This window comes from Pontiella sulfatireligans (assembly GCF_900890705.1).
Classification (GTDB): Bacteria; Verrucomicrobiota; Kiritimatiellia; order Kiritimatiellales; family Pontiellaceae; genus Pontiella; species Pontiella sulfatireligans.
The window spans coordinates 1,036,648-1,093,567 of sequence record NZ_CAAHFH010000002.1 but is presented as its reverse complement, the minus strand read 5'-3'; the positions used below and the strand labels follow the sequence as shown (position 1 = coordinate 1,093,567).

Annotated in this window: 53 protein-coding genes and 1 pseudogene (2 of these 54 running past the window's edge); 44 read left to right on the top strand and 10 right to left on the bottom strand. The window is 56.1% G+C overall.

Annotated features, from left to right (window positions below):
* The 10 genes from SCARR_RS17600 to SCARR_RS17555 all read left to right on the top strand — a co-directional run.
* Positions 1 to 806 carry the 3' portion of a glycoside hydrolase family protein gene (locus SCARR_RS17600; RefSeq protein ID WP_136062968.1) on the top strand. It extends 214 nt beyond the left edge of the window, so only the last 806 of its 1,020 coding nucleotides appear in the window; its start codon lies off the left edge, out of view; it ends in the stop codon at positions 804 to 806.
* A gap of 197 nt (positions 807 to 1,003) precedes the next feature.
* Complete coding sequence (locus SCARR_RS17595) at positions 1,004 to 2,026, top strand: LacI family DNA-binding transcriptional regulator (RefSeq protein WP_136062967.1); 1,023 nt, start codon at positions 1,004 to 1,006, stop codon at positions 2,024 to 2,026.
* Between the two features lie 91 nt (positions 2,027 to 2,117).
* Positions 2,118 to 3,965 carry a DUF5060 domain-containing protein gene (locus SCARR_RS17590; RefSeq protein ID WP_136062966.1) on the top strand — a complete coding sequence of 616 codons (1,848 nt, stop codon included), beginning with the start codon at positions 2,118 to 2,120 and terminating at the stop codon, positions 3,963 to 3,965.
* A gap of 15 nt (positions 3,966 to 3,980) precedes the next feature.
* Complete coding sequence (locus tag SCARR_RS17585; RefSeq protein WP_136062965.1) at positions 3,981 to 4,601, top strand: hypothetical protein; 621 nt, start codon at positions 3,981 to 3,983, stop codon at positions 4,599 to 4,601.
* 4 nt (positions 4,602 to 4,605) lie between these two features.
* Positions 4,606 to 6,183: a sulfatase-like hydrolase/transferase gene (locus SCARR_RS17580; RefSeq protein ID WP_136062964.1), complete on the top strand. Its 1,578-nt coding sequence runs from the start codon at positions 4,606 to 4,608 to the stop codon at positions 6,181 to 6,183.
* 169 nt (positions 6,184 to 6,352) lie between these two features.
* Positions 6,353 to 8,329 (top strand): sulfatase-like hydrolase/transferase, encoded by a 1,977-nt coding sequence (locus SCARR_RS17575; protein ID WP_136062963.1) that lies wholly within the window; start codon positions 6,353 to 6,355, stop codon positions 8,327 to 8,329.
* A gap of 67 nt (positions 8,330 to 8,396) precedes the next feature.
* On the top strand, positions 8,397 to 9,353 hold the full coding sequence (locus SCARR_RS17570) for a ThuA domain-containing protein (RefSeq protein ID WP_136062962.1): 957 nt from the start codon (positions 8,397 to 8,399) through the stop codon (positions 9,351 to 9,353).
* 134 nt (positions 9,354 to 9,487) lie between these two features.
* Positions 9,488 to 10,159 carry an FMN-dependent NADH-azoreductase gene (locus SCARR_RS17565; protein ID WP_136062961.1) on the top strand — a complete coding sequence of 224 codons (672 nt, stop codon included), beginning with the start codon at positions 9,488 to 9,490 and terminating at the stop codon, positions 10,157 to 10,159.
* Positions 10,160 to 10,164: 5 nt separating this feature from the next.
* Positions 10,165 to 10,782, top strand: a complete 618-nt coding sequence (locus tag SCARR_RS17560; protein ID WP_136062960.1) for a phosphoribosylanthranilate isomerase — start codon at positions 10,165 to 10,167, stop codon at positions 10,780 to 10,782.
* Positions 10,779 to 11,654 (top strand): glutamate--tRNA ligase family protein, encoded by an 876-nt coding sequence (locus SCARR_RS17555; RefSeq protein ID WP_136062959.1) that lies wholly within the window; start codon positions 10,779 to 10,781, stop codon positions 11,652 to 11,654. The genes SCARR_RS17560 and SCARR_RS17555 overlap by 4 nt, the downstream gene beginning before the upstream one ends.
* Before the next feature lie 18 nt (positions 11,655 to 11,672).
* On the opposite strand, the gene SCARR_RS17550 is transcribed toward SCARR_RS17555, so the two are convergent.
* On the bottom strand, positions 11,673 to 12,497 hold the full coding sequence (locus SCARR_RS17550; protein ID WP_136062958.1) for a PaaX family transcriptional regulator C-terminal domain-containing protein: 825 nt from the start codon (positions 12,495 to 12,497) through the stop codon (positions 11,673 to 11,675).
* 157 nt (positions 12,498 to 12,654) lie between these two features.
* On the opposite strand from SCARR_RS17550, the gene trpB reads away from it, so the two are divergent.
* The 15 genes from trpB to purB all read left to right on the top strand — a co-directional run bounded on the left by trpB (position 12,655) and on the right by purB (position 29,785).
* Positions 12,655 to 13,857 (top strand): tryptophan synthase subunit beta, encoded by a 1,203-nt coding sequence (gene trpB, locus SCARR_RS17545; protein ID WP_136062957.1) that lies wholly within the window; start codon positions 12,655 to 12,657, stop codon positions 13,855 to 13,857.
* A 282-nt stretch (positions 13,858 to 14,139) separates the two neighbouring features.
* Entirely contained in the window at positions 14,140 to 16,482 is a 2,343-nt protein-coding gene (locus SCARR_RS17540) for a formylglycine-generating enzyme family protein (protein WP_136062956.1), read from the top strand.
* Positions 16,483 to 16,981: 499 nt separating this feature from the next.
* Complete coding sequence (locus SCARR_RS28280; RefSeq protein WP_168433402.1) at positions 16,982 to 17,137, top strand: hypothetical protein; 156 nt, start codon at positions 16,982 to 16,984, stop codon at positions 17,135 to 17,137.
* A 57-nt stretch (positions 17,138 to 17,194) separates the two neighbouring features.
* Positions 17,195 to 17,431, top strand: a complete 237-nt coding sequence (locus SCARR_RS17535) for a hypothetical protein (RefSeq protein ID WP_136062955.1) — start codon at positions 17,195 to 17,197, stop codon at positions 17,429 to 17,431.
* 44 nt (positions 17,432 to 17,475) lie between these two features.
* Positions 17,476 to 18,144 carry a TadE/TadG family type IV pilus assembly protein gene (locus SCARR_RS17530; RefSeq protein WP_136062954.1) on the top strand — a complete coding sequence of 223 codons (669 nt, stop codon included), beginning with the start codon at positions 17,476 to 17,478 and terminating at the stop codon, positions 18,142 to 18,144.
* Positions 18,144 to 19,673 (top strand): hypothetical protein, encoded by a 1,530-nt coding sequence (locus SCARR_RS17525; RefSeq protein ID WP_136062953.1) that lies wholly within the window; start codon positions 18,144 to 18,146, stop codon positions 19,671 to 19,673. Before SCARR_RS17530 ends, SCARR_RS17525 begins: the two co-directional genes overlap by 1 nt.
* Positions 19,663 to 20,235, top strand: coding sequence for a hypothetical protein (locus SCARR_RS17520; RefSeq protein WP_168433401.1), 573 nt, complete (start codon positions 19,663 to 19,665; stop codon positions 20,233 to 20,235). Before SCARR_RS17525 ends, SCARR_RS17520 begins: the two co-directional genes overlap by 11 nt.
* Positions 20,232 to 20,927: a hypothetical protein gene (locus SCARR_RS17515; protein ID WP_136062951.1), complete on the top strand. Its 696-nt coding sequence runs from the start codon at positions 20,232 to 20,234 to the stop codon at positions 20,925 to 20,927. Before SCARR_RS17520 ends, SCARR_RS17515 begins: the two co-directional genes overlap by 4 nt.
* A gap of 31 nt (positions 20,928 to 20,958) precedes the next feature.
* The gene (gene cpaB / locus SCARR_RS17510) at positions 20,959 to 21,753 is read left to right on the top strand and encodes a Flp pilus assembly protein CpaB (protein ID WP_136062950.1); all 795 of its coding nucleotides are present in this window, start codon (positions 20,959 to 20,961) and stop codon (positions 21,751 to 21,753) included.
* 153 nt (positions 21,754 to 21,906) lie between these two features.
* A complete protein-coding gene (locus SCARR_RS17505) occupies positions 21,907 to 23,604 on the top strand; it encodes an ATPase, T2SS/T4P/T4SS family (protein WP_222846357.1) in 1,698 nt (565 codons plus the stop codon).
* A 3-nt stretch (positions 23,605 to 23,607) separates the two neighbouring features.
* The gene (locus SCARR_RS17500) at positions 23,608 to 24,483 is read left to right on the top strand and encodes a type II secretion system F family protein (protein WP_136062949.1); all 876 of its coding nucleotides are present in this window, start codon (positions 23,608 to 23,610) and stop codon (positions 24,481 to 24,483) included.
* 6 nt (positions 24,484 to 24,489) lie between these two features.
* Positions 24,490 to 25,419, top strand: a complete 930-nt coding sequence (locus SCARR_RS17495) for a type II secretion system F family protein (RefSeq protein WP_136062948.1) — start codon at positions 24,490 to 24,492, stop codon at positions 25,417 to 25,419.
* 107 nt (positions 25,420 to 25,526) lie between these two features.
* The gene (locus SCARR_RS17490; RefSeq protein WP_136062947.1) at positions 25,527 to 26,894 is read left to right on the top strand and encodes an FHA domain-containing protein; all 1,368 of its coding nucleotides are present in this window, start codon (positions 25,527 to 25,529) and stop codon (positions 26,892 to 26,894) included.
* A 5-nt stretch (positions 26,895 to 26,899) separates the two neighbouring features.
* Positions 26,900 to 28,315, top strand: coding sequence for a PEGA domain-containing protein (locus tag SCARR_RS17485; RefSeq protein WP_136062946.1), 1,416 nt, complete (start codon positions 26,900 to 26,902; stop codon positions 28,313 to 28,315).
* A 114-nt stretch (positions 28,316 to 28,429) separates the two neighbouring features.
* A complete protein-coding gene (purB, locus tag SCARR_RS17480) occupies positions 28,430 to 29,785 on the top strand; it encodes an adenylosuccinate lyase (RefSeq protein WP_136062945.1) in 1,356 nt (451 codons plus the stop codon).
* A gap of 136 nt (positions 29,786 to 29,921) precedes the next feature.
* Here purB and SCARR_RS17475 read toward each other — a convergent pair whose 3' ends face one another.
* The 6 genes and pseudogenes from SCARR_RS17475 to SCARR_RS17450 form a co-directional block, all read right to left on the bottom strand.
* Positions 29,922 to 30,182, bottom strand: coding sequence for a DUF2442 domain-containing protein (locus tag SCARR_RS17475; protein WP_136062944.1), 261 nt, complete (start codon positions 30,180 to 30,182; stop codon positions 29,922 to 29,924).
* An 89-nt stretch (positions 30,183 to 30,271) separates the two neighbouring features.
* Complete coding sequence (gene tnpC, locus SCARR_RS17470; RefSeq protein WP_281281224.1) at positions 30,272 to 31,783, bottom strand: IS66 family transposase; 1,512 nt, start codon at positions 31,781 to 31,783, stop codon at positions 30,272 to 30,274.
* Positions 31,784 to 31,846: 63 nt separating this feature from the next.
* On the bottom strand, positions 31,847 to 32,194 hold the full coding sequence (gene tnpB / locus SCARR_RS17465) for an IS66 family insertion sequence element accessory protein TnpB (protein ID WP_136059867.1): 348 nt from the start codon (positions 32,192 to 32,194) through the stop codon (positions 31,847 to 31,849).
* Complete coding sequence (tnpA, locus tag SCARR_RS17460) at positions 32,182 to 32,511, bottom strand: IS66 family insertion sequence element accessory protein TnpA (RefSeq protein ID WP_136059866.1); 330 nt, start codon at positions 32,509 to 32,511, stop codon at positions 32,182 to 32,184. The genes tnpB and tnpA overlap by 13 nt, the downstream gene beginning before the upstream one ends.
* Before the next feature lie 127 nt (positions 32,512 to 32,638).
* Positions 32,639 to 32,749: pseudogene (locus SCARR_RS29320) on the bottom strand (DUF4160 domain-containing protein); the annotation flags it as partial.
* An 86-nt stretch (positions 32,750 to 32,835) separates the two neighbouring features.
* Positions 32,836 to 34,038, bottom strand: coding sequence for an adenosine deaminase family protein (locus SCARR_RS17450; RefSeq protein WP_136062942.1), 1,203 nt, complete (start codon positions 34,036 to 34,038; stop codon positions 32,836 to 32,838).
* 52 nt (positions 34,039 to 34,090) lie between these two features.
* Between SCARR_RS17450 and SCARR_RS17445 the strand changes: the two genes are divergently transcribed.
* The 5 genes from SCARR_RS17445 to SCARR_RS17425 all read left to right on the top strand — a co-directional run bounded on the left by SCARR_RS17445 (position 34,091) and on the right by SCARR_RS17425 (position 37,611).
* Positions 34,091 to 34,921: a lipoate--protein ligase family protein gene (locus SCARR_RS17445; protein WP_168433399.1), complete on the top strand. Its 831-nt coding sequence runs from the start codon at positions 34,091 to 34,093 to the stop codon at positions 34,919 to 34,921.
* 58 nt (positions 34,922 to 34,979) lie between these two features.
* Positions 34,980 to 35,405, top strand: a complete 426-nt coding sequence (locus tag SCARR_RS17440) for a hypothetical protein (RefSeq protein ID WP_136062940.1) — start codon at positions 34,980 to 34,982, stop codon at positions 35,403 to 35,405.
* 3 nt (positions 35,406 to 35,408) lie between these two features.
* Entirely contained in the window at positions 35,409 to 35,681 is a 273-nt protein-coding gene (locus tag SCARR_RS17435) for an HPr family phosphocarrier protein (protein WP_136062939.1), read from the top strand.
* Between the two features lie 220 nt (positions 35,682 to 35,901).
* Complete coding sequence (gene fbaA / locus SCARR_RS17430) at positions 35,902 to 36,975, top strand: class II fructose-bisphosphate aldolase (RefSeq protein ID WP_136062938.1); 1,074 nt, start codon at positions 35,902 to 35,904, stop codon at positions 36,973 to 36,975.
* A 132-nt stretch (positions 36,976 to 37,107) separates the two neighbouring features.
* Positions 37,108 to 37,611, top strand: a complete 504-nt coding sequence (locus SCARR_RS17425; protein WP_136062937.1) for a thioredoxin family protein — start codon at positions 37,108 to 37,110, stop codon at positions 37,609 to 37,611.
* A gap of 282 nt (positions 37,612 to 37,893) precedes the next feature.
* Here the strand turns inward: SCARR_RS17425 and fusA are convergent, their stop codons facing one another.
* Positions 37,894 to 39,978 carry an elongation factor G gene (gene fusA / locus SCARR_RS17420; RefSeq protein ID WP_136062936.1) on the bottom strand — a complete coding sequence of 695 codons (2,085 nt, stop codon included), beginning with the start codon at positions 39,976 to 39,978 and terminating at the stop codon, positions 37,894 to 37,896.
* A 127-nt stretch (positions 39,979 to 40,105) separates the two neighbouring features.
* Here fusA and SCARR_RS17415 point away from each other — a divergent pair, with 127 nt between their 5' ends.
* The 5 genes from SCARR_RS17415 to SCARR_RS17395 all read left to right on the top strand — a co-directional run bounded on the left by SCARR_RS17415 (position 40,106) and on the right by SCARR_RS17395 (position 44,708).
* Complete coding sequence (locus tag SCARR_RS17415) at positions 40,106 to 40,927, top strand: TatD family hydrolase (protein WP_136062935.1); 822 nt, start codon at positions 40,106 to 40,108, stop codon at positions 40,925 to 40,927.
* 14 nt (positions 40,928 to 40,941) lie between these two features.
* A complete protein-coding gene (locus SCARR_RS17410) occupies positions 40,942 to 41,754 on the top strand; it encodes an SH3 domain-containing protein (protein ID WP_136062934.1) in 813 nt (270 codons plus the stop codon).
* A 45-nt stretch (positions 41,755 to 41,799) separates the two neighbouring features.
* Positions 41,800 to 42,504 carry a ComF family protein gene (locus SCARR_RS17405; protein ID WP_136062933.1) on the top strand — a complete coding sequence of 235 codons (705 nt, stop codon included), beginning with the start codon at positions 41,800 to 41,802 and terminating at the stop codon, positions 42,502 to 42,504.
* A 15-nt stretch (positions 42,505 to 42,519) separates the two neighbouring features.
* Positions 42,520 to 43,368 carry an acetyl-CoA carboxylase, carboxyltransferase subunit beta gene (gene accD, locus SCARR_RS17400; protein ID WP_136062932.1) on the top strand — a complete coding sequence of 283 codons (849 nt, stop codon included), beginning with the start codon at positions 42,520 to 42,522 and terminating at the stop codon, positions 43,366 to 43,368.
* An 83-nt stretch (positions 43,369 to 43,451) separates the two neighbouring features.
* On the top strand, positions 43,452 to 44,708 hold the full coding sequence (locus SCARR_RS17395; protein WP_136062931.1) for a bifunctional folylpolyglutamate synthase/dihydrofolate synthase: 1,257 nt from the start codon (positions 43,452 to 43,454) through the stop codon (positions 44,706 to 44,708).
* 118 nt (positions 44,709 to 44,826) lie between these two features.
* On the opposite strand, the gene SCARR_RS28275 is transcribed toward SCARR_RS17395, so the two are convergent.
* Positions 44,827 to 44,991: a hypothetical protein gene (locus tag SCARR_RS28275; protein ID WP_168433398.1), complete on the bottom strand. Its 165-nt coding sequence runs from the start codon at positions 44,989 to 44,991 to the stop codon at positions 44,827 to 44,829.
* 219 nt (positions 44,992 to 45,210) lie between these two features.
* Between SCARR_RS28275 and aroB the strand changes: the two genes are divergently transcribed.
* The 9 genes from aroB (at position 45,211) to SCARR_RS17350 (ending at position 55,937) form a co-directional block, all read left to right on the top strand.
* Positions 45,211 to 46,296: a 3-dehydroquinate synthase gene (gene aroB / locus SCARR_RS17390; RefSeq protein ID WP_136062930.1), complete on the top strand. Its 1,086-nt coding sequence runs from the start codon at positions 45,211 to 45,213 to the stop codon at positions 46,294 to 46,296.
* 93 nt (positions 46,297 to 46,389) lie between these two features.
* The gene (gene dprA / locus SCARR_RS17385; protein ID WP_136062929.1) at positions 46,390 to 47,514 is read left to right on the top strand and encodes a DNA-processing protein DprA; all 1,125 of its coding nucleotides are present in this window, start codon (positions 46,390 to 46,392) and stop codon (positions 47,512 to 47,514) included.
* Between the two features lie 29 nt (positions 47,515 to 47,543).
* The gene (locus SCARR_RS17380; RefSeq protein WP_136062928.1) at positions 47,544 to 47,939 is read left to right on the top strand and encodes a GxxExxY protein; all 396 of its coding nucleotides are present in this window, start codon (positions 47,544 to 47,546) and stop codon (positions 47,937 to 47,939) included.
* Positions 47,940 to 47,987: 48 nt separating this feature from the next.
* Complete coding sequence (gene topA, locus SCARR_RS17375) at positions 47,988 to 50,549, top strand: type I DNA topoisomerase (RefSeq protein WP_136062927.1); 2,562 nt, start codon at positions 47,988 to 47,990, stop codon at positions 50,547 to 50,549.
* Between the two features lie 209 nt (positions 50,550 to 50,758).
* Positions 50,759 to 51,451 (top strand): DUF6577 family protein, encoded by a 693-nt coding sequence (locus SCARR_RS17370; RefSeq protein WP_136062926.1) that lies wholly within the window; start codon positions 50,759 to 50,761, stop codon positions 51,449 to 51,451.
* 45 nt (positions 51,452 to 51,496) lie between these two features.
* Positions 51,497 to 52,573 (top strand): nucleotidyl transferase AbiEii/AbiGii toxin family protein, encoded by a 1,077-nt coding sequence (locus SCARR_RS17365; RefSeq protein WP_136062925.1) that lies wholly within the window; start codon positions 51,497 to 51,499, stop codon positions 52,571 to 52,573.
* Between the two features lie 41 nt (positions 52,574 to 52,614).
* A complete protein-coding gene (locus SCARR_RS17360) occupies positions 52,615 to 53,568 on the top strand; it encodes a tyrosine recombinase XerC (RefSeq protein WP_136062924.1) in 954 nt (317 codons plus the stop codon).
* Positions 53,569 to 53,714: 146 nt separating this feature from the next.
* Positions 53,715 to 54,731, top strand: a complete 1,017-nt coding sequence (dcm, locus tag SCARR_RS17355) for a DNA (cytosine-5-)-methyltransferase (RefSeq protein ID WP_136062923.1) — start codon at positions 53,715 to 53,717, stop codon at positions 54,729 to 54,731.
* A 105-nt stretch (positions 54,732 to 54,836) separates the two neighbouring features.
* Positions 54,837 to 55,937 carry a phospholipase D-like domain-containing protein gene (locus tag SCARR_RS17350; protein WP_136062922.1) on the top strand — a complete coding sequence of 367 codons (1,101 nt, stop codon included), beginning with the start codon at positions 54,837 to 54,839 and terminating at the stop codon, positions 55,935 to 55,937.
* Here SCARR_RS17350 and SCARR_RS17345 read toward each other — a convergent pair.
* Positions 55,934 to 56,920 carry the 3' portion of a phospholipase D family protein gene (locus SCARR_RS17345; RefSeq protein WP_136062921.1) on the bottom strand. 579 nt of this gene lie beyond the right edge of the window, so only the last 987 of its 1,566 coding nucleotides appear in the window; its start codon lies beyond the right edge, outside the window; it ends in the stop codon at positions 55,934 to 55,936. The genes SCARR_RS17350 and SCARR_RS17345 overlap by 4 nt on opposite strands.

Genomic DNA, 56,920 nt, shown 5'->3' with positions numbered 1-56,920 from the left:
CTGTGGCCGACGAGCCGGGCGGTCCCTACGAAACGGTTGATGTGGCTTTGGCTCCGCGCGGCGGCGACTGGTGGGACGGCGGCAGTTGCCACAATCCGACCATCCACAAAGTCGGCGACAAGTATGTGTTGTTCTATCTGGGGGTTTCCGACGGCACGGTCTACACCAAGCGCATCGGCATGGCCACTTCCGACTCGCTCTACGGCCCGTGGGAACGCACCTATGCGCCGATCATTGAGCCCGATCCGGATCCCAAGGCGTGGAACTCGATGTGCACCACCAATCCGGCATTCCTGCAGCACCCCAACGGCGAGCTTTGGCTTTACTACAAAACCTGGTCGATTGCCGACTGGGAGATGGATGATCAAGAAGGCGGTTGGCAGCGGACAAACCGGCAGTATGGTCTGACGATTGCCAAGAGCTTGGAAGGCCCGTGGGTCAAGCAAGGCGACGGACCGATGATCAATCTGCGGGACGGCAACGGCGGAAACGCGCAGAGCGAAGACGCCTACATTTGGATCGAAGACGGCAAGTTTAGGATGATCATGCGCGACATGGGCTTCTGGAACCACGAATACGGCCTCTATTTTGAATCGAAGGACGGCGTCCACTGGTCCGAACCGCAGATTTCCTTCTGGAACTCGCATCGCTATTTTGACGAAGCCCCGAACGGGCTCGACCGCGAAGGCCGCTTCGAACGCCCGCAGCTGCTTATGTGCGACGGAAAACCGGAATACCTCTTCTGCGCTTTCCGCGGCGGGAAATACAACACTTCCTCCGGGGCGGTGCTTAAGGTAGGATCGTGACAAGTGACGATTGAGGCGTGTTTGTTTTCGTGACAAGTGACGATTGAGGCGTGATTTCCGGTTGACGGAATGCAGGTGGGCCATGACATCACGCCTCACGCCTTTTGTTAAATTCTCACGATTTTTCGACCCTTGGGTAAATACAGCCTCTTTAATCATTGTGTTTGAAGAAATGTTCGTGCTAACAATTCTGCACTATGAGTAAGCAAATTACAATCCGCGACATTGCCCAACGGACGGGCTATTCTTTCCAGACCGTGAGCCGAGTGCTCAACGGCAAGGCGCATTTGCACAAAGCCTCGACGGTTCGCAAGATTGAAAAGGTGGCTGAAGAACTGGGCTATGTGCCCAACCTGTTTGCCAAGGGTATGCAGAGCGGCAAAACCTATTCCGTCGGTCTGATCATCGATCCATTCGTCGATAACTTCACGGAGGAAATCTTTCGTGGCGCCCACGACGAGCTGATGAAGCGCAACTATCTGCCGATTTTGCTGATGCACCGCCAGGATGATTTGGACGAACAGCTCGTTCAGCGCCTAGCCGAGCGGCGGGTGGAGGGGCTGATCATCCGGCCGTATCCCAACCGTATGGACCAGGTTTCGGCGGCGATCGAATCGCATCACATGCCGGTGGTCAGTGTGGACTATGCCCTGACCGGGGAAAAGAAATACGACTTTGTCGGCACCGCCGACGAGCACGGCGGTCAGCTGGCCGCCGAGCATTTGCTGGAGCTCGGGCATCGTCGGATTGCCGGAATTTTCACCGATATCGAGAGTTTGCAGCTCCGTAAGCGCGGTTTTGAATATGCAGTGTCCCGCCATGCCGAAGCGGCCGAACCGATTGAACGTGAAGGGTGGAATTTCGAAAGCGAAGATGCCAACAAACAGATGGTCAAGGATTTGATCCAGCAGGAAAACGCGCCCACGGCCATTTTTGCCGGCGGCGATTTCATGCTGCCGACCATCTATCGCGCTGTGCACGATATGGGCATCAATATTCCCGCCGACCTATCGGTGATTGGATTTGGTGACGAGGAGTTTACCGAATACCTTATTCCGCCGGCGACCACGTTGCACCAGGATGCCTACGAAATCGGAGTGCAGGCTGCGCAGCTCGTCATCGACCGGATCGAAAACAAGGAGCGCCAGGTGCCCGTGCGCCAACTCCGGTTTGAACCGCACCTGCTCATACGCGAGTCGACCGCCGTTCCGAAAAAATAGCGGGTGCTTTCCAATGGCCGGATGTTCCGGCCATTGGTTTTTTTTTACATAAGAATGAGATGGTTAACATTGTAATAAGGAATGGGAAAACATGAAAAAATCACTGTTCACGGCCTTGTTGGTTTCCAGTATCTGGTTGGTTCACGCTCAAGCCGGCGATGGTTCCGTTAATATTTCGGGGGAGCTGAAACAGTGGCATAAAGTTACATTGACGCTCGACGGCCCGTTCGCCAAGGAAACCGACACGGCCCCCAATCCTTTCATTGATCAGCAAATGAATGTGCGCTTTACGCACGAGTCCGGCTCGCCCGACTATCTCGTCCCCGGCTACTTTGCCGCCGACGGCAACGCCGGCGAAACCTCCGCCACTGAGGGCTCCAAATGGCGCGCGCATCTTTCGCCCGATAAAAAGGGCGACTGGAGCTACGCGATTGAATTCAAGGGAACAAAGTTCGACGGAATCAAGGGCAGCTTTAAGGTTGGAAAGACCGACAAGAAAGGCGTGGACCTGCGCTCCAAGGGCCGGCTTCAATATGTCGGCAGCCGCTACCTCCGCCATGCGGGCAGCGGCGAATGGTTCCTCAAGGCCGGCGCGGATTCCCCCGAAACCTTTCTCGCGTATGTTGATTTCGATGGCACCCGCGCGAACAACGCCAAAAAATGCCCGCTGAAAACCTGGGAGGCGCATTCCAAGGATTGGAACCCCGGCGACCCGAGCTGGAAGGGAGGCAAGGGGAAGGGCATGATCGGCGCGATCAACTATCTCGCCGGCAAGGGTGGCAACGCCTTCTCCTTCATTCCCTATAACGCCGGGGGCGACGGCGACAACGTTTGGCCGCACGTCAGCCGCGCCGACAAGCTGCACTTCGACTGCTCCAAGCTCGACCAGTGGGGCATCGTGTTTGATCACGGCAACGCCAAGGGCATGTACCTTCACTTCAAGCTGCAGGAAACCGAAAACGACGACCAGCGAGGCAAGAACGAGGGCGGCAAAAAGATGGCGCTCGACAAAGGCAAGCTGGGCGTTGAGCGCAAAGCCTACCTCCGCGAAATGATTGCCCGCTACGGCCACAACCTGGCGCTCAACTGGAACATTGGCGAGGAAAACACGCAGTCGATCGAAGAGATCATAGATCAGGCAAAATTTATCCGCGCCACTGATCCGTATGGACACAATGTGGTGCTGCACACCTATCCGAATCAGCAGGAAAAGATCTATGGCGAACTGATGGGCAAGAAGGATGTCCTGACCGGCGTATCCATTCAGAATTCCGCCGTGAAGAACACTCATCGCGACGCACTCAAATGGGTCACCCGCTCCGAAGCGTCCGGGCACCCGTGGGTGGTTTCTTCCGACGAGTCCGGCAGTGCTGGCGCCGGTACGCCGCCCGACCCCGATTGGCCGGGCATGGCCGAAGCGCGCGAAGCGAATACAAAAAGCGAGAAACCGATTTATATGCCGAGCATCGATGAGGTCCGCGCCCAGACGCTGTGGGGCACGTTGATGGCCGGAGGAACTGGGGTGGAATATTATTTTGGTTACAAGTTTCCTCAAAACGACTTGAATGCCGAAGACTGGCGTAGCCGCGACAAAACATGGGATTACAGCCGCATCGCCCTCGATTTTTTCCGCAGCGAAAAATTTCCGTTCTGGGAAATGGAAAACAGCAACGCGCTCATCGGAAACGAGCAGAACACAAACGACGGATACTGTCTTTCCCAAGCCGGAAAAACCTACCTCGTCTATCTTCCGAAGGTGGCCGGTGCGCAGCTCGATCTGACCGGCGCCAAGGGCTCGTTCAAGGTGCAATGGTTCAATCCGCGCACCGGCGGAAAGCTGCAGAAGGGCTCCGTCGCAAAGGTCAAGGGGGGCGGCAAGGTGTCGCTCGGCAATCCGCCGGCGGACCCGGATCAGGATTGGGTTGTGCTGGTTAAGTAACAGAGGATTTCTAAGATGAAAAAAACGATAGCTCTATTTGCCGTGTTCAGTGTCTGTTGCTCATTTGCCGCACCGGTGTTCGAAGGCAAGGACGGCCTGCTGATTATTGAAGCCGAGTCCACCAAGTCGTCGAAGGGCGACTGGGAAAAGGAAAAGTCGGTGGAGGGTTATACCGGCGAATGCCATTTTGAATTTACCGGCAACCAGCCTGCCAGCGGGCCGGCGGCGGATCCGCTCGAATACCGGTTCACCGTCGACAAGGACGGCGAATATCGACTGCTCATCCGCGCGCACAAGCGGTTGGATGGCGAGCCGGGCGACCGCTGCAACGATTGCTACATCCGTTTGATGGGCGACTTTGACACGGCGGGCAAGGCGCCGCTGGACATGCTCAAGTCCGACACCAAGCTTTACGGCGGCGATGCCAAGGGCTGGGGCTGGACGGCGCAGCTCGACAAGCATCACAAAAAATTTCCGCCGCTCTACAAGCTTAAGGCCGGCGAAAAATACACGCTGATCATTTCCGGCCGCTCCCAGCGCTTCAACATGGACCGCATCATTTTCAAGCACAAGTCGGTGGGCGACGCCAAGGCCAAGGATCCCAAACAGCCCGAAAGCAAGCCATCAAGGAAGTAGCGTCATGAAAAGATGTCTAGGGATTATATTGGCCGGTCTTGTTGCCGGGAATGCCGCTGCCAAGAAAAACGTGATTATTATTCTGGCGGACGACATTAGCGCCCGCGAGTTTCCGGCGTACGGCTCCTCGGTTTGGAGCGACCTGAAGGGGTGGAATACATCGGATCCAGCCTGCCGTGCACAAACTCCGGTGCTGGATCAAATGGCCGAGCAGGGCTGCTGGATTAAAACCACCTGGGCGGCAACGATCTGCTCGCCAAGTCGCGCCATGCTGATGACCGGACGCTATGCACACCTGCACAAGTGGTGGCACAACGGCGATCTCGGCGGCGTGGTTCAAAACGGGAAGAAGAAAGAGTGGGTGGTTCCGTTCTACGTCAGCTCGCCGCTGCTGATCGGGCACGTCGCACAGAAGGCGGGATATGCCACGCAAATGGTCGGTAAAACGCAGCTGAAGCAGTGCGACCACCGATTGTTCGGATTTGACGAAGGCGTGTTTACGCCGGGTTCCTATCTCTTCCCGAAAAACCCGCACACCGATTTCGTTTTGGCTGAGGTGAAAGGTAAAAAGAATACCCAGATCAATGAGGACTCCGGAGAAGAGGTGCAGCGCTATGCCCAGACTTCCTGGTATTGGAAGCCTTCTGTGGCCTTGATGAATCATCCCTCCGTGCCGAAGGCGACGGCGGAACAGCAGATCACCTATTGGCCGGTCAGCGCAGCGGACAAAGCAAGCTATGGCCTCAACACCTATGGGCCGGACGTGGAGCTGGACTTTATCTTTGATTTCATGGAGCGCAAAAACGCCGAAGGCAAACCGTTTTTTGTGTATCACACGTCGCACCTCGGCCACGACCAGTACGACTGGCTGAATCCCGGTTCCAAATGCAAATGGCCCGGCACGCCGGTCATCAATTGGGATGGAAAGAAGTACATCCGCACCGAGCCGAAGATTACCGGAGACAAGGGAGAATATGATACGCACGGCACCGTCACAACGGCCGGCATCCACAACATGATCAACTACCTCGACTACCAGATATGGCAGTATCTCAATAAGCTCGAAGCCATGGGCATTGCCGACGACACCGTCTTGATTTTCTGCGCCGATAACGGCACCCATGGATATGGCAAAGGAAGCGTGGAACGTCAGAAAGGCTGTCATGTCCCAATGTTTATCTATGCGCCGGGCATGACCAAGCAGGGCGGACAAGACGTGCTCGTTAATCTGGCCGACCTCATGCCGACCGTGGCGGAGCTGGCTGGGTTCAAAATTCCGGACGACTATGAGGTCAACGGCGAAAGTCTGGTTCCTTTCTTGTTCGGCGATAAACAAACGCATCGGGACTGGATCTACTCGTATAAGGGCGCCCATCAGCTGGTTCGCGGATCGCTGGTGATGCGGGATGGCAACGGCAAGTGGTGGAATGTTGAAAAGCAGCCGGACGATTTGATCAGTTTCCCGCAGATCCTGGATTGGGAAAAGGTCTCCCCGGCGCACCGCGCCGAGCGCAAAAAGCTGGAAGTGGCCATCAAGCCGTTCGACCAGCACGCCACAGAGCATGATTTTGTAGTGCCCTAGCACACAAGAATCCAAAGGCATGTATATTGACCGCTAAGACGCAAAGACACGAAGAACAATAACCTTTGCTTCTTAGCGTCTTTGCGGTCGATATCTTCGAATGAGCAGGATATTTGTTGGTTGGCTAACTACTAGAATGGGGGCAATCAGTGGTCGTTTGGAAAAGAAAATGGGTGTGAATAAAATTCTGATTTTGAGCATGGTGCTGGGGGCGGCGTGGAGTGTCTGCGCAAGGCCGAGGAATGTCATCCTCGTGGTGGCGGACGACATCAGCGCGCGCGAATTTCCATTCTATGAATCGAGCATGTTCACGGGGGACCGCCGGGCAAAGACGCCGATGATGGACCGGATGGCGGAGAACGGCGGCTGCTTTATCGAGACCTTTTGGGCGGCGACCATCTGCAAGCCCAGCGGCGTGCTGCTGATGAACGGCACCTATGCCTGCAACAACAAGTATTGGGACAACAGTCACATCGGTGCCGACTGCAACAATACCTATGCGGCCTATGAAAGCGCTCCGATCACGCTTGGCAACATGAGCCGCGACGCGGGCTATGCCAATATCTGGGTTTCTAAAACGCACATCGGAGGGGGAGCGGATATCCTCAGTATGGGATTCAACGAGCTGGTGCTCGATCCGGCCGAGCCTTTCCGTCATAGCGGCTGGAATCCCTTTGGAACCCCCAATAAAAACCCGTATCCCGTTTTTCGCACGAACAATCCGGACGACTGGGACCACAAATCCTTTTTCTGGTGGCCGGAAATCCAGCTGATCAACCATCCAGACCATCCGAACGAGCCGTTTGCGTATGCCAAGACGGAGATCGATGATTATGCGCCCGACTTGGAGATGGAATATATTTTCGATTTCATGGATCGTTCAAAAGCCGCCGACAAACCGTTCTTTGTGCTGCATACGCCGCACCTTGGGCATTTGGCCAAAGACTGCGCGGTGCCGGGCACGCCGACCGTTTGGCCGGGGACGCCTGTGCTGGAATGGAAGAACGGAAGATATGTCCGCAAGGAGCCGAAGCACATTCCGCGAGAGGATGGCACGTATGAGCGCAAGAACATCACGCCCGAAGGGCTCAGCCGCCACGTTGAATATCTCGACTACCACATGTGGCAGTACATCGAAAAACTAAAGGCGATCGGTGAGCTGGAAAACACGATTATCCTTTTCAGCGCCGACAACGGAACGCAGGACAATGCCGGCAACTTTGGCAAGGGCCGGATTACCCAGCAGCAGGGGATGCATGTGCCGCTGCTGATCTATGCACCGGGCGTAAAAAACCTCGTGCACGGGCGGCGCAATATCGTGGCCGACTTTGCCGACGTGCTGCCGACGCTGGCCGAAATCATGGGCTTCCAATTTCCACAGGGCTACGACAAGCTCGACGGCCAAAGCCTCTGGCCCTATTTGACCGGCGAGAGCAAAAAACATCGCGACTGGATCTATTCCATGCGCATCGACGCCCAGATGATCCGCAACGACAAAGTGCTGCGCGATGGCCAAGGCACGTGGTATGACGTGAACAAGCGCCCCGGCGATTTCCATAGCTTTACCAGGCTCGACGATCTACCGAACGGGGAATACAAAAACAGGCTTCTGGCCGAAAAGGCCAAGCTGGAGCCAAAGTTGGCTAAGTTTGATTTGTACAATGTGGATTCCGAAGCGCCGCTCCCGCCGCCCGACGCCGATGGCGACGGCATCTCCGATGCGTTTGAAGAAAAATACGGCGCACTGAATCCTGGAGATGACCTCGACGGCGACGGCGTGGACAACTTTCACGAATATGTTCACGGCGGCGATCCAAGGAATCCGAAGTCGCCGTCCAAAGAGCAGCTGCCGCATCTGATTGAAGTGTCCGACGCCCAGGGCACCTATCTGGCCATGCAGTTCCAACGATTGGAAGAACTCGGCCCCGACTACTGGTTTGTGATCGAAGGTTCCAATGACGGGGAAAAATGGACGACCGACGGCGTGATGCAGCAACACACGTTGCGCTCCAACGGCGACGGCTCCGAGCGCGTCATCGCCCGCGTTGCCGCGGATAAGTCAAAGTCCAATCTCAAGCAGCTGCGCCTGACGGTGCACAAACCCGTGAAGCGCAACCTGCGCAAATACAAAAACCTGCTTAAATAGTACAAGACACTGGCTGGGCGGCGTCTTATTTTGTGAGGCTCTTAAAACCGAAAAAAGGATGACTGCTATGAAAAAAACTATTTTGAGTGTGTTGTGCGTGCTGGTGCTGGCTTCCGGCGCCGATGCCAAGCTGAAGGCCCTGATCATGGACGGGCAGAACAACCATGCCGTTTGGCCCAAGGCCACGATCATGATGAAGCAGATGCTCGAAGACACCGGGCTGTTCGAGGTAGATCTGGTCCGCACGAAGTATACGTGGAAGGCCGGCCGCGAAAAGGCGTTCCTCGACATGGCCGGACTGCCGAGCGAGGATCTGCCGAAATCCAAGACCGATCCGGACTTTGCACCCGACTTCAAGAAATACGACGTCGTGGTCAACAATCTGGGCTACAACGCCGCGCCGTTGCCGGAAGCCACCAAGAAAGCACTCGAGAGCTACATGAAAAACGGCGGTGGCTTGGTTGTGGTTCATGCGGCCGACAACTGCTGGGGCGACTGGGAAGAATACAACAAGATGATCGGCGTGGGCGGCTGGGGCGGACGCACCGAAAAGCACGGCCCGTATGTCTATATCAACGAAGAAGGCAAAGAGATTCGAGACATGTCGCCGGGCAAGGGCGGTACACATGGAAAAGCGCATGAATTTCCAATCACGGTTCGCGCACCGAACCACCCAATCATGAAAGGCCTGCCCGCCCAGTGGCTGACCAGCTTCGACGAGTGTTATGCAAAATTGCGCGGCCCGGCCGAAAACATGACCATTCTGGCGACCGGCGAAGACCTCAATGTGGCCGCCCGGAAAGGACAGCACCAGCCCGCGCTGATGACCATAACCTATGGAAAAGGGCGCTGCTTCCACTCCATTCTCGGCCACGACACCCCGGCCTACGAAGGCGTCGGATTTATCGCCACCTTCAACCGTGGCTGTGAGTGGGTGGCCACCGGTAAGGTAACCCAGCCGGTTCCTGCCGATTTCCCGACGGCGGATCAAACGAGCAAGCGGGCGTTTGAGCTGAAGAAATAGGTGCGCTCCCGGCGCGCCGTTTGCAGGCGCGCTTTTGCAGGTTATTGATTGTACCCCCCTTCGCTTTTAGGCTATAAACGCCCCTTCGATTTTTAAAAAATCCCTTTAGAACAGGAAGAGAAGGAGAATCTGTAATGAATGTTTTGCATGTATGCGCGAACCCGAAGCCTACCGAAGAGTCGGTTTCTAAACAGCTGGCTGCGACTTTTTTCACTAAACTGATCGAGCTGACGCCGGACGTCGAGCTGGTTAACGTCAACCTCTACGACGAAAAGCCGCCGTTCTACTCTTACGAGCTTTATAAGCGCGCATGGTATCCGGTTTTCGACGAATCCTACGAGCCGTCCAAGGTCGAAGAAATGGCCATGAACTATGCTTCCAAGCAGGCCGAAGACTTTAATGCCGCCGACGTGCTGGTGCTCACCATGCCGATGTGGAACTTTTCCGCTCCGGCCATCATGAAGGCTTGGATGGACCAGGTGCTCTGCCCCGGCCTCACTTTCTCGATTAGCAAGGAAGACGGCGTTAAGCCGCTCCATAAAATCAAAAGCGTGGTGCTGCTCGTTTCTTCCGGAGGCGTCTACATGGAAGACGACCCCCGCGACGCTCTGACGAGCCAAGTGCGCCACGCCTTCGACTTCATCGGCATCGACGACATAGAAATCGTTTGGGCCGACGGCCAGAACCCGCTGTTCTTCGGCGACAATGAAGACCGCAAGGCCATGGCACTTGAAGCCGCTTCGGAAATTGCGGAAGACATTGCCGAGCTTGATCTTTCAGAAGCTCAAGAGGCCGTGGCCGAATAAAGCCGATGGGCCTATTTGTCAAAATTTGCGGAATCTGCTCAGAGGGCGACCTCGGGCAGATTTCTGCGTTAGGGCCCGATGCGCTCGGCTTCATTCAGTGGCCGAAGTCCAAACGCTACATCGATCCCAAAGCCGTGGGCCGGTGGGAAACGCCCGAGGGCATGAAGCGCGTCGGCGTCTTTGTCTGCCCGACCGAATCCGAGCTGGCGCATGCCGCGCAATACGGCCGCTTCGACGTGTTGCAGGTTCACCGCGTTCCCGACCATTGGAAAATGGACCGCGATCTTTTCCAAGGCTTGGAAATTTGGCGGGCACTCAATCCGGATGAGCTCTACCACGCTGAATCGTGGTTCGAGTTCGACCGCTTTCTTCTCGATTCCTACGATTCGCGAACCGTGGGCGGCACCGGAAAAACCTGCGACTGGGGCAAAGCCAAGACGCTGGTGAAGTCGGTTGAAAAACCGATCCTGCTCGCAGGCGGGCTTTCTCCTGAAAATGTGGAAGCGGCGGTGGCGGAGGTAAAGCCGTGGGGCGTCGATGTCAGCTCCGGCGTTGAAACCGAGCCGGGCGTAAAAGACATGGCCAAGGTCGAGGCCTTCATCGCCGCTTGCCGTAAAAAATGACCACTCGTTTTGCACCCAGCCTGACCGGCTACCTCCATTTGGGTCATGTGCTGCACATGCTATACGTCTGGGGCATCGCCAAGGCCAAGGGCGCGAAAGTCATCGCCCGCATCGAAGACCACGACCGCGGACGGGCGCGTCCCGAATACGAACAAGCCATCTTCGAAAACATGGAGTGGCTCGGCTTTCCCCCCGACTTGGGCATAAACGCCTCGACCGCCGCCCATCCTTCCAACTTTCGCCAGAGCGACTGCGGAAACCACTATGCGGAAGTGCTCGAAACCCTGGAAAAACGCGGCCTCGTATACGGTTGCGAGTGCAGTCGACGGCAGATTCTTGAAAAGCAGTCCGACGGGCAGGGGGAGTTGTGCTATCCGGGCACCTGCGCAGAAAAGAACCTGCCACTCGAAGGAAACACAGTGCGTTTCCGCATTCCTTCCGAGTCGGTTGCCTTTTGCGATCTCGCGCTGGGCGACTGCCATCAAGCTCCAGTTGGGCAGTGCGGCGATTTTTCTCTGCGCGACCGCACCGGCCAATGGACCTATCAATTCTGCTGCGTCTGCGACGACATCCGCCACGGCATCGACCTCGTCATCCGCGGAGAAGACATTCTCTCCAGCACCGCCCGCCAAATCCAGCTGTTCCAGGCCTTGGGCGCTCCCGTTCCGGCCTACTTCCACCATCCGCTAATTTGTGATGAGTCGGGCGAAAAACTCAGCAAGCGTCAGCGCTCCGAAAGCATCACCCAGTTGCGCGAGACCGGCGCGATCCCCAAGGAAATCATTGGCCGCGCGATGTTTTCCGGAGGGTTGCAATCCTGCGAAGCCCCGCTTGAGTTGACCGATGCCTTGGCCTTGATGGGTAACATCTAAATACCACGATCGTGGGAGTTAGATGTTACCCCCGCAGAGGGCGTGGGCAATCGCATTCCTCATTTGCTGATGGAGTTTGAAAACCTTTTTCCCGAGGTATTGTTTGGGAAGGAGGGCACTGGGAAGCAGCGGGTCGGGGCGCATGCATTGGATGTAGGCTTCGGCCTCTTGGTAGAGGAGGTTCATGAGGGCCTCTTCGTCATGATCCACCTCCGCCAAAAACTGCAGGTTTTTCTCAAAGACGGAAAGATAGCGCTCATGAAGCTCCTGCAACCGGTCAAATTTCCAGGCGTTATCGACAATCTCCGCCGTTTCCCGATGCAGCACGGTTCGTGATTCAAGCAGATAGGCGATGGCATGAACGTTGGCCACCCGCTCCAAGTCGTCATATTCCGGGCGGATGTCGCGGGGTGTGATCCAGACGCTCTTTTGCAGGCAGCCCATGCGCAGGCGCTTCAGGAAGCCGCGCAGCGTATCGCGGTAGTGGCGCTCTTTTTCCGGTACATCGAAAATGAGCATATACCAGATGCCGTTCCATTTGGTGTCCCACAGCTGGTCGGGCTGAAAGTAGATCGGCAGGCTTTGCCTGCCCTGCGGGGTCAGTTTCAGGAGCGGGAGCTTTCCGTCGTTTTTATGGTATGCCATGAGTCCGGCCTTCCGCAGGCGCGACATGGCCATTTTATAGGCTGTTTGACTCGGGTAGGTGCTGTCCCACATTAGCGATCGGCCATTCGTGGCGAGCATCTTGCCGACATCGCTCATGTAGTCGATCCACTCTTCGCTTAGCCTTCGTTTCACGACGGGCAGCGACCAATCCGGGTGATGAAATGATTTCCAGTCCATAGCTCTGGGTAACACCTAATTGCCACGATCGTGGGTATTAGATGTTACCCCGTGGGGGTTGGCAAGAAGAAACTCTGAACGGGTTTTTGCAAATAGCCTTGAAATAGAGGGGCAGGGCGGGGATTATTTGAGCTCGCTTTTTGCAAAGGATTTTATCATGAAACCGACCCAACCTGATTCTCATGGCCACTTTGGCGATTATGGCGGCATGTTTGTGCCGGAAACACTGATGGAGCCGTTGAACGAACTGACGCGCGTATACAAGGAAGTCCGCAAGGATCCTGAGTTTAAGAAGGAGCTGCAGTATTATCTGCGTGAATATGTCGGCCGTCCGACCCCGCTCTATTTTGCCGAACGTCTGACGCGCAAGCTGGGCACCGCCAAGATTTATCTCAAACGCGAAGACCTCTGCCACACCGGCGCGCACAAGATCAACAATTCGATGGGGCAGATCCTGCTCGCCAAGCGCATGGGCAAAAAGCGCATCATTGCCGAAACCGGCGCCGGCCAGCACGGCGTGGCGACCGCGACCGTCTGTGCCATGTTTGGTCTGGAATGCGTGGTCTACATGGGCAAGGTCGATATGGAGCGCCAGTCGCTCAACGTTTTCCGTATGGAAAGCCTCGGCGCAACGGTTGTGCCGGTAACGGTCGGCCAGCAGACGCTGAAAGAAGCCGTCAACGAAGCCATGCGCGATTGGGTGACGAACATTCGCTCCACTCACTACATCCTGGGCTCAGCGCTCGGTGCGCATCCTTATCCGATGATGGTGCGCGATTTCCAGAGCGTGATCGGCCGCGAGGCGCGCAAGCAGATTTTGAAGGCGGAAGGGCGCCTGCCCACGGCGTTGATTGCCTGCGTCGGCGGGGGCAGCAACTCCATTGGCCTGTTCCATCCGTTCATCAAGGACGAAGGCGTTCGGATGATCGGCGTGGAAGCCGGCGGCCTCGGCATTGCCGGCGGGATGCATGCCGCGCGTTTTGCGCAGGACAAGATCGGTATTCTGCAGGGCACGAAAACCTATGTTTTGCAGGATAATGACGGCCAGATTGCCCTGACGCATTCGATCAGCGCCGGGCTCGACTATGCCGCCGTCGGCCCCGAGCACAGTTTGCTGCGCGATCTCGGCCGGTCGGAATATTCCTATGTCACCGACGTTGAAGCCGTCGATGGCTTCGACAAGCTGTCGCAGTGGGAAGGGATTCTCCCCGCGCTCGAAAGCTCGCACGCGATTGCCTGGATCATCAAGAATGCTGCGGAGTTTACCTCCGACGACCTGATCATCATCAACGTTTCCGGTCGGGGCGACAAAGATGTGATGCAGCTGGCCGAATGGAAGGCCAAGCAAGCGGCGGAATAGCCGGGGTTCTTCTCTCTGCGCGCCAGACACCGGATCGGAGTCCGGTGCCACATTCCCGAAATCGTCTTGTTATCCATCGTTTTGTTTTAAAGCTCTTCAGTCTTGGGATGCTTCAGTGTAAGGGTTTTCCAGCAAGCAGCCGTCCATCTGGGCGGTTTTTATGCTTTCCTTTAAAACCCGTGCATGTGCATAGATATATATTGGTTTTTTAAAGAACTGGAGAACTGATTAAACGCGCAGGCCGAGCCTTGCGCGGGGGAACTGGAAAACGGGTTGGGTGTTATGAGGCTTAGAGCATTGAAGGACCGTGACGGACCGGTGGCCAAGGCTGGCAGTTCGTTGGTTGTTAACATTCTATTTACCTTGGTGATCGCCATTGTCGTTGGCGTAGCGTGGTTTGTGCTTAAGCCGCTGGATAGCGGGCTTAAGGCGCTTCCGGCAGAACCCGCCACGGAGATAAACACCTTTTCCGGAGCACCTTTACTGGAAACCAATGCATTGGTTTCCATTGCGGAGGTGGTTGAGGAGCTGCCGCCATCGGCGGCACCCGTCGAGGCTGAGCCGCAGGGCGATTCCGCCGAGGGCGAGTGGGTGGCCGCGCTGGCAGAGATGAAAACCTCATCGGGTACCGGTTCGTATGCCTCGACGAAAAAGTATGCCCCGTACGAGTTGGAAGACGCGGAAGAATTCGCGACGCTTGCCCAGCGGCGCGGATCCGCTTACTGGGCGTCCGAGGCGGTCGGCCGCCTCGATGCCTCCAAGGCCGAGGCCGCGCGCCGCGCCGCGCTCGAAGGCGTTTTCCTGCGCCGGATGTCGGAAACCGATGTTGCCCTGCTCGAAAGCACTGCGCCCGACGAAACCCGCAATCTTGCCCGCGCCCGGAAAAACGCCGAGCAGTCGGTGGGCTCCGCCGAGATGGAGGGCGCCTATGCCGAGGCTTCCCGCTTGCTGGACGCCGCCTTGGCGGAATCCAAGCGCCAGCTCAAAGCCGCTGGTCGGATGAAGGCGCAGAAAGCCGCCTATGATCAGGAACTCGAACAGCCGCAGTGGGACGCCGTCCGCGAGGCGGTGGACTCCGATGCCTTCGGCACGCTTTTCCAGCGTCCGAAAGGCCTCTATGCCAATGCCGGGCGCAACGAAGCCGCGCAGCGCAATCTCGATGCGGCCGAGCTTTATGCTGTGGCGACGGCGTCGTTGAAAGAGTCGCTGCAGCGGGCCGTGGCCGAGCAGTCGAAGCGCGCGTACGACGAAGCCGTCCGCGATGCCCTCACCGCCAAGGGTGAAATGCGCTGGAAAGATCTCCATGCCGCGTTGACCCGTGCCGAGGCGTCGGGCTATCTCGATCAGACCGAAGCCAACGAACTGCGCGCCTATTGGGAAGAGAAGCTGCTGCCCGTTGCAACGGCCTCGGCCAAATACAACCGCGAGGTCGACCGCGCCGGCGTCGATCTGTTGAATCAATTTGGCGGTATTGCTTGGAAATCCATTGAACAGACGGTCAACAACAAGTGGGAATCCAGCTCGCCCACGCGCATTGCGGCCACCTACGATAAAGCAACGAAGCAGCTGCAGCCCGTTTTGTACGACACCTATCTCTCGGCGGTAAAAACCGCCGTCGTTGCCAAGAAATGGGATGAGGCCCGCCGGCTCTCGGCCCTGATGCTCAAGGAATATCCCCGCGACGCCGAGATGCGCCGGGTCGCCAAGGCCGTCTCCGTGCATGACCTGCGTCCGGTGGCCGGCGCCGGCTACGCCCCGCTCGACTACGAGGTCAAAAAGAAGGGCTTTTTGTTTTTAACCAAAACCGAGACCCATTCGCTGGCGCCCGGATCGGCGCGGGCGCGGAGCGATCAGCAAAAGGCGGTCGCTGGGCTGAAGCTTGGGCTGGAGGTGGAATCGGGGCATTCGGGCATACGCATGCGGCTGATACCGCGCGGCGCGTTCAGCATGGGCGCGGCGAAAGGAGCCTACGCCGAGCGGCCGGTGCACGATGTGGTGGTTTCCAAGCCGTTCTATTTCGGCAAGTACGAGGTCACGAACGCGCAGTGGAAGCGCGTGATGGGTCGGGCGCCGGGCAACGGCGCCGCCCATGCGCCGGTGGCCGGCGTCAGCTGGAAGCAGTGCCAAGCGTTTGTTGAAAAGCTGTGCAAGCTCGAAGGCGTTCCGCCGGGCACCTACCGCCTGCCGACCGAAGCCGAGTGGGAATATGCCTGCCGGGCCGGCACCTCCGGTTCCTTCTGCTGCGGCGATTCGGCGGATCTGTATGTCTTCAGCAACACCAAAGACCGTAAGGCTTCCAATAAAAAAGAGGCCAAATTGCTGAAATGGACCGACGACCGCTATGCGGGCTTTGCGCCGGCTGGCAGCTACCGCCCCAATGCGTGGGGGCTGCACGACATGCACGGCAACGCTTGGGAATGGGTTGAAGACGCTTACGGCGAATACGAGGCGCTCAACATTTCCGACCCCTGCGTCCGGCAGGGCGCCGAGCGGGTGTGCCGCGGCGGCGCGGCCTCGTCCGAGGTCAAGGACTGCCGTGCGGCGGTCCGTCTGCACGTTGCTCCCGAGAAAGCCGTAGGCAACATTGGCTTCCGCATCGTGCGCACTGTCCCGCCCAAGTTTTGAGTCTCGGATGAAGGCAGTTAGAGCATTCACCGTTTGAAATGCCGTACGAATTCGGCTCATAGAGCTAATGGCGCTGACTTAAGCGCGGTTTGCTCTGCGTGGAGCAGGCGGGACGCCTGCGATACGGCCTGTTCCGCCCCGTTCTTCTGGCTCCAGGAGCCTGTGGAAAACGGTCGGTGCTGAAAGCTGTACCGCAGGCGTCCCGCCTGCCCCGACGAACGGGTATTCCATGGAAAACTCCTTAAGTCAGTGCCATTAGCTCATGCGAAGAGCGCGAAGTTCCGCAAAGCTTTGCGTGTCTCTGCGGACTTCGCACCTTTGCGTTGAATTAAAACAGACATGAATGCAGGATGGTTTGGTTCTTGCGACGAAGGTGGAGATCCCTTTGCATCCGATATAGGCGGGCTTGAAAAAAAGGTGTTTAAGGTTCCAACCCTTAGGAAAAAATGTACAATTTTAGACCATTGAAAAACGTTGTCAGGGTGTTATGACGGAGCAGATGCAAAAGGATACAAGTCGGAAGCGCGGGCAGGTGATGCTCGAGTACGTTGTTGCGCTGGGTGTGTTTGTCGCCATGATCGGGCTATGCGCCCTGTTGCTGTATGCCTTTAAATCGTATGGCGGGCGAATATTGAATGTAATGGCGGGCGCGTAGATTAAATAAATTTTCAAAACAGGGCGGGGTGCTGCCCTCAAGCCAAGGAGAAGCAAAATGAAAGCAAAGCTCAAACGTAAAGAAGGCCAGGCGATGGTCGAATACATTATTATTGTGGCCGTAGTTGCGATTGCCGCGCTGGTGATTTTCGGTATGTTCGGCGATACGATTCAGGAAAAGCTGGCCGGTGCCACCACCGAGCTGGATGCTGATTCCTCCGCGGCTGATGAAGTGTCGGAAGGAGCTTCGCGCGATTTCCTGCGCAATCTGGATTCAGACGGATCCGGCGACTAGGCCATCGTGTGACCCGGTATCCGAAAAGCAAGTCAGGAGCGGCCATGGTGGAATCATGTTTGGTCATCATGATGCTGTGCCTGATTCTTTTCGGTCTGCTTCAGGTATCCTATGTTGTGGCGGCGCGCAACGTGCTGCAATATGCCGCGGCTGCAACGGTGCGCGCTGCGGCGGTTGGGCTGAATGACTCCATGCTGGAAAAAGTCAGCTACTATGTCAGCATTCCCACAGCCGGCCCGATCAACACGCCCTCAGGCATTAGAAGCACTGCTTTGCCGGGGGACACGATGGGGGAACGGTTTGACCATGCCATAAGCCGGACCAATACACCGGAGTCGGCGCAGGGATGGTACGAGGTTGCGGTTCGGGAGCAATTCCATTTGGCGGACGAAACGGAATGGCGCGGCATATTAAATTATGACAACTGGAATGGGAGCGATGCCCGGATAAGGTCCAGCACATCGTATCAAAACGACCTGATTACCACGACCATTCGCCAAATGGTTCCGATGACGTATCCGTTCTCTCGGGCGTTTGCCCGGCATTTGGTCAACCAAAACATCATGGTTTCCGTACCTCGAACGATGCCTGATCTGGATAGCGAAAGCGGGGCATGGGGGACGAAAACCATAAGCCAGCTCTACCCCGCTGTTCCGATGGAATATGACGCCGTGATGGAAAATCACGCGAGTTTCTACCTTCAAGAAAATTAATGAAATCCACTCCGCCCAGCAGCAAGTCCGGACAAGCCATCATTTTTTTGGTGATGGTGGTGGTGATCGGCTTGTTTGTGGTGGTCTGGAATTTTGATCTGCACCGGGTGATCAGCACCAAGCTGCAGATCCGCAACATGGGCGATTCGGCGGCGCTTTCGGCGGCCCGCTGGCAGGGGCACACCCTCAATATGATTGGCGAGCTGAATCTGATTCAGGCAGCCATCATGACAGCGAATGTTTATTCTCCAGACGACCCCATTCCTGCGGATGTGCCCGCCATTCATGAACTCCGGCAACGTTTGGCGCTGATAGGACCGCTCTCGGCTTTCACGGCCGCGCAACAGGCCGCCTTCAACAACGGCGCCTTCCACGACCCGGAGCTGAAGCAGGACATCGAGTTTATGGCGGCCGAGGTTAAGGAGCAGTTAGATAGCGGCGTGCCCGAGCCCTATGACGGCGCGTTCGAGGAATACGCCGCCATGCTGGGTGTGGTGGCTCAAACCGCCGCGGTGGGTTCGTACACGCTCGACCTCGGGGGGCATCCTTTGGAAAGCCTTCGGTTTTATGCCGCGATTGCTCAAGCGGCTGCCGGCTGGTGGTGCCTTATGGATGATTTTTCGGATGTACTCGGATACTACAACGGCTATACGAGCTGGGAGTCCGGCGTCAAGCACTACGAAGGGGAGAACGACTTTTTTAAGCTCAAGGTCTATGCTTTCACCAATGTCCATGAAAACAGTTCCGGTGAAATGCATGGCTGGCGGCCCGGAACTGCCATGGCTTCATCCAACGACTATACAGGTGGGTTGTATGGCTATTTGGAGACGAATGAAGTTTTCAATATGCAGGGTGCTGATGGAGGCAATATTCAGGCGCTTTACATGCTTGAGGATGTGGCGTGGCATGCCTATTCCGGAAACTGGGACAACAAATGGCCCCTCTCAACCGAAACTGCATCCGCAAACAATGCAGGCAGTGGATTTCCTTTTCGGGCGGATGTCCGGCCTGAGTACGATTACATGGGAGCCGAGGCTGGCATCAGTATTTCCAGCAGCATTGAAAAGGGGATCATTTCTCGCAACGACGACGACAGCGTGGATCTTGACTACAAATGCAAGGCCAAGCCCTTCGGCTATTTAACTGCAGAGCCCACCGACCCGACTCTAAAAACATTTTACACCACTTCCGGAGGAGACATCCGGGTTCCGCCGTATTATTTTGGATTGGTCTTGCCGGCTTTTCGGGAGGTGCGGCTGGTTCATTCCGACATCGGTGATCCGGTGCTCAGCCCCGCGTTCTACAAGCACGTCAAATATCACCTTCATCCCTATCTTAATGACGGTCTTGGTGCTTTGGATCCAAACTGTCCCTATTGCCGGTTGCTGGCCATCTGGGAAGAGCTCGATTTAGAGGCCGGCCAGGCCTGGCTGGATGAGGCGAATTCAAAATCAGGCTCTGACAACCCTTGCTATACGGAGCCGGGTGGCGGCGGCGGCGCTGGAGGAGGTGCTTCCGGTGGCTCGTAAAGCGTTCAGGGTGTGTAAAAAGGCCAAGAGCGGCCAGTCCATGATTGAGTTTCTGCTCGGCTTGATTTGCATTGTCTTTTTGGTGGCTGGCCTGATGCAGGCGCGCGAAATCTCCTGTGAAAATCTAAAAATGATCTCGTTGGCGCGGGAAGATGTAGCTGATCTGCTGACGGGCAACGGTTCGTCAGAGCAGGGGGACTATGTTTATTCCGAAGGGCACGATGAGGGCAATGACCAGCGAAGGTTCACTGGCGACGATGTCATGCTTTCAGGCACGGCTTCGTCCTTTTTCTCCGACTTTTTTTCTTCGGCCCGCTACAATGAGCCGCCCATAGCCGGTGGCGAAAGCATTCAGCAATATTTAGAGGATTATGAGCAAGTGGATCCTTATGCCGCGCTGGAGAGCACCGGCGATCTCGGGAATACATACAACATGCTTTTTACGCAACGATCGACGGACATCGAGATTGTGCCGGTGATTCGCCGTTTGGTCGGGAAAGGTTCCTTTATTTTATCGCGCGGCATTTGGATGCCGGAGCTTGACGGACTGATGGAGCCATGATGATTCGGCGGCTTCTTCTACTTGTTTTTTTGAGTTGCACGACCGCATCCTTTGCGCGGGTTTGGCGGGTGGTCGGCCATTTGGATGGCCAGTTAAACACCGCAGGGCTTCCATGGACCAAGGCCTACAATACCACCATGACGGTCAACGGGTTGAAAAACGAGGTGGTCCTCTATTCGGTGCGCTATTCGCAGCCCGCCGTTGAGCAATTGGAAAACCAGTTCAAGGCGCAGGGCGCGGCGGTGATGGTCAAGCGCACGGAAGAGGGCGCTTCGGGCGTTGCCCGCTGGCCGGACCGCGAGGCGCGGTTTTTGGTGTTGTCCCCCAAGGCGCAGCCCCGCCACTTGGTTTTTATTTTTTATCCCGAACCGTCGGGCCAGTTGCGTGAGTCGCGCTTCCCCGTCCCCGAATACGACCGGGGCGAGCTGATGAATGTGGTGACGGACGACGACACCCATACTTTTTTCGCCACCGTCAAGACTTTCGATTCCCCAACGTTGGTGCACGACTTTTACAGGAACAGCCTCTCGGCCCTTGGCTGGCAAACCGTCATGCCCCCTGTTGTGAACCATGGGGAGGTCAAAGGGGTCGCCATTTATCAGAAAAAGAAAAAGATTTGCTATGTGCAGTCGGCCGGTCGGCAGGCGGGATCGAATTTGGTGACATTGCTTGTTAAGGGTGGGGCGCTTTGATAGTTTTGCCCGCTATTGGAGAAATTAGGATATGAAGAATAAACTTGTTTTGCTGGTTGCCGTAATGATCGGGATTGTGGCCTTTTGGCTGAGTGCACGCTATCTCGACAAAGAGCGCGACAAGCTCTATGCCGGCGCCGTCAAAATCCAGGTGATCGTCGCAGCGCGCGATCTCCCCGCCGGAGCGGTTCTCACCCGCGAAGATCTGGGGCTGCTTTCGGTCTATAAAAGCGCCGTCGGCGGAAACATATTTCTTCCTGAGGATCTCAATAAAATCGAAGGCAAGCGCCTGAAATATCCGGTCAAGCGCAAGGCCCCGCTGATGTGGTCGCAGGTCGATATGCCCCGCACAAGCGCCTCCGGCCTCGCCCCGATCATTAAAAAGCGCAGCCGCGCCATTTCGATTGCTATTTCTGGCGCTCAAGCGGTCAGCGGACTCGTAAAGCCCAATGACCACGTCGATGTGCTTGGTACGTTCACCTTCCCGTCGCCGACCAATCCGCAACAGGTGGAGTCGGTGACGCTGACGCTGATGCAGAACGTTTCGGTGTTGGCGACCGGCATGCAGATTGCCGGGCAGGAGGTGGCCGACGGCCGGGTGCAGCAGGGCGGCTACAACGCAGTCACCTTCGAGGTTTCACCGCGCGAAGCCGAGCTGATTGTTTTCGCCCAGCAGACCCGCGGGCAGCTGTACCTTTCGCTGCGGAACCCGGACGACATTTACTACGAAGATCAGCTGCCTTCCGTTAACTTTGACTATCTCGAATCGGTGCTGAAGGAACTCAACGAAAAGCGGCAGATGGATCTCCGCCACATCGCCCCCTAATTTAAGTAAGGAACTCCGAATGCAGAAGGAATGGCCGCAAAGAAGCGCAAGAATCACAAGACTTGGGGCACTGGGTCTTCGTGCCTCTTCAGTGCGCAATTGCTCCTCAATTGTGCGGCTATCGATCTGTTTGGAAGCCGCAGGATTTAAAGGATGAACGACAAGCTCCAGATCCAAATATCGCACCCGTCGCGCGACCTCCAAACGCTGGGAGCGCCTTACGGTGCGTACATGATTGGCTCCGACGCCTCGTGCCGGATCGTGCTCGACGACGGCAGCGTGGAAGAGGCGCATGCCGTGCTTTCGTTGATGGAGGACGAGTCGTATGTTGAGGATCTGATGGGCGGCGGCGTTTATGTGGACGGCGAGCGGGTCAAGACGCGCCAGCGCGTCTACCGCGGCGCGCCGATCCAGATGGGCAACTATACGCTGCTTTTCGGCGGCGAAGCTGATTTGGCGCCGGCTCCGTCCGCTGCCGCGCCCGAACCCAAGCCTGTGGCCGATGCGCCGGAGCCGTTTAAGACCAAGCCTAAAAATTTGAATGTGGCCGCCAACCAGGCGGTCAAGCAGCAGATCCACAGCGAGCTGGTTGAGCGCCTCGACCTCAAGCGCCTGAGCATGAGCAAGCTGCAGGAGCATGAGCTGCAGGACAAAATCAAGAACACGCTCAAGGAGATCATCGACGAAATCCACGGCCGGCTCCCGCGCGGGATCGACCCCGCTCGGCTGGCCAAGGAAATCTTCGACGAAGCCGTGGGCCTTGGCCCATTGGAGGATTTGCTTGCCGACGATTCGGTGACGGAAATCATGGTGAACGGTCCGAGCCAGGTGTATGTGGAGCGCGCCGGCAAATTGATTTTGACCGACTACTCGTTCATCAACGACGCTTCCGTGAATTCGGTGATCGACCGCATTGTTTCGCCGATCGGCCGGCGCATCGACGAGAGCCAGCCTTATGTGGACGCCCGCCTGGCCGACGGCTCGCGCGTCAACGCCATCATCCACCCGCTTTCGCTGATTGGCCCGTGCCTGACGATCCGCAAGTTTTCCAAGGTTCCGTTCCGGGTGCAGGACCTCATTAACTTTGGCACGCTCACGAAGGACTCCGCCGAATTTATGCGCATCTGCGTGCTGCTGAAGAAAAACATTATTGTTTCGGGCGGCACCGGGTCGGGCAAGACCACGCTGCTCAACGTGCTGTCGAGCTATTTGCCGGACGACGAGCGCATCCTGACGATTGAAGACGCGGCCGAACTGCGCCTGACGCAGCAGCACATCATCCGGCTCGAAGCGCGCCCCGCCAACATTGAAGGCCGCGGTGCGGTGACGATCCGCGACCTGGTTCGCAACGCGCTGCGCATGCGCCCCGACCGCATTGTGGTGGGGGAGTGCCGCGGCTCCGAAGCGCTCGATATGCTGCAGGCGATGAATACCGGCCACGAAGGCTCGCTCACGACCATCCACGCCAACACGCCTCGCGATACGCTGGCCCGTCTCGAAACGATGGTGCTGATGGCTGGCATGGATTTGCCCATCCGGGCTATCCGCGAGCAGGTCGGTTCGGCGGTCCACATGATTTGCCAGATTTCCCGCTTTTCCGACGGCACGCGCAAGGTCAGCAAGATTACCGAAGTGTCGGGCCTCGAAGGCGATCGGATCACGCTGCAGGATCTGTTTGAGTTTGTGCAGACCGGCGTGGGCGAGGACGGCAAGGTGTTCGGCACGCTCCAACCGACGGGTGCGGTGCCCACCTTTATTGAAGAGATCAGCATCCGCCGCCTTCCGTTCGACCGTGCCATCTTCGACACGAGCAAGCAGCACGCCGCTCCAACCAACCGGTGGGGGAAATAGGTTATGTTCTGGATTATTCCATCGCTGTTTGCCCTGTGCGCCGTGTTGATGGGCTATATGCTGATCAGCGCGCTGCGGGAGGCGGAGTCGAGCTATGCCAGTGAGTACACCGCCGACACCGCGCGGCAGTTCGAGGATCTTTTCCTCTTTATCTCGCCGGCGCAAATGCTGCGGATTTCGCGCACGCTCGCACTGATTGTATTTTTCCTGCTCTTCTTTGCCGCAGGCAGCATGTCCTCCGCCAGCGGCATGATTCGCGGTGCAGTGGCGGGCTCGGTCGGCGCGGTGGCTACCCTTTCGATGCAACGGCTGATTCTTAAGGTGCTCCGGGTACGCCGTTTGGAGCGTTTCAACAACCAGCTGGTGGATGCACTTACGAGCATGAGCAATGCGCTCAAGGCCGGCTTCAGCATCCAGCAGGCGTTTGAAACCATCGTCAAAGAGGGGCAGAACCCGATTGCGCAGGAGTACGGCATGTTCCTGCAGCAGCTGCGCGTGGGCATGCTTTTCGAGGATGCCCTGGCCGACATGACCCGGCGCATCGACAGTGAAGATCTGGATCTGATGGTCCAGGCCATCGAGATTGCCCGCCAGACCGGGGGCAACCTGACCGAGGTGTTCGACCGCATTTCCGAAACCATCCGCGAGCGCCGCCGCATTGAAGGCAAGATTAAGTCGTTGACGGCGCAGGGCAAGATCCAGGGGCGGGTGGTGAGCGCCATGCCATTCATTCTCGGCGGCATGCTGTATGTGCTCGATCCGCAGATGATGGTTACGTTCTTCAAGTCCATGGCCGGCATCGGCATTATTATTGCGGTGCTGATCATGCAGTTGTGCGGCAATTTTGTGATCAAGAAAATCATTAACATCGATGTGTAGCGTATTATGACAAAAGAAATCTTAATCATCAGTTCCATGTTTCTGTTTGCGGCGCTGATCGTGGCGTGGCAGCTCATCTGCACGGCGCAGCATGCGACCTATGTGACGCTGGCCGACGGGCGTCGCCAGGAGCGCAGCCTGCCGTTTTTAATCCGGCTGGTGCTGCCGTTCGCGTCAATGGTTCCGGGCTTCATCACCCAGCACCGTTCGCTGGAGGAGAGCCGCGCGCGCATTGGGCGCAAACTGGTGGCCGGCGGCTATGAAGGTTTGATTGAGGCGCACGAGGTGATTGCCCTGCGCGTATTGATGCCGCTGGGCGTGGGCGTATTGCTGTGCGCGCTGCTCGGTTTTTCTTTTCCCCATATGGCGGGCGGAATCGGCACCATGCTGGCCAAGCGCCAGTTCGCCATTTTCTTCCTTATTCTAGTCGGGCTGGGCTTCTACCCGGATGTTTGGCTGAAAAACTCGGTGAAGACCCGCCACCGCAGCATTGAGCGCGCCCTGCCGTTCGTGCTCGACCTGCTGACCCTTTCCGTTGAGTCGGGCCTCGATTTCATGACCGGCATCAACCGCATCATCCAGCACCGCGAGGTCGATCCGCTGGGCGAGGAGCTCATCCGCGTCTTCCGCGAAATCCAAGTGGGCCGTTCTCGTAAAGAGGCCTTGATCAACTTTTCCGAGCGCATCGACCATACCGACATCCGCTCCGTCTCCAACGCTTTGGTGCAGGCCGACGAGCTCGGCACCGGCATCGGCCATGCCCTGCGCATTCAGTCCGACCAGATCCGCATCAAGCGTTTTCAGCGGGCGGAAAAGCTCGGCAACGAGGCGCCGGTGAAGATGCTGTTCCCGCTCGTGGCCTTTATTTTTCCGTCGGTGTTTTTAATTCTGCTCGGGCCGGTAATGCTGCAGATGGCCCAGCGGGGTGGATTTTAAAGTTGAAATAAAAGTTAATCGTTAATGGTTAATGGCGATTCCGTCCGTTCTGCTTTACGCGACCTGCCATTAACCAATAACCAATAACTAATAACTGAGAGTAAAAGATGTCTCATTTGATTATTGAACAGGGCAAGGGCGTCGGGGCGGAAGTCAGCGTGCCTTCGGCGGGGATGAAGTTTGGCCGTTCGCCCGCCAACGATTTGGTGCTGGAAGATCCGGCCGCCATGCTTTTTCATGGCCGCTTTTTCTTTAAGTCCGACGGCTCGCTGTGGGTGACCGATTTCGGCGCTGGCGAAAAGACCGTGGTGGGCGGCATCCCGATTGATGAATACCAGCTGAAGTCGGGCGATTTGGTGGAAGTCGGCGAAACGGCGTTCCGCATCATCAACACCACTCAGGAAGACGCTGTTGCGCCGCCTCCCGCGCCACCAGCTCCGGTTCCGGTTCCCGAACCGCCGCCTCCGCCCGCACCGGCGGCCGCGTTGGGCGGAGAAGAAATTGATTTAGGCTTCAAGGGCGGCCGTAAAACGCGCAGCAAGCCTCAGGCGGCAGTCGAGGCGACACCGCAGCAAGCCAAAGGCTCGCTGATGCACCGGCTGATGCAGGTGATTGTGATCCTGCTGGTGCTCGGCGTGCTGGTATTCATCGTGCCGCAGCTGCTGGAGATGGTTGAAGACACGCCGGAAGTGGTGGTCAAGAAGGAGACCATGGCGCTTTCCTATGAACGCGTGCAGGCCGATACGCGCAATATTTTCCGCTATTACCTCGAGCTGGATGAAAAGGGCAACCTGTCGATGGCCATCGACGACCTGAAGAACAACCGTCATATCCAGAAGCAGAAAAAGGTGGAGGAAACGGTCATGCTGCATTTGGCCGTCAGCATCGACGATGCCGGTTTTTTCGAGGTGGATTCCGACTATGCCGGAACTTCGCAGGGGCAGTATGATTTGTACGACATCGCCGTGCAGCGCAACCGCCGGTTCCAGCAGATCAAGGTGCTCAACCGGGAGCCGCCGGCGGAGATCAAGCGCACCGTTTCGGTGATCGAGGATTTTGCCCTTAGCGAGCTGGGCATTTCTCATACGTTTTTCAAGGACAATGCCAAGCTGCTGGAATTGGCTGAGGAGGCGCTGAACCTGGGCGGTGCGCGCTATGCCGAGCGCGACGTCCGTTACGGCAATCTGGCTGAAGCGATCAGGAACTACAGCGAAGCGATGCTTTATCTGGAAACCTTCGAACCCAAGCCGGCCATCTACCGCAAGGCGTCCGAAGGCCTGCTGCGCGCCAATACCGAGCGCAACGACCGTTATAAGGAACACATGTTCAGTGCCGAGCAATCCATTCGTCTGCAAGAGTGGGACGCTGCCTCCAAGCAGCTGCGAATCCTTTCCGAGCTCATTCCCGAGCGCAACGACCCCCGCCACGATACGATCAGCTCCAAGCTGCTTAACGTTGAACAGCACTTGAGGTAGTTCTAATGACTGAAAGTTTTATTCAAATGAAAAGATCCGCCGCCCTTGTCCTGATGTCCGTTCTCGCCGCCCTGTCCCTTTCGGGGTGCGATCTGGAAATGCCCAAAGCCAAGGGCAAGGGCAGTCTCGCCATCAAGTCCACCCCCGAGCGCGCCGAGGTGCTGGTGAACGGCGCATCGCAGGGGTTTGCCCCGCTGACGATTCCGGGGCTGGCTTCCGGCGACTATATCGTTGAGCTGCGCAAGGAGGGCTACGACCGCGTCTATAAAAGCGTGAGTCTGCTCGAAGGGCAGGTGATGGACCTCGACCTTCAAATGAAGGAAGTAACGGGCCTGCTGCTCGTGGAATCCAATCCGGCTGGGGCGGATGTGGTGATTGAAGGCGTCTCCAAAGGCAATACGCCGTTGCTGCTCACCGAGCTTCCGCTGGGGAAATACAAGCTCGAGTTCCGCTCGGCCAACCAGCTGCCTCGCACGATGAGTGCTGAGCTTGTGGGGCGCATCCCCGTTCATGTGTTTTCTGAGCTCATCTCCAATACGGCGCAGCTCACCGTGACCTCCGAGCCCGACGGCGCCGAGGTGCGCATCGACGGCATTCTGGCGGGTACGGCGCCGTGCACCATTGAAGAGGTTCGCGCCGGCGAGTCCGACGTAAAGGTATCGAAGCGCGGCTATCAGCCCTACCAGATGCGGATCGATTTCGAGGCCACCAAGCCCTACAAGATCAACGCCCAGCTCGAAGCGCTGCCTTCCGGCTTGACGGTCATCACCACGCCCGAAGGCGCGCGGATCGTGATCGACAACAAGGAGGCGGGCGAGTCGCCGCTGACGGTCTCGAACCTCAAGGAAGGCACCCACGAAATCGTCGCCTCGTTCGACGGCTATGCCACGAAGACCAAAACCATCTATCTCGAGCCCGACATCAACGACAGCGTCGAGTTCAACATGGTGAAGGACAGCGGCACGCTGGTGATCGATACCGAGCCGGCCAACGTGCAGATTTTTGTGAACGGCAAGCTGCTGACCACCACCCAGCCCAAGGGCGGGTCGGACTCCATTTCGCAGCCGATCCGCATTACGCTGAAGTCCGGCATCGACCACAACATCCAGCTGGTGCGCGAAGGGTTTGTTTCGCAGCGCACGGTGCTGCAGACGGAGATTGATCAAGTGGTCGCGCGCCACGAGGTGTTGACGCGTATTTTTGTCTACGACACCAAGATCATCACCGACGACGAGATCATCAAGTGCCGTGTGGAATACAAGCTGCCCAATGGAAACATTTACTACGAACGCTATCCCGGCGTCTTCGACACCGCCAAGGCGGCCGACATCCGCGATGTGCAGCCGATCTCGCTCGATGACAAGAGCAACCGCGAGGCGCGCCGCCTGATCGAGATGAACAGCGGCGCCGTTCCGGAGTAGTTGCGTATTGCGTAATACGCAGTACGTAATAAATCATTTGGCTCTGAATCATTTTGCCCATCGCTTCGAGCCTGTCTATATTTGGCGCTTCGTAACCCACTTGAGGAGAGAACCATGATTACAGCCATCAGCCCGATCGACGGGCGCTATGCATCGAAGGTCGCCGAACTAACCGAATGCTTTTCTGAATACGCGCTGGTGCGCAACCGCGTGCGGGTGGAGGTTCTCTGGCTCATGGCGCTCTGCGCCGAAGACGGCATTCCCGAGTGCCGCGCGCTGACCACCGAGGAGCAGACGCTGCTTATGGGCGTGGTGGAGGATTTCACGCCGCAGGAGGCCGATGCCGTCAAAAAGATCGAGCGCACCACCAACCACGACGTCAAGGCGGTGGAATACTATCTGAAGCAAAAGATTAAAGGCACCTCGCTCGAAGAGCTCTCGGAATTCCTGCACTTTGCCTGTACCTCCGAGGACATCAACAACCTTTCGCACGCGCTGATGCTCAAGGACGGTCTCGCCGCGCTGCTGCCGCACCAGCAGGAGATCATCGATCAGCTCAAAGTCTATGCGAACGAGTGGAAGTCCGTTCCGATGCTGGCCCGCACCCACGGGCAGACCGCGTCGCCGACCACTATCGGCAAAGAACTGGCCGTATTTGCGGACCGCCTTGCGTTCCAGAAGCAGAAAACCGAAGCGGTCGAAATTCTCGGCAAGCTCAACGGCGCCGTCGGCAACTACAACGCGCACCTTTCCGCCTATCCGGACGTCAACTGGCCCGCGCTGGCCAATCGCGTGATTGAAGGCGGCCTTGGACTGAAACAGAATCCGTTCACGACCCAGATCGAGCCCCACGACTATATGGCCGAAATGTTCGATGCCATCAGCCGGTTCAACACCATTCTCCTCGACGTCGATCGCGACATCTGGACCTACATTTCCATGGCCTACTTTGGCCAGAAGACCGTGAAAGGCGAGGTGGGTTCTTCCACCATGCCGCACAAGGTTAATCCGATCGACTTCGAGAATTCCGAAGGCAACCTCGGTCTGGCCAACGCGATCTTCGGGCATCTCTCCTCGAAGCTGCCGGTCTCGCGCCTGCAGCGCGACCTTACTGATTCCACTGTTCTTCGCAACATGGGCGTTGGCTTCGGCTACAGCATGATTGCCTATCAGTCCTCCATGAAGGGCCTCGGCAAGTTGAAGCTGCGTAAAGACAAGCTCGCGTCCGATCTCGACAATGCCTGGGAAGTGCTGGCCGAGCCGGTTCAGACCGTGATGCGCAAGGCCGGCATCGAGAAGCCCTATGAAAAACTCAAGGACCTCACCCGCGGGCAGGACAAAATTACAAAAGAAACCATCCAGCAGTTTGTTGAAGGATTGGATCTCGACGAAGCCGACAAAAAGCGCCTGCTCGACATGAGCCCCGCCTCTTATATTGGCATGGCGGAAGCCATCGTTGACGGGCTGTAACCGCAAAGCGTAGCGCGGAATTCTGTTCCGCGTTTCCGGCAGGGCGGTGTGTACGAAAACTCGAAACGGAATTTCGAGCTACTTGCCCGCCTGTTGTGCTATCCCTGTTGCTCCGCCAATCTCTCGGAAATTATATTCACGCGACTTTTCGGGAGTGATCGCCGATGCCGTACAGCAGAGAGGAGACGGAAATGTCTTCATCGAGTTTATCCCAGTGCAGGCCGCTGCCTCCCCCGCTGATGACAAATTGTGTCCGTTGGTCGGGGGTGGCGTTGAGGAGGCGGGGAAAGTAAGCTAAAGGCACGCCCAGCTGCCGCCCATCGGCTAGATCAACCCACAGGGAGTCGTCATCAAACTGTACGTTAGTTGCTCGGGGCTCAGCTGTTAAAGTATTCATTCCAATACCTCTCGATTTCATCTTTATGTTCAATTGCCACAGCCAGTAACTCTTTCGTATGCGTCTTTTCGAAGTCCCCCTTGACGGAGTTACTCGCAGGTGGTTTCGCGGTTTGATTTCCAGCGGGCAGGCGTCCAACTGGCCGCTTCGGATTGATTCATGGTCGGTAAAGCCGTAAGGACTTCACGAAGGTAGACTGCCGGATTGATATCGAGCTTTCGGCAGGTTTCAATGAGGCTATAGATAACAGCGCTGGTCTGGCCGGAGTCAGGGCTGCCGAAAAAGAGAAAATTCTTTTTTCCGATGGCGGTCGGCCGAATGGCGTTCTCGACAAGGTTGTTGTCGATTTCGAGCCGCCCATGCTCAAGGTAGAAGTTGAGCGCATCCCAGCGTTCGAGGGTGTAGTTGATCGCTTTACCGAAATTGCTTTGCGGCAGCTGCCGGAACCGTTCGGTTTCGAGAATGGTTTTGATTCCTTCCATAACGGGTGTTGCGTGTTCCCGTCGATATGCGGCGGGGTCGAGGTCGGGGTTGTTGCGCAGTTTTCTTTCAACCCGGTAAAGTTTGGCAATGCGTTTCACGATGTCCTCCGCAGTCGGATTGCCCGGAACCTCTCTGAACTTGCGGCGGGCATGCGCCCAGCAGGCGGCATGAATGATTGCGGCTTTTTCTTTTGCATGCGACTTCTTATTCAGCCAGCTGGTATAGCCAGCGTAGCCATCGGTTTGCAGCAGCCCGGCATAATCAACCAACATCGAGTCAAGGCAGGTCGCAGCGCGACTAGCATACCATTCAAAGAGCACACCTTTGCCTGGCGAATGATAAGCCCATAGGTATCCGTTGGGACAGTAGTCCTTTTTCGGATCTTGATATTTGATAAAAGTCTCGTCGGCCTGAATGTATCCGCTCGCGCGGATTTCATTTCGAAGTGCTTCATAGATCAGAGATAACCATTGGGCTACGAGATACATCCATCCGCCCATCGTTTTGCGGCTGATCTCAACACCAAAGCGTTGCTTAAAAATTTGTTCCTGCCGATAAAGCGGAAGGTGGTCGCAGTATTTACTCAGGATGATATGAAGAACCAGTCCGGTGGAAGCGTAGGAGTTTTCGATCAGTTGCTTCGGCGCGGGAGCAATCAGCGGAGCAATGGAACGGTCGTCGCGCTTCTTGTATTTGTTGCGAATGATGACCGTGCGAAAGAAGCGCGTCGGCGTGACATCTAGTTTTTCGGTGCGGACTTCGGCAATCTTTTTGTACAGCTCCGGATGGGCAAGAACTTCATCTGGATCAATAATAATGGTTTCGGTCGGGAGGTCTTTGGGAATGCGCGCATCGAGCCCCTTGCGCTTCCCTCGTTTTGATTCCTTTTGTTCTTCTTCGGCCAACTCGGCTTTCGTTTCGGCCAGCTCCAAAGCCTCTTGCAGTTCGCGAAGTTCTTCAAGCTCGAGTTCCAGCTGATCGGGGCTGAGTTTTTCCGAACTGCGCCCGAATAGCTTCTTCATCAGGCACTGAACTTTTTCCTGAAGCAGGTTTACCTCGCTCTTTAGACTCGCATTTTCGGCGAGCAGTTGATTGAAATTTTCACGCGTATAAACCATGCCGCACATTATATCAAAACTCGTAAAAAATGCGGCACCAACCTGGCGAAAAACGCAAAAGAATCAGCGTTGGTACCAGGGCTTAAACGAGCCCTGCTTCAGGTCAACGCCATCGAGCAGGAGGGCCAGTGCTTCCGGTGCGAGTGCGAGTTTTTCACTTTCTCCAACGCCCTGCGGCCAGGTAAAGCAACCTTGCTCCAGTCGTTTGATCGCCACCCACATGCCCGTGCCATCCCAGTAGAGCGTTTTGATCCGGTTCCGTCGGCGATTCGTAAATACATACAGCGCCCCCGAACACGGATCCTCCTTCAGTCGATCCAGCACAACCCCATGCAGTCCGTTAAAACTTTTACGCAAGTCCACTGGCTCCACCGCCAAGAATACCCGGATCGAATTACTTAATCCAAACATCCGGCAGCCTCCCTAAGCACGGTGCCAAGTCCTGCCGAAGAGGCAATCGGAACCACGACCTCAATCTGATTCGGAAGGCGAATTCGCACCTCATCAGCCAGAACCGCTTCACGGCGAAGCTCGACCTCGCAAAAAGACACCTCATTATCTTCCCGTTCGATTCGCAGCCAGCGGGCCAGCGTTTTGGAATTGAGATTCCATTCCCGACAGAACGCCGCTTGTGTCAAACCAGACGTTTTATATTCCTCGATCAACTCCCGGCGTTCTTCATCCGTATAAGAAGCACGCCCCAACCCATTATTTTCATTCGTATCCATGCCCGATAAATTATCAGGCTTTGGCTGGCTTGCCTATGGGGTCGGGGAAGAGGCGCATACACTCTTTCAGTTGAGGGGCTGTAAGCTTGTAGGATTCCGCTACCTCGGGGATAGGGTCCAACTAAAGTTTGGCCACAGCATCGCCTTTGCGCACATGGATATGAAGCGGTTCTCGGGGGTTGCCCTCGTTCAAGGAGAAAAAGAATCTATATCCTTTGTATCTGAACACAACTGGAATGCTTCCTACCTACACCTAGTTCACAATTAAATCGACTGGATTGTTTCATTACTAAACCCTGCCCGTGGTGTTTATTTTGTCTGGAATCAGCCCAGAAACTGCTTCGCTAATCCATCGTAGAGGTTGATGGCGCGGCGGACGTAGGCGCGCTTGTCGGAGTAGGGGCCGTGGAAGAAAGAGCGTTTGAATCCGGCGAGGACGAGGTCGCGGAACTGGCTGTCGGTGAGGTCGAGATGGTTGGCGCAGAGCAGCAACTCGTTGGTAACGCTGGTGTGCGAGATGAGGCGGTTGTCGGTGCTGACGCTGACGGAGAGGCTGTTGTCGACCATGAGCTGGATGGGGTGGTCGCCCAGCGTCTGGAACTCCGGGATGGTTTGCAGGTTGGAGGTGGGGCAGACCTCGATGGTGATGCGCTGGTTGGCGATGTATTCGCTGAGCTGGCCGATGTAGCCGGCTTTGTCTTTGATGGATTTGAGTTTGATCGCCTCTTCGCTGAATAGAAACGTTCCGTGGCCGATGCGGTTGGCATAACATTCGGTGATGGCTTGGAAAATGGATTCGGGGCCGTAGGCCTCGCCGGCGTGGACGGTTTTGCGCAGGAAGTTGCGATGGGCATGTTGGAAGGCGGCCTTGTGGTGGATGGCGGGGAAGCCGGCTTCTTCGCCGGCGAGGTCGAAGCCGACGATGGGCAGGCCTTCGTCGCGCAGCTTGACGGCTTCCTTGACAAGCCCAAGGGAGGCGCGGGCGTAGGTGTAGCGGACGTTGGTTTTTCCGGCGCGGTTCAACAGCCCTTCGTAGTAGGGCGACATCGGCCGGCTGAAGCGCCGCATGGCGCAAAGGATGATGCCGTATTCAAAGGGCATGTCGTGTTCGGCAAGCGAAGCGTTCAGGTGCTTCTTGGCTTTTTCAAGCCCGGCGTTGACCGCACGGACGACGGCGCCGATTTCGGTGGCGTGGGTCACGTGCAGCTGCGGGGCAAAGCGTACTTCGATGTAGCGCACGCCTTCGGCGTGGGAATCTTCGGCCAGTTCGAAAGCGGCGCGTTCGAGGTTCTCCGGGGATTGGAGGACGCCAACCGTGTAGGCGAAACCTGCAAGGTATTCCCCGAGGTTGGCGTAGCGTTCCTTGAAGACCAGCTCGTTGAGTCCGTCTTCTTCGTAGGAGGGTAGTTCAACGCCCTCGGCTTTGGCCATTTCAATGAGGGTCGGCAGGCGCAGCGATCCGTCGAGGTGCAGATGCAGGTCGGTCTTCGGTATTTTTCGGATGAATTGTTCGGTGATCTTTGACATGATGCCGCCACTTTACCCACCTGCAATAAATCGGACAAAAGAAAAACACCGCATGTTGATTGTTGAATCCCAGAGTCTGGATGTTTACCGGAACCTTGCCATCGAGGAATATTTGATGGAACACGCGGCTGATCACGGGCCGGTGCTGTTTCTGTGGCGCAGCGAATGTGCAGTGGTGATGGGCAAAAACCAGAATCCGTGGCGGGAATGCCGGCTGGGGTTGATGCGCGACGAGGGCGTGTCGCTAGCGCGGCGCATTTCGGGCGGGGGCACGGTCTATCACGATGCGGGGAATTTAAACTATTGCGTGATTGTCGACCGCACCTCTTATAAGGAAAAGCAGGCCTATGAAATGGTTTTTCGGGCGTTGGAACCCTTCGGCATCCGGGCGGAAAAGACGGGCAAGAGCAACCTAAGCGTGGATGGGCGCAAGTTTTCCGGCAACGCATTTGCGTTCCGCAAGGGTCGGGCGCTGCACCACGGCACCTTGCTGCTGCACACGGATCTCGAACGGCTGAACCGCTATCTGGGCTCGATGTTCGACCGCATTGAAACCCATGCCATTGCCTCGGTTCCGGCGCAGGTGATGAATCTGGGGATCGGGGGAGAGGAGCTTTCCGCGGCGCTGAAGGCCGCATTTTGTTCCGGTTACGGTGGCGAAGAGGCGATCCGCCGGCAGGAAAGCAATCTCGACGAAAGCGCATTGGCGCCGTTGGCGGCCCGGCAAATTTCCGACGCATGGAGGTATGGCGCAACGCCTCGGTTTACGCTATCCGCGGGAGATGTTGAGCTGGAGGTGGCCAAAGGAGAGGTGGTTCGTTCCGTCGGGGCGGATTGGGAGGGGGCATGGTTTGCAGATCTTGCGTTTTCGTTGGTTTGCTAGGTTGACTATAATCCCTTTAAAAACTAGTGTGTCCAAGAATTGTTTACATGGAGGTGTTATGAAGTCGTTAGCTAAGGTTTTGTCTGTTTCTGTTGTTCTGGCCGTGGTTGCCGGATGTGCGAGTAATGATGTTGTTTATATCCCCAAGGTTCCAACGCCGGCAGAAGCCAAGCTTCTTGATTATTTTGATCAGCCGAATAACAAGGTGTTCCTGCTTGCAGTGGATCCGAGCGGTGACTTTTCCTTTGGCTACGATTACGGCAAGGCCACGGTGAAAGAAGCCCTTAAAGTGGCGACTGAAAAGTGCGACGCCAACCGCGAAGCCCATGGCATTGTGGCCAAGCCCTACATTTATGCCATCAATGATGATGTCGTTTATGAAGAAATGATCATGAAGGATCATCAGCGGAAAAAGGAAAAGGTTGTGCAGGATGAAGCCGAGGTTGAGGTTGAGGTAGTCGAGATGGATCAGCCTGTCGAGTAATTCATGTTTAAAGCAACGGCAGTTGTTAAAAACGAGGCCGGCATTCATTGCCGGCCTTCTGCTATTCTAGTCCGGGAAGGCTGCGCCTATGAGGGTGAGATTCTCATAACGGCCAAGTCAGGCACCTGCACCCTCACCTCTGCGCTCGGGTTGATTATGCTTGGGTTGGAGCAGGGGGCCCAGGTTTCCATTCAGGTTACCGGCTCCGGCGAGGATGAGTTCGGCCCCAAGCTGGTTGAGCTTTTCGAAACCCATTTCGATTTCCCTCCCCAGTAGCCGATTGCGCCGTTCTCGGCTTTGAGCGGAGGAACGGGAGAGTGGCAGAGCCGAAGCCAAACTTTTCGCCCCATCAATCCGCTTTCCATTCAACCCCTCACTCAGATATTTCTCTCACTGGGATTGACCCGTGGGCCAATACTGATATAGTGCCCGCGAATTTTGCCAAATCTATTGGCTGTAAATATTAATACAAACCCCAAAACATAAAGGAAATATTATGTCTGCTAAGGTTCTTGATGCGGTTAAGCCCGGCGTTCTTTTCGGTGACGACGTCGCCAAAGTTTTCCAGATTGCCAAGGAAAACAAATTTGCCCTGCCGGCTGTAAACGTGGTTGGCTCCGATTCCATCAACGGTGTTCTTGAAGCCGCTGCTGCGGTTAACTCCCCCGTAATCATTCAGTTCTCCAACGGCGGTGCTGCATTCACTGCCGGCAAGGGCTGCCCGGCCAACGGTGCGGTTCTCGGTGCCATCGCCGGTGCAAAACACGTTCACATGATGGCTGAAGCCTATGGCGTTCCGGTTATCTTGCACACCGACCACGCGGCCAAGAAACTCCTGCCTTGGATCGACGGCCTGCTCGACGCTGGTGAAGAAATGTTTAAAGAAACCGGCCATCCGCTGTTCAGCTCGCATATGCTGGATCTTTCGGAAGAGACCCTCGAAGAAAACATCGAGATCTCCGCTAAATACCTCGAGCGCATGAGCAAGATCGGCATGACGCTGGAAATCGAACTCGGCTGCACCGGCGGCGAAGAAGATGGCATCGACAACTCCGACATGGACGAGTCTAAGCTCTACACCCAGCCCAAAGACGTGGCTTACGCGTATGAAAAGCTGTCCGCCATCAGCTCGAACTTCACTGTAGCGGCGTCCTTCGGCAACGTGCACGGCGTATACAAGCCGGGCAATGTTAAGCTGACCCCGACCATCCTTCGCGACTCGCAGGCGTTTGTTGCTGAAAAGTTCAACACCGAATCCGCTCTGCCGCTGAACTTTGTGTTCCACGGCGGTTCAGGTTCTTCCCCTGCAGAAATCGAAGAATCCATCGGTTACGGTGTCATCAAGATGAACATCGATACCGACACACAGTGGGCTAGCTGGGAAGGTGTTCTTAACTTCTACAAGGCGAACGAAGGCTACCTCCAGGGACAGCTCGGGAACCCAGATGGCGCTGATAAGCCCAATAAGAAATTCTACGATCCGCGCGTATGGCTTCGCAAGGCTCAGGAGGGTCTGGTTGCTCGAATCAAGCAGGCTTTTGACGATCTTAACGCCATTGGCGTCAACTAATCTGTTTCATATGATTGGTTTGAATAAGCCGTCCTTCGGGGCGGCTTTTTTTGCTTTGTAATGAACAAAATATGGTGCGGTCTGTCACAAGCTGTATATTGAGCGTAAATCATCCGATTAGGAGAGAAAGTTATGAAGAAGTGGTTGTGGTTGGCAGGAGCGGCGTTGCTTATGAGCGGATGCCAGGAAGAGGCGGGCAAGCAGGCGACGGCAAGCGTTGGAAAGGAAAGCGAAGCGACGGCCGTAGAGCATGTCGGCTGGAACACCAATTTCGACCAAGCTGTTGCTCAAGCGAAGGCTGAGGGGAAGCACATATTGATCGATTTCAGCGGTTCCGACTGGTGCGGCTGGTGCATCAAGCTCGACAAGGAGGTTTTCTCCAAAGCGGCGTTCCAAAACTATGCAGATGGAAATCTGGTTCTAGTCCTCGCCGATTTTCCGAGCGACAAATCAGGCCAGAGTGCTGAGTTGATCAAGCAGAACGAGGCGCTGGCCTCACAGTTTGGCGTACAGGGCTTCCCGACGGTGTTTGTTCTCAGTCCGGAAGGCAAGGCGGTAGCCAAGACCGGCTATCAGGCCGGCGGTCCCGAAGCCTATGTGGAGCACATCCAAAAGCTGATTGCCGACGCAAAATAAGTTCCCGATTCCTCGAAGCACGAAAACGTCCGGCCTTTATAGGCGGGCGTTTTTTTTGTGATCCCAAAAGCTGTATTGCGGGATTCGGCGCCATGGCTTCTGGCGATAATGTTTTCGGGAAAACTGATAGTGCGCTTGCGATGCTGAAATGCGCGCTCCCGCAAGCGGGAGGCGTGCGCGACACCTTTGCCCGTCCACCGCACTTCCCCAGAGAAACGGGGCATGTGAACCTAAAAAAAGGCCGTCCTCTCGGACGGCCTTTTGCAATCGAATAAGCAGTGCTTACTTGATCTTGCCTTCTCCGCGACGCTTGTTGATCACTTCTTCGGCGATCGCGAACGGAACGGCCTCGTAGTGCTCGAAGGTCATGGAGAACGACGCGCGACCCTGGGTGAGGGAGCGGATCGTGTTGGAGTAGCCGAACATTTCGCTCAGCGGAACCATGCCCTTGACGATCTTCATGCCGCCGCGCTCGTCCATGGACTCAATGCGTCCGCGACGCTGTGCGATGGTGCTGTTGCACGGCCCCATGAATTCTTCGGGCGTGGTGATTTCGATGCTCATGACCGGTTCGAGCAGTTGCGGATGCCCCTTCATGAAGAGATCCTTGAAGCACTGGCGACCAGCAATCTGGAACGCGAAGTCCGAGGAGTCAACATCATGGTAGGAACCGTCGAGCAGGATGGCCTTCATGTCTACAACCGGATAGCCTGCAAATGGACCGGCTTCCAGCGCCTGAATGACACCTTTCTCAACGGAAGGAATGTATTCGGTAGGAATACGTCCGCCAACCACCTTGTTCTCGAATTCAAATCCATCACCGGGATTGCCTGGCTCAACCGTCATGATAACGTGGGCGTACTGACCGCGTCCGCCGGACTGCTTCGAGTGCTTGTAGAAACCTTCGGCCGGGGAGGTCGCAGTTTCGCGGTACGCCACTTCAGGACGACCCACTTCAGCAACAACAGCAAATTCGCGCTTCAGGCGGTCTACGATGATTTCAAGGTGAAGCTCGCCCATGCCAGCAATAATGGTTTCGCTGGTCTCATGGTCGAAGGCAACCGTGAAGGTCGGATCTTCGTCGGCCAGACGATGCAGAGCTTCGCCCAGCTTTTCGTTGTCGGCATTGGATTCCGGTTTAATGGAAATCGAGATAACCGGTGCCGGGAAGTCCATGGATTCGAGGAAGATTTCATTATCCTTTTCGCAAAGGGTATCTCCGGTTTTGGTTTCGGAGAGACCGGCCACGGCCACAATGTCACCGGCCACAGCCATATCAATGGCTTCCTGGCGGTTGGAGTGCATGCGGAGCAGGCGGCCGATACGCTGTTTTTTCTGCTGGGAAGAGTTCCAGATGTTGGTGCCGGCCGTCATGGTGCCGGAGTAGATGCGCAGGTAAGTCAGCTTGCCCATGTGCTTGTCGGACATAATCTTGAACGCCAAGGCGCAGAAAACTTCGTCGTCGAGAACCTTGCGCTGGTTATTCGGATCCTTGGTGCAGATGATGGGCGGAATTTCGTTCGGTGCCGGAAGAATCTTGATGACGCCGTCGAGAACCTGCTGAACGCCTTTGTTCTTGAAGGCGGAGCCGCAGTATACCGGAACAACCTGACGCGCGCAGGTGGCCTTGCGCAGGATTTTCCAGATTTCGTCTTCGGTCAGGTCGCCCTTTTCGAAATATTTTTCGAGCAGTTCTTCGTCCATTTCGGCACATTTTTCAACGAGGTTGTTGCGCCATTTTTTAGCGGTTTCAACGAGGTCGGCCGGAATGTCGGTTTCTTCCCACTCGGCACCCTTGGAATCTTCGTTGAAGATCAGGGCCTTCATGGTGACCAGATCAACCACGCCGGTAAAGGTGTCGGAAGCGCCGATTGGAATAACAACCGGAACCGCGTTGGCGCCGAGCATATTATGGAGTCCTTCGACCACTGCGAAGAAGTCCGCGCCGATGCGGTCCATTTTGTTGACGAAAGCGATTTTCGGCACTTCGTAGCGCTCGGACTGATGCCAAACGGTTTCGGACTGGGGCTGAACGCCGCCGACCGCGCAGTAGAGGGCAATCGCGCCGTCGAGTACCCGCAGGGCACGCTCCACTTCCATTGTGAAGTCCACGTGGCCGGGGGTGTCGATGATTGAGATCATGTGGTCTTTCCACATGCAGGTGGTGGCCGCGGAAGTAATCGTGATGCCGCGCTCCTGTTCCTGTTCCATCCAGTCCATGGTGGCCGCGCCGTCATGAACTTCGCCGATTTTGTGCGAACGCCCGGTGTAGTACAAGATACGTTCAGACACGGTGGTCTTGCCGGCGTCAATATGCGCCATGATGCCGATGTTGCGGACATTCTTCAAAGGGACTGTTCTGGCCATTGGGTTTCCTCGTTAAATTTCTCTTTAATCCATTAAAGGCGCGCCAATATGACGACAGACCTATCTATCTTCAAGGTATAATTCGTTAAAAGTTGGTAATCCGTGGCATACGAAATTTGAGGGGGATATGTCTCGCACGGGTTATGTCGCTTTCGCTTTACTGCTCTGCATTATGTTTATAGATACCCATGTTCATTTTGACCGGTTCGTAAAAGACGGCAGTTTCCCGGAGTTGCTGGAAAACGCCAAGGAAGCTTTGGTGCTGGAAATGGTGGCGATCGGCGGGTCGGCCGAGGCCAATGCGCTTTCGCTCAAACTGGCTGCAGCTCATCCGGGCCGTATTTTCGGGTGTGCCGGCTACGACCGCGACAAAGCGACCGAGGACTATGATCTTTCCGAACTTGGCACGTTTCTGGCGAATCCGCTGGTGAAGGCCGTCGGTGAAACCGGTCTCGACTACTATTATACGGCCGAGACCGCCACAGAGCAGAAAAAGCTGTTTGCTGAAAATCTGGAGCTCGCCGCCGAATTTGAAAAGCCGGTGGTGGTGCATACGCGCGATGCCGATGAAGACACGCTCGCTCTTCTTACGGATTATTCCAAAGCTTGGAAAGGCGATCCCGCCCGGTTGGGCGTACTGCACTGCTTCACCCGCGAAGCCGCCTTTGCCCGCCAGGTGCTCGATTTGGGGCTGATGATCAGCTTCAGCGGGATTGTCTCCTTTGCCAACGCCGAACCGCTGCGCAAGGTTGTCCAATATGTTCCGGACGACCGGCTTTTGATCGAAACCGATTCGCCTTACCTTGCGCCGGTGCCCATGCGTGGAAACCGCAACGAGCCGGCGTTTGTGGTTCATGTCGCTAAACAGCTTGCCGAACTCAAGGGCTGTTCGGTAGAATTCATCGCGAATTTAACTGCAACAAATGCGCGCAGCCTGTTCGCGCTTTAATCCGGGGGAATGCTATGAAATTAATGCTGACGATCCTTTTGGCCGCAACGGCCCTCTCCATCTCTGCCGAAACCAACGAACTGGCCAAAGTGCGGGTCACGGGCGACCGTGTAAACCTGCGCACCAAGCCGGATCTCAATTCGGAGTCGCTCGAGCCGGCCATGCGGGGCGAGGAGCTGGTCTTCCTTGGGGCAACGAACGGCTGGGTGGCCGTGCAGCCTCCCGACTATCTATACGGCTGGGTGGCGACTAATTATCTCAAAGAAGGCGTAGTTACTCCTAAAAAGCTCAATGTCCGTGCTGGACCGAGCCTGAATTATACGGTGCTGTCGGTCGTGAAAAGGGGCGACGAGCTGGCGGTGAACGGCGAATTCAGCGGCTGGTTCAAGGTGGCGGTTCCTGTGGGGAGCCGCGTATGGATCAGTGAAGACTATGTTGAACCCGTCGAACCGCCGCCGCCGGTATCCGCGCCCGTGGTTGAGCCGGAACCCGAGCCCGAACTGGAGCCTGTTGCGGTTGAGCCGGAACCCGAGCCCGTAGAGGAGCTGCCTCCGCTGCTGCTGGTGCAGGACAAATCAAGGATCCAAGGCGTGAAGGAAGAGATTCCCGGAATTCTGCGCCGCGCCAATCCAGGACTCTACAAGCTTGTGCTGATCTCCGGCGGCATTGAAGAGCCGATCTGTCTGGTCCGTGGAAGGGAAAAGCAGATGGAGTCGCACCTCAACCGGTCGCTGCTGATCAAGGGGCGCGTATACTGGGCCAAGGATGTTGATCTGCCGGTTATCATCCCCGAAGTGATCCATCTCGATCCCATCGTCCAGGAATAAGCCCTACATCCTGATTTCGAAGTCCGCACTTAGGAATTTAAAGCAATGGAATTGCTTTTGGACATGCTCTATCCCCGCCGCTGCATCGGCTGCGGGGAGTCGTCGCCGGAAATGTTCCGCTATGTGTGCTGGGACTGCTGGTCCGATGTTTCCCCGGTTGAACCGCCGTTCTGCGATCTGTGCGGCGATCCCGTCGCCGGCGCCGTTGACCACGACTTTATCTGCTATGCCTGCTCGGCTGAAAAACCCGCATTCGACGGCGCTCGGTCGGCTTCCCGCTATTCCGGCGTGGTGGGGGAGGCGCTCCGGATGTTGAAATACGACAAAGCGTTTTGGCTCGCCCCCGATGTGGCCGAATGGCTCTACACCTGTTTAAAGGCCGAATATCCGGGCCGTTCCTTCGATCTCGTCGTGCCCGTACCGCTTCACCATTCCCGGCGGCGCGGTCGCGGCTACAACCAGTCCGCCCTGCTGGCGCACGAGCTGGCCCGCCGTATCGGATGCCTTTCGGCGCCCGGACTGCTTCGCCGAATTCGGCCGACCGCCACGCAAACAAATTTGACAGCGCCGCAGAGGCTTAGTAACGTGAAAAACGCTTTTCAATCGAGGAGAGAGAAAAGGCTGGCTGGGCGGCGCGTGCTGCTGGTCGATGATGTGATGACCACGGGAGCAACGGTGAATGCCTGTGCGAAGGCTCTGAAAAAGGGCGGAGCGGCAACTGTTCATGTGATAACGGCAGCTCGAGGCTAACGAGAGGATTTGGATATGGCTCTATTTGGAAGCAACAAGAAAAACTATTCCACCATTACCGTAAAAAAGCGTGATGTGCCCGACGGTCTTTGGATGAAGTGCCCCTCCTGCGGCGAAATCGTCTATAAAGAAGAGGTTGCCGCCAACTTAGAAGTCTGCACCAAGTGCGACCACCACTTCACGCTTCCGCGGCAGGCGCGCCTCGACCTGCTTTCCGACAAAGGCTCCTTCCAGGAATGGGCCGGCAATATTAAATCGGTCGACACGCTCGGTTTCACCGGCAAGCTTTCCTATATCGACAAGCTTGAAGCCAACCAGAAAAAATCTGGATGGGACGATGCCGTTACCGTCGGTGGCTGCACGCTCAGCGGACGCGAGATTGGGCTGGGCGTTATGGACTTCTCTTTCCTCGGCGCCAGCATGGGCAGCGTGGTGGGCGAGCGCATTACGTATTTGATTGAGCGCTGCACCAAAGAAGGCCGTCCCGTGCTGCTCTCCTGCGCCTCCGGCGGCGCGCGTATGTATGAAGGGTTGCTTAGCCTGATGCAGATGGCCAAAACCAGCGCGGCGCTTTCGCGCCACGCGGCTGCCGGCCTGCCCTTCATTCCGATTCTCACGCACCCGACCATGGCCGGCGTCATGGCGAGTTTCGCCACCCTCGGCGATCTGATCGTGGCCGAGCCCGAAGCGCTCATCGGCTTTGCCGGCCCGCGCGTCATCAAAGAAACCATCCAGCAGGATCTGCCCGAAGGCTTCCAGCGGTCGGAATTCCTGCAGGATCACGGCCTTATCGACATGGTTGTTCCGCGCAAAGAACTGCGCGACCGCATGATCCTCGTGTTCGACTACCTCTGCGATAACTAAGCTTTTTTGTGACAAGACGATTGAATGACAGGATCATTTCCCCTGTAGAGCAATCATCCTGTCATTCAATCATCCTGTCCTCAATGAACCCGGTCGAAAAGCTTTTCCAGCGAACCACGCAGGGCGTCAAGCCCGGCCTCGATGTAATTACGGCGTTGCTCGAAGCGCAGGGCAATCCGCACCAGAAGCTGGCCGTAATCCACGTGGCCGGCACCAACGGCAAAGGCTCCGTCTGCGCCATGCTCGAATCCGTGCTGCGCGCCTCCGGCTTCAAAACCGGCCTTTACACCTCGCCGCATCTGATCGATTTTTCCGAACGCTTCCGCATCAATGGAGAGCCGATTCCAGAAGAAAAACTTAACGGCTGCATCACGCTGATGGAGGAAAAGGCGGATGAGATGGAGCAGGCAACGGGGGTGCGGGGCGCCACCTTTTTCGAAGTCTCCACCGCCATCGCCTACCAATATTTTGCGGATGAGGCGGTGGACATCGCGATCATCGAAACCGGCATGGGCGGGCGCTGGGATGCCACCAACGTGGTGATTCCGCTCGTGTCCGTCATTACGCACATCGACATCGACCACACCAACTTTCTCGGCGATACCATCGAGGCCATCGCCGCCGAAAAGGCCGGGATCATCAAGCTCGGCCGTCCAGCTGTTTCTTCTCCGCAGTCCGAGGCCGTGCTTGCCGAACTTCGGAAGCCTGGAGTTCGAATCATAGGAAGTACGGAGGCGGTTTCGGTGGTGAAGATCGGCGATCCGCAAAAGCTTAAGATCGAAACGCACTCCCGCAACCTTCCGGCGGTCAACCTGCCGTTGCTTGGCGAATGCCAGCGCGAAAACTGCGCCGTCGCCGTCGCCGCGCTCGAAGTGCTGGCCGACATGCTCGACTTTGAGCCCGCGTTTAAGAAGGGGCTGGAATCGGTGGCGTGGGGCGCGCGCTTCCAGACGCTGCAAACCGATCCACTCATCATTCTCGACGGTGCCCATAACCCATCTGCGGGCCGGGCGCTGGCCAAAACTTTGAGGGAGCTTTATCCCAAGCATCAGGTCGGCTTCATTCTCGGTTTTCTCGAAGACAAGGAAGCCGTCGAGTTTTTACGCGCCATCAAGCCGCTCGCAGCAAAAGCCTGGACGATCCCGATCGATGTTCCGCGCGGCACCACGGCGGAGCATGTTGCAATCCAGTGCGGCGTCGCCGGCATCGAGGCGGTACCGTCAGATGTTTCCGGCGCTTGGAAATCCTCTCGCGACTGGGCGACTGCCGAACCAAACCGCCTCGTCGTCATCACCGGCTCGCTTTATCTCAAGCAGGAGCTTGAAAGGAAAAGTATGTAGTCCCGCCTTCAGGCGGCCTCTGCGGAAGAGCCGCCTAAAGGCGGGACTACGAACCTTTGTGCACAAAAAAAGAACCGCCGGAAAGGGCGGTTCTTGCAGATCGATTTAAGAAATCGGTCTAATGGCCTTCGTCGACAATGTTGCCGGCTTCAACCTGCTCGATGATTTTTGCATAATCATCGTTCAGCGGGCATCCGCATTTGTGGCCTTCTTCAACGGTAGCGTGAAGACGAGCCTGTTCGATGTGCCAATTTGCAACTTTCAGATGTTGGTCAACGTTCATGATGTTTCTCCTTGTTCGGTTTGAATACACTTAAATTAGTACCAATTGCGTCCAATATACATGCCCCTGATTTTGGATCAACTCCGAAAACAGAAAAAATGCATGGTGCATGATAGGTAATATGGCCCTTTGGGAGGTCCTTCGGTATTCCCTGTTCGATATTCGACATTCGAAATTTGATTGACTTGCCCCCCTTTGAGCCCCTACACACTCCGAGCTATGTTATACGACGTACCAGTTAATCTAGGCGATCGCTCCTACCAAATTCACATTGGAGCGGGTGTTTTGGATCGGCTTGGCGCCCTTTGCGCGGAAGCCGGTTTGAAGGGGAAATGTTTAGTCGTCACCGACGAAAACGTGGGCGGGCACTATGCCCAAACCGCGCTCGAATCGTTGGAAACCGCCGGTTTTACCGCGGGTTTTGCCACGCTGCCTCCCGGCGAGCAGACCAAATGCGGCGACCAGGTGTTTGCGCTCTACAGCGAGTGCATCAAGGCCGGCCTCGACCGCAAATCGTTTGTGGTGGCCCTCGGCGGCGGCGTGATCGGCGATCTGTCCGGTTTTGTGGCCTCCACCTACTTAAGGGGCATTCCCTTCGTGCAGGTGCCGACCTCGCTGCTCGCGATGGTCGACAGTTCCGTCGGCGGAAAGACCGGCATCAATATTCCCGAGGGCAAAAACCTTGTCGGCGCGTTCTATCAGCCCGAGCTGGTGCTGGCCGACCTCGACACCCTTAAGACGCTGCCCGCCCGCGAATATGCCGCTGGGCTGGCCGAAGTCGTCAAATACGGCATCATCTACGACGCGCCGTTTTTCCAGACCCTCGAAGAAAACATGGATGGCCTCGCGGACGTCAACAACGCCGAACTGCTCGCCAAGATGGTCGGGCGCAGCTGCGAAATCAAGGCCGACGTCGTTGCGCAGGACGAGCGCGAAGGCGGCCTGCGCGCCATTCTTAATTTTGGCCATACCGCCGGGCACGCGCTCGAAAAGGTGGCTGGCTACGGCGAATATGTCCATGGCGAGGCCGTCGCCGTCGGCTCCATCTTTGCCGCCCGCGCTTCGGCTGAGCTGACCGGCCTTTCGCAGGCCGAGTGCGACCGCATTGAAAAAATGTTCAAGGATTTGGGGCTTCCGGTGAAAGCGCCCGGCTACAACTGGGCGGATCTGCGCGTCGCGCTGTCGGTCGACAAAAAAACCGTCGGAGGCATGCCCAAGTTTGTGCTCGTCTCCGAAATCGGAAAATCCAGCCTCGGCAACGAAATCCCGGAAGCACTCATGGAACAACTGTGGAACGAATTATAAACACAAAGACACCAAGGTCTCTAAGGTCCACTAAGCAGTGCGGTTTGGGTCTTAGTGTCGCTTCGTGTTCTTCGTGTCTTAGTGGTTAATTTAATGGAACAGCGAAAAGCATATATTGTCTTGAACATGATCGAGGGGCTGGGGCCGGTGAGCGTCCGGCGCCTGATCGACTGCCTCGGTTCCCCCAAGGCGATTCTTGAGGCGGACCGCGAAACGCTGATGGAGGCGCGCGGCGTCGGCGAAAAGCTGGCGCTCAAGATTCTGGTGCAGCGCGACAGCATCGATGCGTTCGAAGAGATCGACAAGGCTGCTGATGCAGGCGCGCGGATCATCACGCCGGTTGATGACGAATATCCGGAGGCACTCAAAGCCATTCACGATCCGCCGCTCGCTTTATATATTAAAGGCCGTCTTCTGCCCGCGGATGTAAAGGCCATCGGCATTGTGGGATCGCGCTCGACTTCGCATTATGGCTTGAACGCCGCCGACCGCTTGGCTTATCAACTGGGGCAAACGGGTTTCACGGTGGTGAGCGGGCTGGCCCGCGGCGCCGACACCGCGGCGCACAACGGCGCCCTCAAAAGCGACGGGCGAACGATTGCCGTTTTGGGCGGCGCGCTCGACTGCCTCTATCCGCCGGAAAATGCAGAGCTGGCCGACAAGATTTCCAAGCAGGGCGCCGTCATCAGCGAATATTGCATGGGCCGGCAAGCCGACCGCATGACGTTCCCGTACCGCAACCGCATTATCAGCGGCCTGAGCATGGGCGTACTGCTGATCGAGTCGGCCGTCAAAGGTGGATCGATGCATACGATGGAGGCGGCCACGGAGCAGGGGCGCACTGTCTTTGCGCTGCCGGGGCGGATCGATACCCCCGGTGCGCGCGGGCCGCATTTGCTGATTAAAAACGGCGCCAAGCTGGTCGAGCGGCTCGACGATATTTTAGAAGAGTATGAATTTCTGATTCCTCCTTCGGAGCTGGATGCGCCGGAGAGCGAAACCGCTGCTCGGCCGGACGTACCGCTGAACGAACAGGAATCCAAGATTGTAGAGGCCCTCTGGCAGGAGCCGATGGACGCCGACTCCCTTGCCCGCGAAACCGGCATGAAAAGCCATGAATTGAGCGGCCTCCTGTTGGGATTGGAAATGAAAAGAGTGATTCGAACGCTGCCCGGCAGAATGGTCGAACTGGCGGATGATCTACGACAGATGAAATAAACACGAAGGCACGAAGGACTCTAAGACTAATGAACCATGTACCTCTATCAGATGAGCTAGAACGAATCGGACGGGAAATCGTCGATTCAGCTTATCGTGTCCACAAGGAACTCGGTCCGGGATTGCTGGAATCAGTTTATGAAGAATGCATGATTTATGACCTGAGACGGAAAGGCCTGAAGGTGGATGAACAGGTTTATGTTTCCATTGAGTTTGATGGCCAGGTGCTCACTCGGAACAAGCTGCGAATCGATATGCTGGTGGAAGATGAAGTGATTGTTGAAAACAAGGCGGTCGTGGAAATGAATCCGTTGTTCCAATCGCAGATTTTAACCTATTTAAAGCTGAGCAAGAAACGGCTGGGCTATTTGATTAACTATAACGTCCCTTTAATTAAGAACGGCATAAAGCGATTCGTCGTCTGACCTTCGAGTCCTTGGTGCCTTTGTGTTTGAAATCGATAAGGAAGAGCTATGAGCAAAAATTTAGTGATTGTGGAGTCGCCGGCTAAGGCGAAGAAGATTAACCAGTTTTTGGGCAAGGACTATATCGTAATGGCGTCGGTGGGCCACGTGCGCGACCTGCCTCCAAAAAAGCTGGGCGTGGATGTTGAAAAAAACTTTGAGCCGGAATACACCGCCACGACGCGCGGCAAGAAAATCCTGAAGGAGCTCAAGGCCGAAGCAAAGAAGTGCGAAAACGTCTACCTTGCGCCCGACCCCGACCGCGAAGGGGAGGCCATTGCCTGGCACCTTTATGAAGCGCTCAAGAAAGAGGTGGCCGACGAAAACTTCTTCCGCGTCACCTATAACGAAATCACCAAGTCCGCCATTCTGGCCGCCTTCGAACAGCCGGAAAAAATCGACATGGACCGGGTGAACGCGCAGCAGGCGCGCCGCATCCTCGACCGTCTCGTTGGTTTTCAGGGCAGTCCGGTGGTGCGCAAGCAGATCCGCGGCGCCAACAGCGTGGGCCGTGTGCAGACAGTTGCGCTTCGCCTTGTGGTTGAACGCGAAAAAGAAATCACCGATTTTGAGCCGGAAACCTATTTCACCGTCGGCGCGGAAGTCCGCAAACAGGAAGCTCCGCTTGATCCGTTCTTGGTTAAGCTGGCGCGCATCAACGGCAGCCCGATCGGCATCAAGGACCGCAAGCTCCTGCCCGGCGCGGTCAAGACGATGGAGCAGCTCGAAGGCATCCAGAACGAGCTGAACAACAGCCCGCTCAAGGTCAGCGACGTGATCACCAAGGAAGTCACCCGTCGCGCGCGTGCGCCGTTTATCACCAGTACGCTGCAGCAGTCGGCCTCCGGCTCGCTCGGCTTTGCGCCGGCCCGCACGATGGGCCTTGCGCAGAAGTTGTATGAAAGCGGACTCATCACCTACATGCGTACCGACTCGTTCAACATTGCCAAGAGCGCGCAGGAGGAATGCCGCACGTTCATCCGCGAAAGCTACGGGGCGGAATATCTGCCTGAAAAGCCCAACTTCTATAAGAGCAAGGGCGCGGCACAGGAAGCCCACGAAGCCATCCGTCCGACCGACCCTTCGGTGGAGCCCGGTCGCGAAGGCGTTAAGCTCGACCCCGCGGAGCAAAAGCTCTACCGCCTGATCTGGGAGCGCTTTGTCGCCAGCCAAATGGTTCCGGCCCGCATCGGCCGCCGTACGGTGGAGATCGAAGCCGGTTCTGAAAACACCTACCTGTTCCGTGCCACGGCGTCGGATATTCTCTTTCCCGGCTACATGAAGGCCAGCGGCATCGAAGCCGCCGCCGACAAACCGAAGAACGGCGACGGCGACGAATCCGAAACGGACAAGCTGCCGCCGTTGGCGCAGGGCGAAAACCTTGATGTGCTCGATTGGCTCACCGAACAGAAGGAAACCAAGCCGGTGGCCCGCTACACCGAGGCGTCGCTCATCCGCGCCTTGGAAGAAAACGGGGTGGGGCGTCCGTCCACCTATGCGGCGATCATGTCCAAGCTCGACGAACGCGAATATGTGGTTAAGGAAAAGCGTTCGCTCGTTCCAACCGATCTCGGTCAGGAGCTCATCACGCTGGTGCTGCGCACCGAGGCCAAGCTGAAGACCGACAACAAGGTTGACCTCTTCGAGGCGCGCTTTACCGCCGACATGGAAACCAAGCTCGACGACGTCGAAGGGGGCAAGATCGAGTGGACGGATATGATGCAGGAGTTCTACCCCTCGCTGCTCGAATGGATTGAGCACGCGAAGGAAACCGCTGAACCAGCCTTTGTGGCCAAATGTTTTGATGCCTTGGAGAATGTTTCGGAGTGGGCGCCTGCCGTGAAGTCCGGCCGGCGAACCTACGACGACAACAAAACCTTTGAGGATCTCAAGGAAAAGGTGAATGAGGGCGAACTGCTCTCCAAGCGCCAGGGTGAAATGCTGCATAAAATGTGCTGCCGCTACATCAAGCAGGTTCCCGGCGGGCTGGCCACCGAATTGGAGCTGGTCGAACCGGAAGCCGTGCGCGGTGATACACCTCGCAAGCTGGAGCTGCTGGCCAATGTTACGTTCGAAGAGCCCCGCAAGTCCGGCAAGCGCACCTACGACGACAAAAAGTTTGTGTCGTCGCTGGGCGATCAGATCACGATGGGCAAGCGCCTGAGCGACCGCCAAGTGGGCTATCTCGATACGCTGCTGACCAAGTATTCCGACCAGCTGGAAAACTTCGACGCCATCCGCGCCGAGCTGAAGCTGGACGAAAAGCCGGAAGTCGAAGCCGACCCGACCACCGCGCCGGTGATTGCGCTGATGGAAAACATTACTGAGTGGGCCGAGCCGACCATGCGCGGCAAGCGCGAGTTCAACGACAAGACCTTCTTCGATTCGATTTCCTTGCAGTTCAAGGGCAAGGGCGCGCTCTCCGACCGCCAGCTTGCGGCGCTCAAGAAAATGGCCGCGCGCTACTACGAACAGATCCCGAACTACACGGAGCTGATGGACCAGTATGGCCTGCCCGCACCCCGCAAGCCCAAACCCAAAAAAGAAGACGCGGCTGACGCCGCTGAATAACGAATGTCGAATAACGAACAAGGAACCGAAGAAGGTGGAGCCTTCGGCATTCGAAATTCCTTGTTCGTTATTCTTCGGTTCTCATGAACGATCCGTGCGTAGAGCATTTTGTCCAATACATGAAGGCGAGAAAAACACACCTCCGAGCATGCGGCGGGCAATTTGGCCGGGAGGGATTCTTGAAATATTTAACAAATCGGAAGGTCGCTATGAATGTAAGATCTGATTTGCATGAGATGCTGATCGAACTGAAAAAGACAAAGAGCTATTTCAGCATCGCGGACGTTAAATCCGCCTTGGAGAAGGGAGCCGGGGAATCCGTGCCGGATTCGACCGTAAAAACCTACCTGTCAAAATTTATGGCCGACGGAACGGTGCATGATGCCGGGAAGGGGTGGTATTCAAAAATCGCGGAACCGCTGAAGCTGGACGCCAAGCCGTTGGAACCCATTACGAAGCTACTGGCTGAAGATTTTCCCCTGCTGGAGGTCTCCTGCTGGTCAACGGAACAGATCAACCCGTTCATGCACCACCTGCTGTCCCGGTTTACCGTCTTTGTCTACACCCTGCCGGATGCACTGGATGTGGTGGGAGATGCCCTGCGGGACGCCGGACATAATGTGCTGGTGAATCCCACAGCTTCTGAAATTGAGCGTCTGTACCAGAAAACAGAGAATCCAGTGCTCGTCAGACCTGCGGTCACCAAGGAACCGTCGGCGGTGGCAGGTATGGCTCCTCCTGAGAAGCTTCTGGTGGATCTGCTGTTTGAGAATAATAAGCTGTCTATTATGGAACCTTCAGAAGCAGAGGATGCTGTGAGAAGAGCTGTAGAGGCAGGAAGGGTTAATATCTCCTCTCTCCTCTCCTATGCCAAGAGACGTAGAATAACTGTGGTGGTGTAAAATCATCTACCAAGTCCAAATAAACCATAAATGTGGAGATAGTAGATGGTTTCAGCAGAATGCTTCTCTGAAGATTATATAGAGCAACAGAGCAGGATCATGACAGGAGCCAGTCCTGTAATGATCGAGAAATGTATCCACGCACTGGCGCTGTTGTGTCATCTGACAGAAACTGACCTTGAATTTATATTCAAGGGAGGAACCTCCCTGTTGCTTCACCTGCCAGAAATCAGACGGTTATCCATAGATATTGATATTATCTGTAATGCGGATAACGATAAAATTAACGGTATTGTGGATAGCCTCTCCAGCCTGAAACCGTTTGTCCGGCAGAAGGAGGATGACCGGGGGGCCAGAGGTCTACCAGAGCGCCGACACTTTAAGTTTTTCTATACATCTGCTGTTACCGGACGTGAGGACAATGTTCTCCTGGACGTTGTACAGGAGGCGGACTGTCGGCTGGAATGTTTGGAAAAACCCATTGAAACCAGCTTTATACAGGTTGATCATATCTCCACCGTCAGGGTGCCGACGGTAGACGCCCTGCTGGGAGATAAGCTGACCGCTTTCGCCCCGAATACCCAAGGGGTGCCGTTTTTTTCAAAGCGTGGTAAATCAATGACGATGCAGGTGGTCAAGCAGCTGTATGATGTAGGAGAGTTGTTTAACGAAGTTCAGGATCTGTCTGCTGTAAAGCGGGCCTACGCTGAGAGCTACAGGCTGGAGAGTTCTTATAATGAAGACGACTTCTCCATGCAGCAGACACTGGATGACACGAAGCGTGTGTCTCTCCAGTTGTGCTGTAACGCATTCAGATATGCAGACCGGGACGATGAAATCATCGCCAACATTCAGGATGGCATCAGCCGCGTGCGAGATCATTTGGCACACGGTCGGTTCAGGATTACACAAGAAGCCAAAATTGCCGCCGCCAAAGCCTATCTGCTGGCATCCTATCTGGAAGGTTCGGTTGAACTGACTCCTGCACAGCTGTTATTTAATCTGGACGGGCAGATGGAGTTCATACAGGGAACTAATATTACAGCCCCTTCCTGCCTAAACCGGCTGAAACCGATTCTGCCGGAAGCGTTCTATTATCTGGCGTTGGCTCTGGGCGAGTGAGCCAACGAAATGTACGAAGAAGCTTAAAAGTTAAGGACTGTATGAACGATCCGTGCGTAGAGCATTTTATCCAATACCTGGAAGGCGAGAAAAATGCCTCGGAGCATACGATCAGCAACTACCTGATCGATATCCGGCAGTATTGCGAGGTCACCTGGGGCGAGGACGCCCGGCCTCCCTATAAGTGGAAGGACGTCGACCGCTTTACGGCGCGCAAGTTTCTGATGTTTTTCCAGAAGCTGGAAATGGCGCCGACGACCACCGGGCGCAAGCTTTCTGCGCTGCGGTCGTTCTATAAGTTTCTCCTGCGCGAGGAATATGTGGAGCAGAACCCTTTCAGCGGATTGAACCTGCCGAAGAAGGGGAGCTATCTCCCGCAGATTCTCTCGGTGACGGAAGTTTGCAAGCTGCTGGATGCGCCTGAAAAGTTTAACGAGCAGCAGACCACCACCAATCCGAAGCAAAAGCTGTGGCGCGAATACATGGTCGCGCGCGACGCCGCCATTCTAGAATTGCTCTACAGCACCGGCATGCGCATCAACGAGCTGGTAACGCTGCCCGAGGAGCGCATCGACCTTTTGTCCGGCGTGGCGCGGGTGCGTGGTAAAGGCAAAAAGGAGCGGCTCTGCCCGCTTGGTTCGCCGGCGGAACGGGCACTGGCAAAAAATTTGGAGCTGCGCGAGAACGTCTGGCTGCTCGAAGGCAAAAAGAATGTCCGGAGTCCGGTTTTCCTTAATAAAAACGGCGGGCCGATCTCGGCGCGCTCGATCGAACGCATGATGAAAAAATATGTGCTCTTCTGCGGGCTCAACGCCGAGCTGACGCCGCACAGCCTGCGCCACAGCTTTGCAACGCACCTGCTTGATGCCGGCGCCGACCTGCGCAGCGTGCAGGAGCTGCTCGGCCACGCTTCGCTTTCCACTACGCAGATCTACACCCACGTCTCCGTCGAGCGCCTCAAAGAGGTCTACCAGCTCGCCCATCCGCGGGCGTAAGCGGGCGGAATTAACCGCCTAAAGGCGGGACTACGAACCAGATCGTCCGTAGCTAACCGCGGGAAAAACACAATCGGAAATTGACCTGCTCGAAGGTGCAATGGATATTAGGCGCCAATCTATTTCGGAATAAGGGAGTTTTGTTGATGTATACAGTCGGGAGCATGTTTGCGGGCGTTGGCGGTATCTGTAAGGGGTTTGAACAAGCGGGTTTCGAACTGCTGTGGGCGAATGAACGGGATGAAAAGGCTTGCGTTACCTATAAACATAATTATGCGCACCATCTCGATGAGCGAGACATTACGCAGGCCGAGGCATCGGATTTCCCGCCTGCGGATGTGGTGACCTCCGGCTTTCCCTGCCAGGCATTTTCCGTGGCCGGCTACCGGCAGGGTTTCGACGACAAAAAGGGGCGGGGCGTCCTGTTCTTGCGCACGGCGGACTTCATCAATCAGATGAAGTCGAAGGCTTTCTTGTTAGAAAATGTTAAAAACCTCGCTGGGCACGACGGCGGCAACACGCTCAAGGAAATCCGCCGCGTGATGGAAGAGGACCTCGGCTATTCCTTCATTCCGTTCATTCTCAACTCCAAAAACTTTGGCGTTCCCCAGACGCGCGAGCGTGTCTACATTGTTGGCTTTAGGGGCGAGGCTGGATTCGATGAAGCCAAACACGCTAAGAATGATCCGAAGAAGTATCCGTGTAGCCATGCATTCAGTGTGCCCGATGAGATTCGTAAACCCCCGCATATTCAAGATTTTTTGCTCAAGGGTAGGCAGGACGATAAATATTACTATTCAGAAGATCATCCATATTATGAAGAATTGAGTAAGGCGGTTCTCTCCGAGGATACGGTCTACCAGTGGCGAAGGGTCTATGTGCGGGAAAATAAGAGCAACCTTTGCCCCACTTTGACGGCTAACATGGGTACCGGTGGGCATAACGTACCGTTGGTCTTGGATAAATATGGCATCCGCAAGCTTACGCCCGAAGAATGCTTTAGGTTCCAGGGCTACTATCTCGAAGACGATGCTTTCAAGCTGCCGGAAGGCATGGCCAATAGCCATCTCTATAAGCAGGCCGGCAACTCGGTTTCCGTTCCGGTCATCAAGGCCATCGCACAAAACATGCGCACGGCACTGGATGTCAAATGGGCAGAATGATTTATTACGTACTGCGTATTATGTATTGATTCTCCGGAATGAGTCCCAGAAAATTTCACGCAACACGCAACACGCAACACGCAACACGCAATACGGATTACAACCATGCTGTCGATTCAAGGAAAACAGCTAACTGAGTATGCCGACCTGCTGGCCAAGGTGGGGTCGCTCTCCAATTTGTTCAGCGATTCCGACACGCCAATGTTGCATTACCGTGCAGCGGAAAATATTTTTTGCCGATCGACCGGTGCGGAAAACATGGGTCGCGCCGATTGCGCTTTTGATGCTAAAATTGGGTCAAAAGGATTCGGGCTGAAGACCTTCCTTTGTCATGGACAATCCTCAACTGAAAAAGTGGCCGAGTTCAATGCCCTGAGCGGGACTTTGGCGGGATTGAATCCTGAAAGTTTAGCGGTTCGTTTGGGGGAGTTGCGAAACACCCGCATTGGATTTGCCGAGGAGACCTACGGTATTGATCACGCCGTCTATCACTGCGTTGGACGACGGCCTGGAAGATTTTTAATTTTTGAAGTGCCTTACCAGTGCATCCACATTGACTCTATTCGGGATGTCCGTGAGACCCGGGGAGGGATCGCGTTTCGCGATCGTTTTAATGAGTATTCCTTCAATCGCTCAAAGAGTACGCTTTTTAAGAAGTTCACTATTTCTTCGGGATGCGTAGGAGTTGATGTGGCCATTGCTGAAGATCCTTTTGCTCTACTTCAAAGCAGTGCACTGGCTGAGCCCGTTTGCCGACGACCCTTTGTGATCTTGCCTTTGTATGCCGTTAAGGCAGGCGAAAAGTATGTACCTGAAAAAAGTGGACTCAACCAGTGGAACGCCTCCGGGCGTCCTAGAGATGCTGGCGAAGTGTATATCCCTATCCCCCGTGCTGTGCATACGCATCAAACCGGTTTTTTCCCAGAACGGGATGCACCTTTTACATTGGTTTTGCCGGATGGGCGTGAACTTTCGGCAAAGGTTTGCCAGCAAGGAAGCAAAGCTCTCATGACAAATCCTAATAAGGCCTTATCGGATTGGTTATTGCGGAGTTTGTTCAAGATTCCCGAACGCGAGCTCATCACCTACGATGTGTTCCGCGCCTACGGCACCGACTCCGTCCGTGTTGAGCGCTCGGACGATGACCGCTACCGCATTGAGTTTGCCCCGCTGAATGCCTATGAACGCTTCATCAGCGCGTCCTAAAGCTGGCCTTCAATGGGCAGCCAGCGGTAGATGAAGTCGGCGCAGCGTTGGCCGAAGCCTCGGGCGGGCTGGTTGGTGCGCTCGTCGTCGCTGGAGGTCCAGCGGAGCTTCCCTTTCTCGTTGAGGGTCACGGCCCAGGCGTTTTCGGGCGAAATCATGGTTTCAAAATCGCCGAAGAGCTGCGTCGCGAGTTCCGGGGAATTGATCAGCAGCAGGTGCTCGGTGTTGATCTCAATCGAGCGCGGGTCAAAGTTGAGCGACCCGATCAGCACCCATTCCTTGTCCAAAACAAAGGCTTTGGTGTGCAGCGAAATAAAGTCGGACTTCACCGGCGGGGTGTCGCTGAGAGAGCAGAAGCTAGCGGACGGATCGCCACGGAATTCGTAGAGCTCGGCGCCGGCCTTGAGCAGCTTCTTCCGGTATTTTTTATAGTGGCTGTGCGCCATGGTATGGTTGTTGGATTCCATCGAGGGAACCAGCACGCGCACTTTGCGGTCCTCTTCTTTTACGGCATTGGCCAGATGGTCTAGCTGCTTTTGAGAGGGAATCATGTAGGGGGTGATGATGCAGGATTTCCGGTGGGGCATGATGCCCGTTTCGCGGAACTGATCGATCAGGCGTTCGCCTCGGTCGCCTTTGACATTTGGAGAGTCTTGAATGCACTGGGCTGTGCCGTACACCATGCGTTCCGGCAACGGGGCGAAGACCGCGCTCCAGTCCGCCGGCAAAGTCGGGAGGTTGGTTTGCGACAGCAGATGCCGATCTTTCTTCAAGGTGGCGTTAAATTTCTGGAAGAGCTTTTCTTTTTTCGATTCCGTGATTTTTTTCACCATGGATTCGCCCGGATAGGCGGCGTCGGAATTCCAGTAGAGGTCAAAGTCGGCGCCCAGTTCTCCAATCACCGCGCCGGTGATCAGCAGGTCGAGGTCGCGGTTGTTGTATTTTTTGCTGAGGCCGAAATACGGGTTGCCGAGGTTGCGGCC

Bases quoted from the DNA above. Each gene is read 5' to 3' on its own strand.
- SCARR_RS17575 (WP_136062963.1), top strand. From the start codon at position 6,353: ATGGGTGTGAATAAAATTCTGATTTTGAGCATGGTGCTGGGGGCGGCG.
- SCARR_RS17435 (WP_136062939.1), top strand. From the start codon at position 35,409: ATGTTTAAAGCAACGGCAGTTGTTAAAAACGAGGCCGGCATTCATTGC.
- SCARR_RS17585 (WP_136062965.1), top strand. From the start codon at position 3,981: ATGAAAAAAACGATAGCTCTATTTGCCGTGTTCAGTGTCTGTTGCTCA.
- SCARR_RS17405 (WP_136062933.1), top strand. From the start codon at position 41,800: ATGGAATTGCTTTTGGACATGCTCTATCCCCGCCGCTGCATCGGCTGC.
- SCARR_RS17495 (WP_136062948.1), top strand. From the start codon at position 24,490: ATGACAAAAGAAATCTTAATCATCAGTTCCATGTTTCTGTTTGCGGCG.
- SCARR_RS17350 (WP_136062922.1), top strand. From the start codon at position 54,837: ATGCTGTCGATTCAAGGAAAACAGCTAACTGAGTATGCCGACCTGCTG.
- SCARR_RS17590 (WP_136062966.1), top strand. From the start codon at position 2,118: ATGAAAAAATCACTGTTCACGGCCTTGTTGGTTTCCAGTATCTGGTTG.
- SCARR_RS28275 (WP_168433398.1), bottom strand. From the start codon at position 44,991: ATGAACGTTGACCAACATCTGAAAGTTGCAAATTGGCACATCGAACAG.
- SCARR_RS28280 (WP_168433402.1), top strand. From the start codon at position 16,982: ATGCAAAAGGATACAAGTCGGAAGCGCGGGCAGGTGATGCTCGAGTAC.
- SCARR_RS17560 (WP_136062960.1), top strand. From the start codon at position 10,165: ATGGGCCTATTTGTCAAAATTTGCGGAATCTGCTCAGAGGGCGACCTC.
- SCARR_RS17415 (WP_136062935.1), top strand. From the start codon at position 40,106: ATGTCTCGCACGGGTTATGTCGCTTTCGCTTTACTGCTCTGCATTATG.
- SCARR_RS17565 (WP_136062961.1), top strand. From the start codon at position 9,488: ATGAATGTTTTGCATGTATGCGCGAACCCGAAGCCTACCGAAGAGTCG.
- SCARR_RS17525 (WP_136062953.1), top strand. From the start codon at position 18,144: ATGAAATCCACTCCGCCCAGCAGCAAGTCCGGACAAGCCATCATTTTT.
- tnpB (WP_136059867.1), bottom strand. From the start codon at position 32,194: ATGTTTGGATTAAGTAATTCGATCCGGGTATTCTTGGCGGTGGAGCCA.
- SCARR_RS17500 (WP_136062949.1), top strand. From the start codon at position 23,608: ATGTTCTGGATTATTCCATCGCTGTTTGCCCTGTGCGCCGTGTTGATG.
- SCARR_RS17365 (WP_136062925.1), top strand. From the start codon at position 51,497: ATGGTTTCAGCAGAATGCTTCTCTGAAGATTATATAGAGCAACAGAGC.
- cpaB (WP_136062950.1), top strand. From the start codon at position 20,959: ATGAAGAATAAACTTGTTTTGCTGGTTGCCGTAATGATCGGGATTGTG.
- SCARR_RS17580 (WP_136062964.1), top strand. From the start codon at position 4,606: ATGAAAAGATGTCTAGGGATTATATTGGCCGGTCTTGTTGCCGGGAAT.
- accD (WP_136062932.1), top strand. From the start codon at position 42,520: ATGGCTCTATTTGGAAGCAACAAGAAAAACTATTCCACCATTACCGTA.
- SCARR_RS17380 (WP_136062928.1), top strand. From the start codon at position 47,544: ATGAACCATGTACCTCTATCAGATGAGCTAGAACGAATCGGACGGGAA.
- fbaA (WP_136062938.1), top strand. From the start codon at position 35,902: ATGTCTGCTAAGGTTCTTGATGCGGTTAAGCCCGGCGTTCTTTTCGGT.
- SCARR_RS17540 (WP_136062956.1), top strand. From the start codon at position 14,140: ATGAGGCTTAGAGCATTGAAGGACCGTGACGGACCGGTGGCCAAGGCT.
- dcm (WP_136062923.1), top strand. From the start codon at position 53,715: ATGTATACAGTCGGGAGCATGTTTGCGGGCGTTGGCGGTATCTGTAAG.
- purB (WP_136062945.1), top strand. From the start codon at position 28,430: ATGATTACAGCCATCAGCCCGATCGACGGGCGCTATGCATCGAAGGTC.
- SCARR_RS17570 (WP_136062962.1), top strand. From the start codon at position 8,397: ATGAAAAAAACTATTTTGAGTGTGTTGTGCGTGCTGGTGCTGGCTTCC.
- SCARR_RS17395 (WP_136062931.1), top strand. From the start codon at position 43,452: ATGAACCCGGTCGAAAAGCTTTTCCAGCGAACCACGCAGGGCGTCAAG.
- trpB (WP_136062957.1), top strand. From the start codon at position 12,655: ATGAAACCGACCCAACCTGATTCTCATGGCCACTTTGGCGATTATGGC.
- SCARR_RS17555 (WP_136062959.1), top strand. From the start codon at position 10,779: ATGACCACTCGTTTTGCACCCAGCCTGACCGGCTACCTCCATTTGGGT.
- topA (WP_136062927.1), top strand. From the start codon at position 47,988: ATGAGCAAAAATTTAGTGATTGTGGAGTCGCCGGCTAAGGCGAAGAAG.
- tnpA (WP_136059866.1), bottom strand. From the start codon at position 32,511: ATGGATACGAATGAAAATAATGGGTTGGGGCGTGCTTCTTATACGGAT.
- SCARR_RS17490 (WP_136062947.1), top strand. From the start codon at position 25,527: ATGTCTCATTTGATTATTGAACAGGGCAAGGGCGTCGGGGCGGAAGTC.
- SCARR_RS17515 (WP_136062951.1), top strand. From the start codon at position 20,232: ATGATGATTCGGCGGCTTCTTCTACTTGTTTTTTTGAGTTGCACGACC.
- SCARR_RS17425 (WP_136062937.1), top strand. From the start codon at position 37,108: ATGAAGAAGTGGTTGTGGTTGGCAGGAGCGGCGTTGCTTATGAGCGGA.
- SCARR_RS17530 (WP_136062954.1), top strand. From the start codon at position 17,476: ATGGTGGAATCATGTTTGGTCATCATGATGCTGTGCCTGATTCTTTTC.
- SCARR_RS17410 (WP_136062934.1), top strand. From the start codon at position 40,942: ATGAAATTAATGCTGACGATCCTTTTGGCCGCAACGGCCCTCTCCATC.
- aroB (WP_136062930.1), top strand. From the start codon at position 45,211: ATGTTATACGACGTACCAGTTAATCTAGGCGATCGCTCCTACCAAATT.
- SCARR_RS17445 (WP_168433399.1), top strand. From the start codon at position 34,091: ATGTTGATTGTTGAATCCCAGAGTCTGGATGTTTACCGGAACCTTGCC.
- SCARR_RS17505 (WP_222846357.1), top strand. From the start codon at position 21,907: ATGAACGACAAGCTCCAGATCCAAATATCGCACCCGTCGCGCGACCTC.
- tnpC (WP_281281224.1), bottom strand. From the start codon at position 31,783: ATGGTTTATACGCGTGAAAATTTCAATCAACTGCTCGCCGAAAATGCG.
- SCARR_RS17595 (WP_136062967.1), top strand. From the start codon at position 1,004: ATGAGTAAGCAAATTACAATCCGCGACATTGCCCAACGGACGGGCTAT.
- SCARR_RS17450 (WP_136062942.1), bottom strand. From the start codon at position 34,038: ATGTCAAAGATCACCGAACAATTCATCCGAAAAATACCGAAGACCGAC.
- SCARR_RS17360 (WP_136062924.1), top strand. From the start codon at position 52,615: ATGAACGATCCGTGCGTAGAGCATTTTATCCAATACCTGGAAGGCGAG.
- SCARR_RS17475 (WP_136062944.1), bottom strand. From the start codon at position 30,182: ATGAATACTTTAACAGCTGAGCCCCGAGCAACTAACGTACAGTTTGAT.
- SCARR_RS17485 (WP_136062946.1), top strand. From the start codon at position 26,900: ATGACTGAAAGTTTTATTCAAATGAAAAGATCCGCCGCCCTTGTCCTG.
- SCARR_RS17440 (WP_136062940.1), top strand. From the start codon at position 34,980: ATGAAGTCGTTAGCTAAGGTTTTGTCTGTTTCTGTTGTTCTGGCCGTG.
- fusA (WP_136062936.1), bottom strand. From the start codon at position 39,978: ATGGCCAGAACAGTCCCTTTGAAGAATGTCCGCAACATCGGCATCATG.
- dprA (WP_136062929.1), top strand. From the start codon at position 46,390: ATGGAACAGCGAAAAGCATATATTGTCTTGAACATGATCGAGGGGCTG.
- SCARR_RS17370 (WP_136062926.1), top strand. From the start codon at position 50,759: ATGAATGTAAGATCTGATTTGCATGAGATGCTGATCGAACTGAAAAAG.
- SCARR_RS17535 (WP_136062955.1), top strand. From the start codon at position 17,195: ATGAAAGCAAAGCTCAAACGTAAAGAAGGCCAGGCGATGGTCGAATAC.
- SCARR_RS17550 (WP_136062958.1), bottom strand. From the start codon at position 12,497: ATGGACTGGAAATCATTTCATCACCCGGATTGGTCGCTGCCCGTCGTG.